The organism is Lactococcus sp. AK05 (genome assembly GCF_041026685.1).
Taxonomy (GTDB): Bacteria; Bacillota; Bacilli; order Lactobacillales; family Streptococcaceae; genus Lactococcus; species Lactococcus lactis.
Window position 1 is genome coordinate 57,214 of sequence record NZ_JBFTEI010000005.1, and the last position, 57,671, is coordinate 114,884.

Below are 57,671 nucleotides of genomic sequence, written 5' to 3' on the forward strand. Positions count from 1 at the left end.
ATGTGATAGACCAAGAAATTAACAGTGGGAGCTTGCGGCAAGATTTAATTGAACTTTTAACCTTTATGAGAGAGAATTTTAAACTCTATCCCAAAGGATTTCTGGCCTTTGTTTCATTTATGCAGTCGCAAGGAAAAAATGTTCTTGAATCGACCGTTGGCAATGTCCTTCCAAGTAATCTGATTATTATGGAACGCTTGCTTGCAAGGGCTCAGGAAAGAGGGGAAGCGCGTGAAAAAATTGGGCAAACAGCTAAGCTTTTACCTTTCCAAATGACCCGTTATCATATGCTCCTTGAAGGTCAATCCATGAATGATAAGCAAATTAATGAATTGGTAGATGAAGTTTTACTGCCAATTTATATAAAAAACACCTAGTTATAGGGAAATTTATGGTAAAATAAAGTGTATTTATACTAAATAGACTGTTTTGGATTACAAAAAAATCTGTTCAGTTGAATTAGCATTCAAAGTAATTTTGAAAAGGCTCATGATTGTCGAAGAAAATTCTTATAGATAAAGTCATAAATACTATCTTATAAGGATTCAGTAACCCCAGTAAATGAAAATTTATTTTTCGATGAAGTATGAGTCACTTCAAAACATTAATTTAAATAAAAAGAACTGAGTTTTTCTCAGAACTTTAGAAGGAAAGAATAAATTGATTACATTAAAATCGCAACGTGAAATCGAGCAAATGGAACGTAGTAGCAAAATTTTGGCAGATATCCACATTGGGCTTCGTGAGTTGATTAAACCAGGGATTGACATGTGGGAAATTGAAGAATATGTCCGCAAAGTTTGTAAAGAAAAAAATGTTTTACCTTTACAAATCGGAGTGGATGAAGGAAATTATAATCCATTCCCTTATGCTACTTGCTGCTGTTTGAATGATGAAGTGGCTCACGCATTTCCACGTCATCAAATTCTAAAAGATGGTGATTTGATTAAAGTGGACATGGTTCTCGGTTTGGTTGAAGATGGTTCTGTTGATGTTTCAAAACTTAATTTTGACGATGCTGAATCAATGGTTAAATATCAAGAAGAATTCCGCGGTGGCGTTGCTGACTCTTGTTGGGCTTATGCTGTAGGCCAAGTTTCTGACGAAGTAAAAAACTTGATGGATGTGACCCGCGAATGTCTCTATCTTGGAATTGAACAAGCCAAAGTAGGCAACCGTATTGGTGATATTGGGGCAGCTATTCAAGAATACGCTGAAAGTCGTGGCTATGGTGTCGTTCGTGACCTTGTAGGACATGGCGTTGGACCAACAATGCATGAAGAACCAATGGTGCCCCACTACGGACGTGCTGGACGTGGCCTTCGTTTACGCGAAGGAATGGTCTTAACCATTGAACCAATGATTAACACTGGGGGTTGGGAAATTGACCATGATGGTGAACGTGGTTACGTTACACTTGACGGAAGTTTATCTTGTCAATACGAACACCAGTTTGTCATCACTAAAGATGGTCCTGTGATTTTGACTTCTCAAGGCGAAGAACGGACTTATTAAGAAGTAAAAGGAAAAACAGATGAGAGGAAAGATGAAAAAAGTTCTACAAAAAATTGCTGAACTAACGACAACTTTTATGACTTTTTTCAAAAGTTCAGAAATGAGTCTGTCTTCAATTGCTGTTGCTTATTACCTTTTACTTGCAATCTTTCCTCTAGGATTGATTGTTGGAAATATTTTACCCTTCTTACATATCAATACAACAGCTTTATTGAGTTTTTTGTCTGAGCAACTCCCAAGTGATGTTTACAAAGGAATTGAACCAGTCATTAATAATCTCTTAAATCAAAGAAATACAGGCTTACTTTCACTCTCTGTCTTGGCAGGTTTTTGGACCTTTTCAAGAGCCTTATCTGCTCTACAAATGTCAATGAATAAAGCTTATGAAGTCTTTAATCATCGAGATTTTATTGTCAGTCGAATTATCGGTTTAGCTGCCGGATTTGCGATTTTACTCTTTCTTTACTTTTCAATTGTTCTCTCTACTTTTGGACAATTAATTCTCGAACAAGTTCATCGCTTATTTCCTTTTGATGATCATCTCTACCGAACGTTACACAATATGACTTTACCAGCGATTGCTGTAGCAACCTTTTTATCTTTGATGATGCTTTATTTTATCCTACCAAATGTTAAAATAAGAAAATTGAGATACACCATGCCTGGAACAATATTTTCAACCTTTGTTCTTGTTTTTCTAACCAACTGGATTGCAAAATATGTTAGCTTTGCTCTTCAGCGATTAGATGACTTGAAATTGATTGGGTCATTGGTTGTCTTTGCACTGATGATTTGGTTTATTTTCATCGCCCGCGTTTTGATTATTGGTGCCATATTAAATGCTGTTTATCAAAAAACAAAAGTTGGTAAGATTGAAACACGACGTGGTGAAATTGTTGAATTCATCAAGGAAATTAGAAAATAAAAAATACTGACAGAAAATCTGTCAGTATTTTTCTCATTTCTGTCAGTAATTTTTTATCTAGTATAATTTCTATCAGTAAAAAAATTACTTATTCTGTTAAATTTTTATCTTTTTTGAAGACAAAGAATTTTGAATAAAGATAGTTAATAACAATAATTAAAACTTGAACGACAAGGTTAAGAGCAGCAACCATATTATTTTTAGAAAGTCCAAAAAGATTCATCAAAATATCAGGATGTTGGTCAATGAACCACCAGTTAATAAAGATGGATAGGAGTAAAAGAACAATTCGTCCTGAAGTGAAATTGATGAAATCACGTAATAAGTTTGATGATTCATGTTTGAAAACAAAAAGTTTATTGGTAAAAAATGCAAAAATAATACTTGAAGCTTGAGCGGCAGTTTCTGAACCCCAGCCAGAATGCCAAGCTTGCCAAGTTAACCATTTGACAAAGGCATAGACTGCTGTTGCTAGGACTCCGAAAATGAGATATCTAACAGTTTCAGACTTAAAAAGATTCATGAGTTTTTTCATGAGGTAATTATATCACACTCTTTTAATAGACTCCACTAAAAGTAGCAATTTAACAGATGTTTCAAATAAAAAGGGAAATAGGGTATAATAACAAAATATATATAATAAAATCAGTGACAAAGAAAAGGAAATAATTTTTGAATCAAATGATGAAGAAAGTGGTTATTTTATTGCTCATCAGTGGCTTAGTTTTAGTCACACCTCATGCTTTTGCAACAGCAGGAGGATTTCGAGGGGGAGGAAATAGAAGTACAAGAACTGGCGGTAATTTTGGAGGTGGAAATACTAACAGCCATTATAATAATACTGGTTCTAATAGCTATACTTCTAATTCTAGGACATCTAGAATGGGGAGCAGGTATAATAGAGGAAGGATTTGGAAATGGCTGATTGTGCTTGCCGGTCTCGGATTTTATTTTATAAGAAATAGAGTTAAACTTCCCTTTAAAAAAAGAGGTTATTTTCAAGAAAAGACATTAAATGATTCTGCTTTGTCAGCAGAAATAGAAGCAATTTTTCTAAAAGTTCAAGATGCTTGGGATAAACAAGACTTACGAGCTTTGTCAGCATTTTATGGTGATAATTTATATGAAAAACATGAAAAAATTCTCCAAAAGATGAGTGACAAAGGTCAAATTAATCACACGCGTAGTGTGGTTTTGGATGGAATCACGCGTTATAAAGAAGTAAAAGATAATCAATTTGAAGTTGACCTCTATTTTGTAGCTATTGACTACCTTGTTTCTGTTAATTCTGGTCAAATTATTGCGGGAAATACTCAGGAAAGACGGGCGTTTAAACAACGTTGGACTTTTAGTGGTCAAAAAGGGGCTCTTCGAGTTGAGAAAATGAAAGAATTTAAAATCTAATGATATTTAGTATAGATATGAAGGGAGAAAAATGATTCTTTATTTATTAGTTTTATTAGCAGTTTGGAATCTTATTGTTTTTGTTTTTTATGCGGTGGATAAGTACAAGGCCCAACATCATCTGTGGAGAATTCCTGAAAAAGTTTTACTTGCACAAGCACTTTTAGGTGGAGGGATTGGAGCAATTTTGGCTGGGCATCTCTGTCATCATAAAACTAGAAAATGGTATTTCAATCTCTCATGGTACGTGGGACTATTGGTTGATGCTGGACTTATCTTTTTAATTATCAAATTCTTTGCTAAATAAATCATCAAATTGAAAAGCTTTTTAGAAAATAAAAAGCTTTTTTTATTAAGGATTATTCAACACAATCCATTGACATTTCTGGCTTAAAAATGTCATAATAGAGGCATGCCTAAACAACGATTTTATTCTTTTATGATTGGAACGGTACTTGAAGCTTGGATTTTCAGCTGGTCCTTCCTATCTGCTTCGTGGTTTTTAGCCACGTTTTTCGGCTTTCTTTTAGTACGCCGAATCTTCCTTGCTTATCGCTTGGATAAATTTATACGTGATATGAAAATGTGATTTTTATCACAATTTTTATTATAAAAGTACTGACAAAGTTTTATGACGAAAAAATATTCTCTGTCAGTTGTTCTTATTTATGAAATAATAGGGGAGACTTACAATGGCGGTTTCAGTTCAAGATTTACTTGACAAAATTCATTTTCATGTGATTTACTCAACAGAAACAGCATTAGCAAAAGAAATTACAACTTCAGAAATTATGCGCCCAGGTTTAGAAATGGCTGGGTATTTTGATTATTTCACACCCGAACGAATTCAACTTTTTGGGATGAAAGAATGGTCATACATGATGACTGTAGTTGGAGATAATCGCTATGACCTCTTGAAAAAAGTCATGGCCAAAGAAACACCGGTTGTTATTGTTGCACGTAATTTAGAAATTCCTAGTGAAATGGTGGCAGCTGCTAAAAAGTCTGACATTGTTTTACTTCAATCACGTGAAGCAACCAGCCGATTGAACTCAGTATTGACCTCATTTCTTGATGAACGTTTAGCTGAAAGAACGACTGTTCATGGTGTTTTGATGGATATTTTTGGGGTCGGCGTTCTTATTCAAGGGGCTAGTGGGATTGGTAAATCAGAAACTGGTCTTGAGTTAGTCAAACGTGGCCACCGATTAGTTGCTGATGACCGTGTAGATGTTTTTCAACGGGATGCATTCACACTTTCTGGGGAACCCGCAGAAATTTTGCGCAATATGATTGAAATTCGTGGCGTTGGGATTATTGACGTGATGAGTCTTTTTGGTGCTGGTGCTGTTAAAGATTCAACGGATATTGATATGGCTATATATTTAGAATACTACGATAAGGAAAAAGCTTTTGACCGTTTGGGAAATGCACCGACTATTGTTGAATTTTCTGATGTTGAAGTCCCACAAACCCGTATTCCTGTAAAAACTGGGCGGAATGTGTCAGTAATTGTTGAAGCTGCGGTTATGAATTTTAGAGCTAAGCAAATGGGCTTTGATGCAACAAAAACTTTTGAAGACCGTCTCACTGATTTAATCAGTCATAATAAAGAATCATAAGATAAAACTTAGAAATTACTGACCGAAAATTCTGTCAGTAAATTTAGAAAACTGATAAAAAATATGAATAATCTATTTCCCTTTTTAGCTTTAAATAAGATTGCACTCCAATTAGGGCCGCTAGCCATTCACTGGTATGCTATTTTTATTGTGGGCGGTGCTGCATTAGCCGTTTGGCTCGCATGTAAAGAAGCCCCAAAGCGTAATATAAAAACCGACGATATTATTGATTTTGTTCTCTTTGCCTTTCCTTTAGGAATTGTTGGAGCGAGACTTTATTATGTCATTTTCCAATGGTCTTACTATAGTCAACATCCTTCACAAATCATTGCCATGTGGGATGGTGGCGGAGCCATCTATGGAAGCTTAATCGCTGGAGCAATTGTCCTCTTTGTCTTTAGCTACTATCGAATGATTCATCCGCTAGATTTGCTTGATATTACTATCCCGGGTGTTTTTCTTGCTCAGGCAATGGGACGTTGGGGGAATTTTGTCAATCAAGAAGCCTATGGAAAAATTGTTTCAAATTTAGACTGGCTACCTGCTTTCATTAGAAATCAAATGTTTATTGATGGTCATTATCGAATGCCTACCTTCCTATTTGAAAGTATTGGTACACTAAGCGGTTTTATTCTGGTCATGGTCTTTAGACATCGAATAAAAGGATTAAAACGTGGGGATATTTTTAGTTTCTACCTCGTCTGGTATGGAGCCGTTCGTTTTATTGTTGAAGGAATGCGAACAGATAGCCTAATGTTAGGACCTGCTCGTGTGTCACAATGGCTTTCAGTTTTATTAGTGATTGTAGGACTTGTTCTCTTTATTTATCGCAGAATGAAAAAAAATTAAAAAGTCTATCCTGAAGGATAGACTTTTTGTCATAAAAAAATGTAAGTTATATTAGAAAATAGCGAAACAATTTGTTATAATGAAGTCAAATAGAATCGCTTTCATCAAAATGAAAGAAGATTGAAAAATGGGTGCTGATTTTATACCCGAATAAAGAGGAGGAAACGTGGGAAATATTGCATTATTGATTATCGCGATAGCATTTGCTGTATTGGTGGTCTTCTTAGTTATTGTATTACATAAGGTTTCTAAGGTTGTTGAAGAAGCCAACCGTACGGTTAAATTAGTTTCTAGCGATGTAGATGTCTTACTTCATCAAGCTGATGGCATAATGGCTAAAGCCAATACCTTGCTTGATGATGTTAATGGGAAAGTCGCCACGATTGACCCTTTGTTTACAGCGGTTGCTGACTTGTCTGAAAGTGTTTCAGATATCAATGCTTCAAGTCGTAAACTTGTGACACGTCTTAATAGAGGTTCAACAAAACGAAAAACAACCTCAGCTTCAGCAGTCGTTTTGGCAAAAACAGCCAAAAAATTCTTTGTCAAAAAAGATAAAACTGAAGCGGGTGTAAAAGTAAATTAAACTTGCTTACGAAAGAAAGGACTTAACCGATGTCAAAAAAAACAGGATTTCTAGTTGGTGCTTTAGTTGGTGCCGCAGCTGCTCTATTTTTAGCTCCTAAAAAAGGAAGCGAACTCCGCGAAGGGGCTGGAAAAATTTATGATGATTTAAAAGAAAACCCTCAAGAAACATTGACTGGAATGAGAGATACCGCTCTTGATTTCTCAGCTGAAAAATTTAATGAAATCAAAGAAAAATTTGATTCAGGTGAAATTTCAGCTGACAAGGCCAAAGAATTTTTGCTTTCAAAACGTGATTTAATTATGGAAAAAGTTGACTCAGGTGAACTGTCTAAAGATTCAGTTGTTGATTTCTTCAATGATACTAAAGATGCTGTCGTTGAAAAAATTAATTCAATGAAAGACAGTGGAGAAGAACTCTTTGATGAAAATGAATCAGACATCTCAGAAGAAGCCGCAGAAGTTGTGGCTAAGTTCAGTGATGCCAAAGATGAAGTGAAAGAAGATATTGATACTGAGTCTCTTGCTGAAGAAGCGAAAAAAATTGCTGACAAAGCCAAAGAATTAACAAATTTTCCTGACGAAAAAGAATAAAATTTAAAATCTGTCTTTAAGGCAGATTTTTTTGTCATGTAAAATATTTACATACTTAACTATGGTAATTGGAAATAAATTGCGTTATACTATATAGTATAGAATATAAAGAAATACTCTGGAGGATTTCAAATGGCACAAGCAAACTTTGGTGTTGTCGGAATGGCTGTAATGGGGAAAAACCTTGCACTCAACGTAGAGTCACGTGGTTATACCGTTGCAATTTACAACCGTACGACTTCAAAAACTGAAGAAGTTTATAAAGAACATCAAGATAAGAATCTTGTTCTCACTAAAACACTTGAAGAATTTGTTGGAAGTCTTGAAAAACCACGTCGTATCATGCTCATGGTTCAAGCAGGAGCAGCGACAGATGCGACAATTAAATCACTTTTACCACTCTTGGATAAAGGCGATATCTTGATTGATGGTGGAAATACTCATTTCCCAGACACAATGCGTCGTAATGCTGAACTTGCAGACTCAGGTATTAACTTCATTGGTACAGGAGTTTCTGGTGGTGAAAAAGGTGCGCTTTTAGGCCCATCAATGATGCCTGGTGGTCAAAAAGAAGCCTACGATTTGGTTGCACCAATTTTTGAACAAATCGCAGCTAAAGCTCCTCAAGATGGTAAACCATGTGTGGCTTACATGGGAGCAAATGGTGCTGGACATTACGTTAAAATGGTTCACAACGGAATTGAGTACGGCGATATGCAATTGATTGCTGAATCTTATGATTTGTTGAAACGTGTTCTTGGTCTTAGCAATGCAGAAATTCAAGCCATTTTTGAAGAATGGAATGAAGGCGAACTTGATAGCTACCTCATTGAAATCACTAAAGAAGTATTGAAACGTAAAGATGATGAAGGCGAAGGCTACATCGTTGATAAAATTCTTGATAAAGCAGGAAATAAAGGAACTGGTAAATGGACTTCAGAGTCTGCCCTTGACCTTGGAGTACCACTTCCATTGATTACAGAATCAGTATTTGCTCGCTACATTTCAACTTATAAAGATGAACGTGTTAAAGCAAGCAAAGTTTTATCTGGACCAGCGGTTAATTTCTCAGGCGATAAAAAAGAAGTCATTGAAAAAATCCGCAAAGCGCTATATTTCTCAAAAATTATGAGTTATGCTCAAGGATTTGCTCAACTTCGTAAAGCTTCTGAAGAATTTGATTGGGACTTGCCTTACGGTACAATTGCACAAATTTGGCGTGCTGGATGTATCATTCGTGCAGAATTCCTCCAAAATATTACTGATGCTTTCGACAAAGATAGCGAACTTGAAAACCTCTTGCTTGACGACTACTTTGTAGACATCACAAAACGTTATCAAGAAGCTGTTCGTGATGTAGTTTCACTTGCTGTTCAAGCAGGAATTCCAATTCCAACATTCACATCAGCAATTAGCTACTACGATAGCTATCGTTCTGAAAATCTTCCAGCTAACTTGATTCAAGCCCAACGTGATTACTTCGGTGCTCACACTTATGAACGTACAGACAAAGCTGGAATCTTCCACTACGACTGGTACACAGAAGATTAAGTTGAAAAATTATTAATTAAAAGCTAGAATTTTCTAGCTTTTTTTCTTATAAATTTTGCAGTATTCTTTAGACCATTTTTTAACAAAAAATCAAGAAATTGTTATATGATTTAGGTAATCGAATGTGAATTATTTACTTTGATAAATTTTATGGAACTAGAGAAAGTTGAGGAAATTAGAATGGGTTATGAATCTAATCGCTCATTTAATAAAGCAACAGGTGCCGGTTTCATCATCGCAATGGGAATTGTTTATGGCGACATCGGAACGAGCCCTCTTTACACAATGGAATCAATTGTCCAAGGCCAAGGGGGGCTTGAACGAATCTCAGAAACGTCAATTATTGGGGCACTTTCGCTCATTATCTGGACGCTGACATTAATTACAACAGTCAAATATGTGTGGATTGCTTTAAAAGCGGATAATAATCATGAAGGCGGAATTTTTTCCTTATTTACTCTCGTTCGCAAGTATGCAAAATGGTTAATTATTCCGGCAATGATTGGTGGTGCTGCTTTGCTTTCTGACGGAGCTTTAACACCTGCCGTAACGGTTACGTCAGCAATAGAAGGCTTGAGGTCAATTCCGGCTTTTCATGAAGCTTTTGGTCAGCATCAATTACCGATTGTTATTATTACTTTAGCGATTTTAGCGGTCTTATTTTTAATTCAACGATTTGGAACTTCAATCGTTGGTAAAGTGTTTGGACCAGTCATGTTTATTTGGTTTAGTTTTCTTGGAATTACGGGTTTGATTAATCTCTTTGGTGATTTTTCTGTCCTTCAAGCAATTAATCCTTATTGGGCAATTCATTTACTTTTAAGCCCAGAAAATAAAGCTGGAATTTTTGTTTTAGGTTCAGTCTTTTTGGCAACGACAGGTGCAGAAGCTCTTTATTCCGATTTAGGACACGTTGGTCGGGGAAATATTCATGTCAGTTGGCCTTTTGTTAAAGTTTGTATCATCCTATCCTATTGTGGGCAAGGGGCTTGGCTTTTACAAAATCGCGGAAAATCTTTAGGAGATATCAATCCATTTTTTGCTGTCCTCCCTCAAAATTTAATCATTTTTTCAGTAATTTTAGCAACCTTGGCGGCAATTATTGCCTCACAGGCATTGATTTCTGGTTCATTTACTCTTGTGTCAGAAGCTATTCGTCTTAAACTCCTTCCTCGACTAAGAATTTTTTATCCAGGAGAAACTTTCGGACAATTATATATTCCAGCCGTAAATTTGGGACTCTGGTTGGCAGCGAGTTTTATTGTTGTCTATTTCCAAAGTTCTGCTCACATGGAAGCGGCTTATGGTTTAGCAATCACAGTAACCATGCTTATGACAACAACATTGTTAACTGTCTATTTAAGTCACTATCAAAAAGTTAAAAAAGTATTGGTTGGCCTATTTTTCACCGTTTTTATCTTTATTGAAGGCTTGTTTTTTGCAGCTTCCGCTGTAAAATTTATGCATGGCGGTTATGTCGTTGTGATTATTGCTGCCATGATTCTATTTGTTATGGCAATCTGGCATAAATCTGATCAGCTTTTTTATAAATATCTTAATTCTTCAAATCTTAATGATTATAAAGAACAAATGGACAAACTCCGCAAGGATGAAACTTACGACCTTTATCATACGAATGTCGTTTATTTAACGGCTAAAATGGATAAAGAATGGATTGACCGTTCAATCTTGTATTCTATTTTGGATAAGCGTCCTAAAAAAGCTAAAGTTTACTGGTTTGTGAAGGTTAATGTTACAGATGAGCCTTATACTTCTGAATACGAAGTGGATATGCTAGGAACTGATTTTATTGTCTGTGTTAATCTATATCTCGGTTTTCATATGCGTCAAGAAATCCCTCGGTATTTACGGACGATTGTGACCAACTTGATGGAGTCAGGACGATTACCACAACAAAATCAAACTTATAGTATTACACCAGGGCGAAAAGTTGGAGATTTCCGTTTTATTATTTTAGAAGAAAAATTAATTAATGCAAGACAAATGCCTGGCTTTGAACGATTTGTTCTTCAAACAAAAGAGCAAATTAAAAAAATTACAGCTTCACCAGCACGTTGGTTTGGTCTTCACTTTTCAGAAGTGACGGTTGAAACTGTTCCTTTGGTTCTCTCGGATGTTAAAAATTTGGAAATTCACGAACGAATTTCAGAAGAAAATCAAGGAGAATCATAATAAAATAAAAGCAATCAAAAGATAGCTTACTGTTGCTATCATCGCTTTTGTGATGATTAATGTATTATATATATAACTGTGAGAAATAAATAAATGTAATTTCCCACAGTTTTTTTTGAATAAACAGGGGATAATCTGCTATAATAAAGCTATTAAAAAACGAGCTACGCTTCGTTTTATTTTATTTGACTATTTTCGTTGAAGAAAGTTGAGGAGTTACAAAAGTGGGTCAAGTACACTTACATAATCGGTCGTTTAATAAAGCGACATCTGCAGGGTTCCTGATTGCATTAGGAATTGTTTACGGTGATATCGGAACAAGTCCACTTTATGCCATGCAGGCCATTGTTCGAGGACAGGGAGGATTAGCAAATCTTTCTGAAAGCTTTATTTTGGGGGCTGTTTCTCTTGTAATTTGGACTTTAACATTGATTACAACTGTTAAATATGTTCTGATTGCTTTGAAAGCAGATAATCATCATGAAGGGGGAATCTTTTCACTCTTTACCCTTGTGAGACGGATGAGAAAATGGCTGATTATTCCAGCAATGATTGGTGGAGCGACATTATTAGCGGATGGGGCATTGACTCCAGCGGTAACGGTCACTTCGGCCATTGAAGGTCTAAGGGGAGTAACGCATGTTTACTCAAATCAGACGGCGGTTATGGTGACCACCTTGATAATCCTTGCCTTTCTCTTTTTGATTCAGAGGTTTGGAGCAAGTTTGGTTGGTCGTTTGTTTGGACCAATTATGTTTATCTGGTTTGGCTTTTTGGGTGTAAGTGGACTGATTAATTCTTTTCTCGATTTATCAATTTTAAAAGCAATTAATCCTTATTATGCAATTCACTTATTATTTAGTCCAGAAAATAAAGCTGGTTTCTTTATCTTGGGTTCTATTTTCTTGGTAACGACAGGGGCAGAGGCACTTTATTCTGACTTAGGACACGTTGGGCGTGGAAATATTTATGTCAGCTGGCCATTTGTTAAGATTTGTATTATCTTATCTTACTGTGGACAAGGAGCTTGGCTTTTAGCTCACCGCGGTGAACATATTGAAAAACTTAATCCTTTCTTTGCTGTTTTACCTGATAATATGGTTATATATGTCGTTATCTTATCTACACTGGCAGCGATTATCGCCTCACAAGCACTGATTTCGGGTTCATTTACTTTGGTGTCTGAAGCGATTCGTTTGAAACTTTTGCCATTGTTCAAAATTTATTATCCAGGGCAAACTTTGGGACAACTTTATATCCCAGCAGTTAACTTTGCTCTTTGGGTAACGACTTCATTCTTTGTTTTGTATTTTAAAACTTCAGAACATATGGAAGCCGCTTATAGCTTGGCCATTACCATCACTATGTTGATGACAACAACACTTTTGACTTATTTCTTAATTCAAAAAGGAACACCAAAAATTGCCATTGCAATTATTTCTATCGGTCTCTTTTGTATTGAAGGCTCATTCTTTGCGGCTTCTCTTGTCCAATTTATCAACGGAGCATATATTGTGGTTCTGATTGCCTTGGCAATTATCTTCGTGATGTTCATCTGGAACAAGTCACACAAGATTGTCATGAAATATATCAAATCATTGAATATTAATGAGTATAAAAATCAACTTAATGCTTTGCGTCATGATGAATCTTATGATTTATATCAAACAAATGTGGTTTATTTAACAAGCAAAATGGACCATGAATGGATTGACCGTTCAATCTTATATTCAATCTTGGATAAACGACCAAAACGTGCAGAATGTTATTGGTTTGTAAATGTAAAAGTTACTGACGAGCCTTATACTTCTGAGTATAAAGTAGACATGATGGATACTGACTTTATTGTTCGTGTGAATCTCTATCTTGGATTCCGTATGCGTCAAGAAGTTCCGCGTTATTTAAGAACAATTGTGACGGATTTGATGGAATCAGGACGTTTGCCACGTCAGCATCAACATTACAGTATCACTCCAGGACGTAAAGTTGGAGATTTCCGCTTTGTCGTTGTTGAAGAAAAGCTAATGAATGCACGTCAAATGCCAGGTTTCGAGCGTTTTGTTCTTCAAACTAAAGCACAAATCAAGAGAATTACGGCTTCCCCAATTCGTTGGTTTGGTCTTCAATTCTCGGAAGTAACTGTTGAAACAGTTCCCTTGGTTCTTTCAGATGTACGTAATTTGGAAATTCATGAACGATTGGAGCAGGTGGATGAAGCAGAAGCTTCAGCAACTCATTAAATAATATAAAAAAACTTACTGACAAAATTTCTGTCAGTAAGTTTTTATTTCTGTCAGTAAAATTTTTAACGAGCAAGTCGTTTTCTAGCGGCTTCTTTTCTTTTTTGAGCGATAAATTCGGCCTTGTCAGCAGAAGGAAGATAACCTTTTTTCTTGGCAATTAACAGGGCTGTACCTGCAACAAGAATTTCGACAGATTTTCCAATGAGATAGCCTTGGATAAATTTATTTTTCATTTAGTGGACTCCTTTATATTTTATTTAAAAATTGCTCTATCTTCATTATAAATCAAAAAATGTGAAAACGCTAACGAAGCACATTTTAAAAAGAAAGACTCTTTAATAATTAACCAGTTAAGGTTAAGATTAGGTGCATGTGATATATTAGTAGCAGTTGTAATAAATAAATGATAAAGAAAGAAGGTAAGAAATATGACAATTATAGGTGTAAAAATTGACAAAAAGTTTATGAGGGACTTACTCATACTTATTTTAGGTGTCGGACTTTATGTACTCTCAGTTCAGTTATTCGTCATCCCTAATCGTCTAGCAAGTAATGGTGTCGCTGGTTTTTCTGTACTTATGGATTTTGTTTTTGGCATCAACCCAGCCTTGACTTTCTTTTTGGTAAATGTACCACTTTTCATTTTCGGAGGACGTTCGCTTCCGCGGAGAATTTTACTACTGAGCATTCCTGGAGCGCTTGCCATGAGTGGTTGGTTAATGATTTATGAAGCATTAGGAGTTACTGGTTTCCAATTCTCACATGTTATTTTTGCTGGAATTTTCGATGGACTTCTTTCAGGATTCGGGGCAGGATTAGTTATTATTTCTGAAGGAACATTTGGAGGATCAATCTTATTGAGCCGAATTTTGGAGGAACAATGGAACTTTAAAATTGACAAGGTTTTGTTTATGGTCGATGTGGTCGTTCTAAGTGTTTCCTTATTAACATTCTTGTCACTTCCTAACTTTGCGGTTACACTACTTTCATGCTATATCTTTAGTAAAATGACTCTGATTGTGGGACGTGAAGATTATCGGAAATCTTTAATGAATCGTGGAAAAAGAATTTATCAAAAAGTTTTTGCTGCATAAAAACTTTAAGAATAATAGAATAAAAATTACTGACAGAAATTGAGCTGTCAGTAATTTTTTCTTGTCAGTGCTTGAATTTACAGGCTATTTCTGAAATAATAGAGAATGAAAATGGTGAGAGTGAGTCATAAAAAATAAATGAAAAATAATAAAGTTTTAGTGGTTGTCGGGCCTACAGCTGTGGGGAAAACAGCACTCGGCATTGATTTAGCAATCAAATTTAATGGTGAAATTATTTCTGGTGATTCTCAGCAAGTTTATCAAGGATTAGACATTGGAACCGCTAAGGTGACAATGGCTGAACAAGCTCAAGTTCCTCATCATTTGATTGATGTACGTAAATGGACAGAAAATTTTTCGGTTCATGATTTTGTCATTGAAGCTAATCAATTAATTAAAGAAATTCTTGACCAAGGAAAAGTGCCAATTATCGTCGGAGGAACTGGCTTATATATTCAATCTCTTATCGAAGGTTATCATCTTGGCGGACAGGAAAATCATGAGGAGATGATGAAACTTCGTGAAGAATTATCTCTTTTATCTGATGAGGAATTGTTTGCAAAAGTGATTAAAATAAATCCAGAAATTCCTGAGTTAAATCGTAGACGGGCGATTCGTTTTTTGGAGTTGCAAACTTTCGGCTCTCAAGATGAAAATTTGGGTTCTGATTATGATTTTTTGCTTATAGGATTAAATGCTGACAGAAAAGTGCTTTATGATCGAATTAATCAACGTGTTGATCAAATGATGCGTGAGGGCTTATTAGATGAAGCTAGAACTTTGTATGAGCAAGCACCAGAAGTTCAAGCGGCAAAAGGGATTGGTTATAAAGAATTTTTCCCTTATTTTTCAGGGGACATTAGTTTGGAAGAAGCCGTTGAGTTAGTCAAAAGAAATTCAAGACGCTATGCCAAGCGACAATTGACTTGGTTTAAAAATCGAATGTCTGTCGAATTTGAAGATGTTTTTTCAAAAAATTATCCTGACCCAGTTTTTGATAGAGTCAGTCAGTTTTTGAACTGACGCATTTTCTTAAAAATGTTATAATGAAAAAGATTGAAAAAAGGACTTTACAAGTAAATTTTATTAAAAATGGAGAGAAAAAATGACTGATAAAAAATGGATTGATTTGGGAATGAAATATGGTGGCTTCATGGCTCAAGACCATATCTTTTTAGAAAATAGATTAGCTGCCTTGACCGATGTAAAAGATAAAAGACTTTTGGTGACTCCGCCAGCATCAGTTTTAAATGCTTATTTTGCTGAACTTTATCAAAAACGCTCACCGAAAGATGCAACAGATTATTTCTTTGAACTTTCTAAAGCTTTTGATATTTTTGAAGAAAATCCAGATTTTCAACTTGAAGGAAAAAATGGTTATGAAAATTTCAGATTTATTCGACTCAATCTTTCTGGAAAATCATTTGGTTTTTCATATAAAAATGACGCAGAAGAAGCAATTATTTTCAGTGAATTTCCGGTAAAAGTGACAGCCGAATTGATGTTTGAAATTGCACAGATTTTCCCGCATTATCTATTAGTGGAAGAAGACGGAAAATTGGCAATGAAACCTGCTCAATTTCAAAGTGAATTTGAGAAAGTGAAAGACCTAACAGCATTAACAGAACAAGCAGAAAATGGGGAATATATTCGTTTAGCCGGCTATAATATTGAAGATTTATTAGAACAAGCCGAAGAAATTGGTTTCCTAAGTCCTTTACGTTTTGGTCGTGACGGACGTAAACACTTTATCTATATTACAAAAGGTTTTTAATCGTTAGTTAATAAACTATCAAAAAAATTGCATTTCTCTTTGATAAGTGATAGACTATGTGAAAACGGTTACTGGCGATGCTGTCAGTAATTAATAAGACTGAATTTTTCATAATTACTGACAGAAAAGTTTGTCAGTAACTTTTGGTCAAATATAAGGAGGAACTTTTATGATTTTTATTCCACTCGTTGTTTTAGCTATTTTCCTACTCATTTTAATCTTTAGTTTGAGTACAATTGTATTTGTTGTTAAACAACAAACTGTTGCGATTGTTGAACGTTTTGGGAAGTATCAATTTACTGCAAACCCTGGTTTTCATTTGAAACTTCCTTGGGGAATTGATCGGATTGCTGCTCGAGTTCAATTGCGCTTATTACAAACAGAGATGACAGTTGAAACTAAAACTGCGGATAATGTTTTTGTTACGATGAATATTGCAACGCAATATCGAGTAAACGAACAATCCATCAAAGATGCATACTATAAGCTAATGAATCCTGGTGAACAAATTAAGGCTTATATTGAAGATGCCCTTCGTTCAGCAGTACCAAAATTGACTTTGGATGATGTTTTTGAGAAAAAAGATGAAATCGCTCTTGAAGTTCAAAAAACAGTTGCTGAAGAAATGCAAACTTACGGTTATATTATCGTAAAAACATTGATTACTAAAGTAGAACCTGATGCTGAAGTTAAGCAATCTATGAATGAAATCAATGCGGCACAACGTAAACAAGATGCCAGCCAAATGTTGGCAAATGCTAATAAAATTCAAGTTGTAACTGCCGCTGAAGCAGAAGCTGAAAAAGACCGTCTGCATGGGGTAGGGATTGCTGAACAACGTAAGGCTATTGTTGATGGTTTGGCTCAACAAATTACCGAAATCAAAAAGCTTGGTGTGGCGCTTGATGAAGAACAAATTATGGCGATTTTGTTAACTAACCAATATTTAGATACCTTGAATCAATTTGCTGCAGGTGGAAATTCAACCATTTTCCTTCCAAGCGGAGCTGAAGGAGCAGAAAGTTTAAGGACTCAGATTTTATCAGCCATTAAAGCAGGTAAATAAAGTAAAAATGGAAAGCTATCGATGGATAGCTTTTTTTATTATAGCAAGCTTCTTCTTGCAATTTTTTTTGAAATTAGGTAGAATAAAGTGATTGTAGCGCGTCCGTAGTGTAATGGATATCACGTAAGATTCCGGTTCTTGAGATGGGGGTTCGATTCCCTCCGGACGCATTTAATTAAGTAAATAAACCGCTCGGTTGAGCGGTTTTTATTGTTTTTATGCCAAACATGTGCCAATGACTGCGTTTTATAGAATCCCAAATATGTTATAATAAGATATTGACTCGAAGGCAAAAAGACTAGATTTTAAATTTAAAAAATAGTTAGAATGAAACCGCGAGTTTTTTTGATATTATCATTTTACAGGAGGGCTTTTATGAATCAAGAGAAATTTATTAAGTATTTAAGTTGGGTAGCGACTGGGATGTCGGTAATGATGTATGTATCATATCTTCCGCAAATTGCTAACAATCTTAGTGGAATGAAAGGAAATCCTATTCAGCCCCTTGTTGCTGCAATTAATTGTACACTTTGGGTCACTTATGGAATTGGCAAAAAACCTAGAGATTTAGCTTTGGCAACGGCAAACTTTCCAGGTATAATTTTTGGATTGGTCACATTTTTTACTGCCCTTTGATGATGAAAAAAATTGATTAATTGGACCTGTGTGTGGCCATTATCAGAGATAAATAAATAATAAATTTTTAAAAAAAATAAAAAAATTACAGCTGAGACTAGAAATTTCAGAAAGTCTGTGTTATAATATATTTCGTCGTGAAAATGACGCTTTAAGCATGACTCGTTAGCTCAGTTGGTAGAGCATTTGACTTTTAATCAAAGGGTCGCTGGTTCGAGCCCAGCACGGGTCACTAATTTATTGAAGAAAAGATTGTGGGGAAGTTTCACAATCTTTTCTTGTTTTGGAAAATAATTCTCATTTTTGAGAAAATAAAGTTTTAATTTGCCTTAAGGTGAGTTGAAACTGATGGAGGTTCAATGGAAATCCAATTTTTAGGGACTGGGGCTGGTCAGCCTTCTAAATCAAGAAATACTCAGGCAATTGCCTTAAAAATGCTTGATGAGCGTAATGAAATTTGGCTTTTTGACTGTGGTGAAGCAACGCAACATCAAATTTTAAATACGACAATTAAGCCACGAAAAATTACTAAGATTTTTATTACACATTTACATGGGGATCATATTTTCGGCTTGCCTGGTTTTTTGTCTAGTAGAAGTTTTCAAAGTTCAGATGAACAAACTGATTTGGAGCTTTATGGGCCTGTGGGAATTAAAGATTTTGTTTTGACCGCTCTTAGAATCTCGGGTTCACGTTTAGCTTATCGTATCAATTTTCATGAAATTGATTCGGCTGGAAAAATCTTTGAAGATGATAGTTTTGAAGTCCATACAGATTTGCTTGACCATACTATTTTCTGCTTGGGTTATCGCGTCGTAGAAAAAAATCGAATAGGTGAACTCGATGCCAATGCTTTAAAAGAAGCTGGGCTTCCTTTCGGACCCCTTTTTGGTAAAATAAAAAAAGGTGAGATTGTTCAGTACGAAGGAAAAACTTTCGATCCTAAAGATTATATCGGAGCGGATAAAGCTGGTAAAATAGTCACGATTTTAGGCGATACAAGAAAATCGAATGTTGCAGTACGTTTAGCTTATGGAGCAGACTTATTGGTTCATGAGGCAACTTATGAAGCAAATGAAAGTAAAATGGCAAGAGCACATGGTCATTCAACGACTAAACAAGCAGCAGAAGTCGCCAAAGAAGCCGGAGTTAATCGATTGTTATTGACTCATATTAGTGCACGCTATGTTGGACCTTTGGTTGGACAATTGGTGCGTGAGGCACAAACTGTTCATTCCAACACTTTTGTGGTTAAGGATTTTTACGAGGAAAAAATTGGTTAGAAATATTGTAATTACAGGTGCAACTGGTGATATTGCTAAAGAAATTGTCAAATCTTTATCTAAAGAAAATGACCATTTAATTTTGGTTTCACGTAGCCGTAAGGCTCTGATTGAACGCTATGGTCAGCTTGAAAATGTTACATTACTGACCAATGATGAACTTTTGACTAATGAACAATCTTTTGTTGTGGATATTTTGATTAATAATGCTGGTTTTGGTATTTTTAAAGAATTCACTGAACTTACTGATGGGGAAATTACAGAACAGTTTGTCATTAATACGTTAATGCCAATCCAGTTGACCAGATTATTAGAACCGAAAGTTCAATTGATTAATATTGCTTCAATTGCTGGAAAGTTACCAACAGGTAAATCATCAATTTATGCTGCCTCTAAGGCGGCTTTGATTACATTTTCAGATGCTTTGCGTATGGAAAATCCACAATTAATTGTGACAACTGTGAATACTGGACCTGTAAAAACCAAATTTCACAAAGATAATGGAGATTATCTTAAAAAAGTGGGGAAAAATGCAATTTCAGCATCTAAAGTTGCTGACAAAGTTGTGAATAACTTGGGAAAAAGGAAAAGAGAAATCAATTTACCTTGGACTTTATCCACAGCGGCCAAATTGCGAGCTATTTTTCCTTCGCTTTTTGATTTTATCTCTGCCAAATTTTTTAATTTTAAATAGAATCTTTTTACTGACAGAAGCTTAATGCTATTTCTGTCAGTAAATTATAGAAAAGTTTAGGATTTTATTAAATAAAAGAAAAATAATCTCTAAACTTAGCCATTTTTTTCGAGTAATTTATGCTAAAATAATTGAATTGAGCATAGAAAAGATAAAGAGAATTAAAATGATAAAAGCAAAATATGATTGGAAAGTGGCTGATACAGCCATTTCCGAAGATTTTCTAAAGATAGCGAAAAAACATAAATTAGATGAATTGACAAGTCGCGTGCTTTATCAAAGAGGAATTCATGCAGAAGCTGAAATTGAGCAATTTTTAAAGCCAAGTTTAGAAAATTTACATGACCCTTTTCTACTTCATGATATGGAAAAAGCAACAGGGCGTATTTTATCAGCAATTGAGCAAGGTGAAAATATTTTAATTTATGGTGACTATGATGCTGACGGAATGACTGCAGCATCAGTCATGAAGTCAGCTCTGGATGAATTAGGAGCTGAGGCTCAAGTTTATTTACCCAATCGTTTTACTGACGGTTACGGGCCAAATCTTGACGTTTATCAGTATTATATTAAGAATGAAAATATCAATCTTATTATTACTGTAGATAATGGGGTTGCTGGCTTGGAGGCGATTACCTGGGCACAGGAAAATGGAGTGGATGTAATTGTTACTGATCATCACTCAATTCCTGACCAACTTCCCCCTGCTTATGCCATTGTCCACCCCGAACATCCTGACAGTCAATATCCTTTCAAATATTTGGCAGGAGTTGGTGTCGCCTTCAAAGTTGCCTGTGCTCTTTTAGAATATGCACCCAGTGAAATGCTTGATTTAGTTGCAATTGGTACAATTGCTGACATGGTCAGTTTGACTGATGAAAACCGAATTTTAGTGGCACATGGTCTAAAAGTTTTGGCCCAAACAGAGCGTGCCGGCCTACAAGAATTAATGAAGTATGCTGGGGTTGATTTTGATAAAATCACTGAGGAAACGGTTGGCTTTCAAATTGCTCCTCGTTTAAACGCTTTGGGACGTCTCGATGACCCAAACCCAGCCATTGAATTGCTGACAGGTTGGGATGAAGATGAAGCGCATGAAATTGCCAAAATGATTGACCAAAAAAATTCAGAGCGAAAAGAAATTGTGGAAAAAATCCACAATGAAGCTCTGAGTATGCTGACAGATGAACCTGTTCAGATTTTATATCATAAGGACTGGCATAAAGGTGTCTTAGGAATTGTTGCGGGCCGCTTGTTAGAAGCCATACATAAGCCAGTAATCATGCTGGCCCAAGAAGATGGGATTTTGCGTGGGTCTGCTCGGTCAATCGAAAATTTTGATATTTTCAAGGCATTAAATGCCCATCGTGAACTTTTTATTGCTTTTGGTGGTCATAAACAAGCCGCAGGGATGACTTTAAGTCTGGAAAACGTAGAAGCAGTTAAAAAGGCGATGATTGATTATATCGTGGACAATAATTTAGATATGTCTAAAAAAAGTCCCTTAGAAATTGCTGACCGTTGTCACTTAGACGATATTTCGCTCTCAACAATCACTAATTTAGCAAAACTGGCTCCCTTTGGCATGGATAATCCTAAGCCTCGATTTTTAATCGAAGATTATAAGGTGATTCAAAGCCGAAGTATGGGGAAAGACAATGCTCATCTTAAATTAAAAATTCAGGAAGAAAAGCAACAAATTGATGCCGTTTATTTCCAACATGGTTCAGAAGAATTGGAATTCGAACAGGCACAAACAAAATTAGTTGCGACTCTTTCAAGTAATAGTTGGAATGGAAACACGAGCCTTCAATTAATGATTGAAGATGCTGATTCAGTTGGTGTCGAACTTCTTGATATAAGAAGTAAACAAATTCCTATCCCAAAAGAGGCTAATATTTTTTCTCAAAATCAGCTAAAACATGGTATAATGGAAGATGTGCTTGTCATCGAAGAGACACCTGGAGATTTAGCAGGTTTGTCAGTATTAAAAGAAGCTGTCAGTAAAGCAGCGTCGGATGATTTTAAAATGATTTATTTTAAAAATAAAATCACTGATAGCTATTATTTAACAGGAAGTGGAACACGAGAAGAATTTGCAAGACTTTATAAAGCAATTTATCAATTTCCAGAATTTGATATTCGCTATAAATTAAAATCACTTGCGGATTATTTGAAAATCCCTCATCTCTTGCTTGTCAAGATGATAAAAATCTTTGAGGAACTTGAATTTGTCAGCATTGACAATGGCTTAATGACCGTTAATAAGACGGCCGATAAACGTGAAATTTCTGAGAGTACAATTTATCAAGAACTAGAAAAAATTGTAGAAATGCAAGAACTTTTTGCTTTAGCACCCGTCAAAGAAATTTATCAAAATTTATTAGAAAAATAATTTCGTTTTTATAAAAAGTTACTGACGAAATCAGCTATACTCATAATAATAAAGCTGTCAGTAAAAATAACGAACTTATGTTAGAAAAAAGGAGCACTGACAATTCTGTCAGTAACAAAAACATGGAATTAAAAGACTATATTGCAACAATTGAAAACTATCCTAAAGAAGGCGTAGTTTTTCGCGACATCAGCCCTTTGATGGCAGACGGAAATGCCTATAACTATGCTGCTACCGAAATTGTTCAGTATGCCAGAGATAAAGAAATAGATATGGTTGTAGGTCCAGAAGCGCGTGGTTTCATCATTGGATGTCCAGTTGCTTTTGCACTTGGTGTAGGATTTGCCCCAGTTCGTAAGCCTGGTAAATTACCTCGTGAAGTCATTGAAGCAACTTACGAAAAAGAATACGGAACAGACACACTCACAATGCATTCAGACAGCATCAAACCAGGACAACGTGTCTTGATTGTTGATGATTTGCTTGCAACTGGTGGAACAATTGCCGCTACAATTGAACTTGTTGAAAAAATGGGTGGAATTGTTGTCGGATGTGCATTCCTTATCGAACTTGATGAACTTAAAGGTCGCGAAAAAATCGGAGATTACGATTATAAAGTTCTAATGCACTATTAATTTCTTTACTGTCAGTAGCCAATAAATGTTATTAGTATTCTTTTGATAAAAACAAGAGAGTATAGTTAAGCTAAAAGCGAGTAAACAGAGGTTTTTTGGCGTAAAATATTGACAGCAAGCTAATTTTGATATACACTATAAAAAGAAAATCCACATAGCGTTCGTTTTTTAGGAAATGAGCCTATATTTTATATTAGGAAAAGAGAGAGTAAAAACTTGAAAATTACAGCCTTAGAAGGACAAAAAATCTCAGAACTTTCAATGATTGAAGTTGCTCATGCTTTATTGGAGCAAAATGGCAAAGAAATGCAATTCTCTGAAATCATCAGAGCGATTCAAGATTATTTGGAAAAATCAGATGATGAAATTAAAGCTAGTATTTCTCGTTTTTATACAGAAATCAATACAGACGGAAGTTTCATTCCATTAGGAAATAATATCTGGGCACTTCGTTCATGGTACGCCATTGATGAGATTGACGAAGAAGTTATTGCTCTTGATGAAATTGAAGACGAAGAAGAAGAAAAACCAGCTAAAAAACGTAAAAAAGTCAATGCTTTTGGTATCGAAGACGAAATTGATCCAGAAGATGAAGAAGGCGCAAAAGATACAACTGAAGAAGACATGTCATACGATACTCAAGCAGAAGATGAAGATAAAGATGACGTCGCTGCTTATGACGCAGAACTTGCAGAAGTTGAACTTGATAATGTAGATGAAGAAGTTGACATCGACGTAGAAGACGATGAAGATGATTCAGACGATACTGATGAAGACTAAAACACATAAAAAGTGAGGCATCAGCCTCACTTTTATGAATATTCCCTTTTTATTTGTAAAAAATTAAAAGAACGGTTACAATTAGGAAAAGTAAAATTTTATTATTGAGCGAAAGCTAATCATAAGGAGAAAAAATTTGGTGGACAAAGAAACAACTGAATTTTCTCGAGGAAGTTTTAAAGAAAAAATACTTCGCCAACTTGAAGAAAATGCAGCCAAACAAGCAGAAACTAAGTTCCCAGACCCTGAAGATTTCGAACGTCCCAGCAGGAGTGACTCAGAAGAACCTGAGCGAAAAATCGAACCAAGGAAAGTTGATCTTGAACCTTTCAAACTTCCCGTCTTTGATTTTCCAGCAGCGGATGAAAACGAAGAAGAACCTTTTGTAGAAAATGAAAACCTTTCAGAAGAAGGCGATTCATTGCGTCAAAATTTAGATGGAGTGGTTTCTGAGGAAATTCAAAACCAAGATATTCCTCCTCAATTTTCAAGAAGTGAATCAAAAGTTCAAGATGAAAAGATTGAACAAGAACAATTTTCAGAAAAAAAAGAATCAGAAAAAATGGTTAAACATCAACCTTCAAGAAGAACCAACAGTCCTTCTAAAAAAACTTCTTCTAGCAAGAAAAATAAGAATAAGAACAAAAATAAGAAAAAGAAAAAAGTAACAGCAGGAAAAATCATTGCTGTGATTGTTGCTCTTTTAGTTTTAGTTGTTGGAGGAACTGGTTGGTATGGCTATAACTTTGTAAAATCTGGCATTCAACCTCTAGATTCTAAGAATGCAACAGCTAAGTCAATCAATATTCCTGCTGGTTCAAGTAGTAAGCAAATTGGTGAAATTTTGCAAAGACAATCCATTATTAAAAATGGAATGGTTTTTCAGTATTATACAAAATTTAAAAATTATTCAGAGTTTAAAAGCGGCTATTATAATCTTGCACCAAACATGAGCTTATCTACGATTGCTAGCAAACTTGAAGAAGGCGGAACAGAAAAACCTGTTGCTCCAACTTTAGGTAAAATTTTAGTTCCTGAAGGCTATACGCTAACACAAATTGCTAAAGCTGTGACAGTTAATAGTGGAAGCAATGAAAAGAATGCAAAAACGCCATTTTCTGAAGCAGACTTCATGAAAACCGTTCAAGACCCAACCTTTATCGCTAAAATGGTTAAGGCTTATCCTAAACTGTTCGCAAGCTTGCCAACAAAAGATTCAGGAATCAAATATCAGTTAGAAGGTTACTTGTTCCCAGCGACTTATGATTATACAAAATCATCGACAGTTGAATCAGTCATTGAAAATATGATTCAAGCAGCCAATACTCAGCTCACTCCTTACTATGATACAATTGCTCAAAAGAATTTGACTGTCAATGAAGTTTTGAGTTTAGCAGCTTTGGTTGAAAAAGAAGCCAACAATGATGATGATCGACGAAATGTTGCTGGAACCTTCTATAATCGTATGAATGCTGGAATGACTTTGGGTTCTAATCTGTCAATTCTTTATGCCGAAGGTAAACTTGGTGAAAAAACAAGTCTTTCAGAGGATGCTAATATTGACACCAACCTAGATTCGCCATATAATTTGTATACAAATACTGGATTTGGCCCTGGTCCTGTTGATAGCCCAAGTTTGTCATCTATTAAAGCAGTACTTGATCCTGCTCAAAATGACTACTTCTATTTTGTTGCTGATGTGACAACAGGAAAAGTTTATTTTGCTAAAACATTAGATGAACAAAATGCAAATGTTCAAAAATATGTGAATGATAAGATAAGTAGCTAAGCTATCATTAATTTAGATTTGATTAAAAGAGAAAAAAGTTTATAAAAAAGGAAAGAAATATAATGGAAAAAACATTCCCAATGACCCAAGAAGGGCTTGATAAATTAAAATTAGAACTTGAAAATTTAAAACTTGTGAAACGTCCAGAAGTCATTGACCGTATCAAAGTTGCTCGTAGCTATGGTGACCTTTCAGAAAACTCAGAGTACGAAGCAGCTAAAGATGAACAAGCCTTTATTGAAGGACGTATTTCAACTGTTGAAACAATGATTCGTTATGCTGAAATTGTTGATAACGCAAAAATTGCTAAAGACGAAGTAGCACTTGGTAAAAACGTAACTTTTGTTGAAGTTGGCGAAACTGACGAAGAATCTTATCAAATTGTTGGTACTGCTGAAGCTGATCCATTTTCAGGAAAAATTTCTAATGAATCACCAATTGCTCGAGTTTTGATTGGTAAAAAAGTTGGAGACATCGTAAATGTCCCACTTCCAGTTGGCGAAATGACAGTTAAAATTGTAAAAGTTGACTAATTATTTTAGAATATAATAAGTAAAAAAACCGTCAGTAACGGTTTTTTTATTTTTCAACGCTTAAGTCTGTCAGTAAGTTAAAATTGCTATTTTTGGTAAAAATAATATTTTTCAGGTATAATAGTCAGTAATAGTCAAAGATTATTTAGAAAATGGATGAAAGAAAGGATGGAGCGATGGCAGGTCAAAAAAATACATCAGATATTATCGAAGCTTATCTGAGAAAGCTTTTAGAAGAAGCACAAGTCATTGAAATTAAACGAGCGGACTTAGCCAATCAATTTGATGTCGTGCCGAGTCAGATTAATTATGTGATAAAAACACGATTTACGGCCTCAAAAGGCTTTGATGTGGAATCAAAACGTGGTGGCGGTGGATACATCAAAATTGTGAAGTATCAATATTCTGCTCGTCATGAATTCTTAACGGCTCTTTACCAGAAGGTTCCAGCTAATCTCTCAAGTAAAGCTGCCCATGATATCGTTCAACTTCTCTTTGATGAGAAAGTACTGACAGAACGTGAGGGAAATCTACTTTTGTTAGTCATTACTGACGGAGCCATTAGTCCCTTTACTCGTGGTATAATGATGAAAAGTATAATAAACAGATTGGACCGTGACGATGAAATTTGAAAATATAAAATATACACCAACGCTTGACCGAATTTTAGAAAAAGCGGAAGAGTATGCTCACCAATATCAATATGGCACCATTGAAAGTGCTCATTTACTAGCTGCAATGGCAACGACCTCAGGCTCAATTGCTTACAGCCTTCTTGCAGGAATGAATGTTGATTCTTCTGACTTACTGATTGATTTAGAGGATTTATCGAGTCATGTTAAGGTCAAACGTTCAACTTTACGTTTTTCACCTCGTGCAGAAGAAGTGATGACTGCGGCAAGTTTTTTAGCAATTCATAATAACTCAGAAGCCGTTGGAACAGAACACCTGCTTTATGCCCTACTTCAAGTAGAAGATGGATTTGGTCTTCAACTTCTAAAATTACAAAAAATCAATATTGTATCTTTGCGAAAAGAGCTTGAGAAAAGAACTGGACTCAAAGTTCCAGAAAGTAAAAAAGCTGTGACTCCAATGTCAAAGCGTAAGATGGCAAAGGGAGTTGCAGAAAATTCAACGACGCCAACGTTAGACTCTGTATCCTCAGATTTAACCGAAGAAGCTCGCTTGGGTAAACTTGACCCAATGATTGGACGAGAAGCTGAAATTGACCGTTTGATTCATATTCTCAGCCGCAGAACAAAAAATAATCCTGTCTTAGTTGGAGAGCCCGGTGTTGGGAAATCAGCAATTATTGAAGGTTTGGCCCAAAGAATTGTCAATGGTCAAGTTCCAATTGGTTTGATGAATAGTCGAATTATGGCTTTGAATATGGCGACTGTTGTTGCTGGGACAAAATTTAGAGGTGAATTTGAGGATCGTTTGACAGCTATTGTTGAAGAAGTTAGCAGTGATCCAGATGTCATTATTTTCATTGATGAATTACACACAATCATTGGTGCTGGTGGCGGTATGGATTCTGTCAATGATGCCGCAAATATTTTGAAACCAGCGCTTGCTCGTGGTGATTTTCAAATGGTCGGAGCAACAACCTATCATGAATATCAAAAATATATTGAAAAGGATGAAGCTTTAGAACGCCGTTTGGCGAGAATAAATGTTGATGAGCCAAGTCCAGATGAAGCGATTGCTATTTTGCAAGGCTTACGTGAAAAATTTGAAGAGTATCATCAAGTGAAATTTACTGACCAAGCCATTAAAAGTGCTGTAATGCTCAGTGTTCGCTATATGACTAGCCGAAAATTGCCTGACAAAGCCATTGATTTACTTGATGAAGCTGCAGCAGCAGTGAAAATTTCTGTCAAAAATCAACAAACAAAACGTCTTGATTTAGAAAAAGAATTAGCCAAAGCTCAAGAAGAATTATCAGAAGCTGTCATTAAACTTGATATCAAAGCGTCTCGTACAAAAGAAAAAGCAGTTGAAAAAATTGCTGACAAGATTTATAAATTCTCAGTAAAAGAAGATAAACGTCAAGAAGTTACTGATCAAGCTGTTGTTGCTGTTGCCTCAACACTGACAGGTGTTCCAATCACACAAATGACTAAGTCTGAAAGTGATCGTTTAATCAATCTTGAAAAAGAATTACACAAACGAGTTGTTGGACAAGAAGAAGCTATTTCTGCCGTTTCAAGAGCCATTCGTCGGGCACGTTCCGGTGTTGCTGACAGCCGCCGTCCAATGGGTTCTTTCATGTTCCTTGGACCAACAGGGGTCGGTAAAACCGAACTTGCTAAAGCACTGGCTGACAGTGTGTTTGGTAGTGAAGATAATATGATTCGTGTTGACATGAGTGAATTCATGGAAAAACATTCAACTTCACGCTTGATTGGGGCTCCTCCAGGGTATGTAGGTTATGATGAGGGTGGTCAATTGACAGAACGCGTTCGTAATAAACCTTATTCTGTTGTTCTTTTAGATGAAGTCGAAAAAGCTCATCCTGACGTTTTCAACATCATGTTGCAAATTCTAGATGATGGCTTTGTGACTGATACTAAAGGTCGCAAAGTTGATTTCAGAAATACAATTATTATAATGACTTCAAACTTGGGAGCGACTGCTCTTCGTGATGATAAGACAGTTGGTTTTGGCGCTAAAAATATCACAGCTGATTATTCAGCCATGAAATCAAGAATTTTAGAAGAGCTTAAACGTCATTATCGCCCTGAGTTTCTTAATCGAATTGATGAAAATATTGTTTTCCATTCATTGGAAAGTCAAGAGATTGAACAAATTGTTAAAATTATGAGTAAATCTTTGATTAAACGTCTGGCAGAACAAGATATTCATGTTAAACTCACACCGTCAGCGGTGAAATTAATTGCTGAGGTAGGTTTTGACCCAGAATATGGTGCACGTCCGCTTCGTAAGGCACTTCAAAAAGAAGTCGAAGACCTTTTAAGTGAACAATTGCTCTCTGGTGAAATCAAAGCAGGGAATCATGTTTCAATTGGTGCATCTAATAAAAAAATTAAAATCGCTCAAATTGTTTGAGATGAAAGCTGTTTCATGTTATAATTAAATTAGAAATAAAGGAAAGGACAGTTCGAAAAGATTCAGAAGTCCTGAAAATTCCAAAAGTTTAAGGGCTTCATTGAAACAAAAAGAACTGTTGAAGAGGTACTCTTATGATCAAATTTAATATCCGTGGCGAAAACGTCGAAGTGACTGATGCAATCCGCGCTTATGTTGAAGATAAAATCGGAAAACTTGATAAATATTTCAACGATGGTCATGAAGTAACAGCCTATGTTAATCTTAAAGTTTACAGCGAAAAACGAGCTAAAGTTGAAGTAACTCTTCCAGCTAAAAATGTCACTTTACGTGCAGAAGATACTTCACAAGATATGTATTCTTCAATTGATTTTGTTGAAGAAAAACTCGAACGTCAAATTCGTAAATATAAGACACGTATGAACCGTAAACCACGCAATGCTGTCCCAACAGGACAAGCTTTTGGCGATGAGTTTGCACCATTAGAAAAAGCCGATGAAGTTGCTGAGGATCACGTAGATATTGTACGTACTAAACATGTTGCTTTAAAACCAATGGATGCCGAAGAAGCAGTGCTTCAGATGGATATGTTGGGACATGATTTCTACGTCTTTACAGATGCTGATAGTAACGGAACCCATGTCGTTTACCGTCGTACAGATGGTCGTTATGGTTTAATTGAAACAGAATAAAAAAATAAGGATAGATTTTTCTATCCTTTTTTATTAATGTTAAGATAAAAAATCAAAATGTAAGCGCAAAACCTTTTGAAGTTTAGCTTTGCGAAGATTTTCACTTGAAAAATCTTTCAAAAAATAGTAAAATCAAAGATGTATTAAGAGTGCAGACGCACTTAAAAATAATAAGGAGACTAAAATGTCAATTATTACTGATATTTATGCTCGCGAAGTCCTTGACTCACGCGGTAACCCAACACTTGAAGTTGAAGTTTACACTGAAGACGGTGCATTCGGTCGCGGTATGGTACCTTCAGGTGCTTCTACTGGTGAACATGAAGCGGTTGAACTTCGTGATGGCGACAAATCTCGCTACAACGGACTTGGTACTCAAAAAGCTGTTGACAACGTAAACAACATCATCGCTGAAGCTATCATCGGTTATGAAGTTACTGACCAACAAGCTATTGACCGTGCAATGATCGCTCTTGACGGTACTGAAAACAAAGGTAAATTGGGAGCTAACGCTATCCTTGGTGTTTCTATCGCTGCTGCTCGTGCTGCTGCTGATGAACTTGGTGTTCCACTTTACAACTACCTTGGCGGATTCAACGCTAAAGTATTGCCAACTCCAATGATGAACATCATCAATGGTGGTTCTCACTCAGACGCTCCAATCGCTTTCCAAGAATTCATGATCGTACCAGTTGGTGCACCTACATTCAAAGAAGCGCTTCGTTGGGGTGCTGAAATCTTCCACGCTCTTAAGAAAATTCTTAAAGCTCGTGGACTTGAAACAGCTGTCGGTGACGAAGGTGGATTCGCTCCTAAATTCGACGGAACTGAAGACGGTGTAGAAACTATCCTTAAAGCAATCGAAGCAGCTGGTTACAAAGCTGGTGAAGATGGCGTTATGATCGGTTTCGACTGTGCATCATCAGAATTCTACGAAAACGGTGTTTACGACTACACTAAATTCGAAGGTGAAGGCGGTAAAAAACTTTCAGCTTCTGAACAAGTTGACTACCTTGAAGAACTCGTTTCTAAATACCCAATCATCACTATTGAAGATGGTATGGACGAAAACGACTGGGATGGATGGAAAATCCTTACTGAACGTCTTGGTAAAAAAGTTCAACTCGTTGGTGACGATTTCTTCGTTACAAACACTAAATACCTTGAACGTGGTATCCGTGAAAATGCTTCAAACGCTATCTTGATCAAAGTTAACCAAATCGGTACTTTGACAGAAACTTTCGAAGCTATTGAAATGGCTAAAGAAGCTGGTTTCACAGCAATCGTTTCTCACCGTTCTGGTGAAACTGAAGATTCAACAATCTCAGATATCGCTGTTGCAACTAACGCTGGTCAAATCAAAACTGGTTCACTTTCACGTACAGACCGTATGGCTAAATACAACCAATTGCTTCGTATCGAAGACCAATTGGCTGAAGTGGCTCAATACAAAGGTCTTAAAGCATTCTACAACCTTAAAAAATAAGGTTTACCAACGAATGATTTAGATATAATCCTTCTCTTTATTTAGAGAAGGATTATTTTTTATAAAAAATATTCTATGAAAAAACTACTAGTAAGCTAGTAGTTTTTATTTTATTTAGATTTTTGATAAGAGTCCATCTTCAATCTTATAAACACTGTCACTATTTTTAATCATTCTTTGGTCATGAGTGACCATGATTGTCGCTTTATTCTTCAAATGAACTTCTTGTCTTAATAATTCAACAACCTGATAAGCATGCTCAGTGTCTAAACTTGCTGTTGGTTCATCGGCCAAAATTAAATTTGGTTCATTAAAGAGAGCACGAGCAATAGCTGCCCTTTGTCTTTCACCACCAGAAAGATCGCTAGGATGTTTATCTTTTAAGTCTAAAATATCAAGTGATTTAAGAAGTTCAATCCCTTTTTTAGAAGTTAGTTTTTCGTGATTGATTTTATCAATAAGGAGAAATTGTTCTTCAATAGTCAAATAAGGAATCAAATTAGAACTTTGGAGGATGAAACCTATTTCTTTAAATCTAAGTTTAGAACGTTTTTTTTCTGACAATGGTGTAAAATCTAAGCCATTGATTGAAATTTTCCCAGAAGTTGGACTTTGTAAACCACCTGCAATTGTGAGAAATGTACTTTTGCCTGAACCGGAGGGACCAATAATTGAAACAAATTCTCCTTGATTGACTGCTAAATCGATTCCTTTGAGTGCCTGAATCTCATTATGACCACTACCAAAAGATTTTTTTACATTTTCCATTTTAAGAATTGTTTTCATTTTTAACCTCCAATTGCTTTCGTTGGGTCAATTTTACGGATAGTAATGATTGAAAAAAGTGACCCAATAATTGATACGATGATGAGAATTAAAGCATAGAGCAACCAGTTTGTAAGACTAATTTCAAAAGGCATTGCATCCGGTAAGATAAAGCTAGTTCCATAACTTGCTATAAAAGCAACGAAGACGCCAACTAAACTAATGATAAAGCTTTGACCAAGTAAAGAGTTCATTATTATGCGATTTGAAATTCCTTGGGCTTTCATTATGCCAAAAATCGGAACTTTTTGAAGAGTTATAACATACATAAAGACTCCAATAATCAACAGTACAATCAGAAATAAGAAGTAAATCATTGCGCTGAGTGTCATATTTTGAGCAGAATAACCTGGAATATCGTTAATTAAATCAGAAATAGAGATGACTTTATATTGATTTGAAATAGAAGAATCAATCTTAACTTTTCCAGATTTTACAACGACAGCATTAACGGAAGAAGTTGAAGTGCTTTTTTCACCAAACTTTATCTGATTCAAAGCGGAAAACGAAGTATAGATAACAGGCGAGGCAGAATAAGAAGAGGATTTTGAAATTCCGACAATTTTTATTTTAATATTATTATTTCCCACGGAAACTTCTTGACCGATTTTATATCCTTGATTTGCCAGCTTTTTTGAGATAATCATTTCTAAATGATTGTCAGTAAATTTTTTCCCCTCAAGAACTTCTGGCATGATTTTAGACTTATCAGGCAGTGCAATAATAGCAATATTGTCTCGCTCGCTCTTTGATTTACGCATAGAAGTAGAAAACAATGATAATTCTGAACCATTTTCTACATGAATATTACTTAAATCATCAGAAGTAATTTGTGAAGCAGAAATAATATTATTTGAACTTGTTGATAAAACGACTTTTTCGGCCTTCCAATCAAGGACGGCTTGTTTAAATTGACTGGCAAGTCCTACAGATAGTCCGGACAGTATAAAGACTACATAAGCGATTAAAAAAATAATAGCTCCGATTAAGGTGTAACGAGCTTTATTATAACGTATTTCTCTTAGTGCTAAAAACATAAAATCTCCTTTCAGTTTTTTCTGTCAGTAATATAATTAAGTAAACCTTCGGTGACTAATTTGATTTCTTTATCATAATTTTCAATAAAAGTTTTCTCAGTCCAATTTTCACTGAATAATCTATAAACGAGATTATGAACAACTGATTTTAATACTTGTGAAACTGGATTATCATTTTCACTAGCTGGGACGGTTGCTGAACTTTTAGGTTTCCAATCTCTTTCAAGTTCATAAGTCCAATCTAAAAATCGATATTTATAAAGTTGGTATTGGGGAGAATCAATTAAATTTTCAAGAAGGAGATATTTGTATTTATCTAGCGCCTCTTCAATGGAATTATCTTTTAATAAATTAAAAAATAAATCATGAATTTCAAGGGTTTCTTGCGAGAGGACATAGAAATATGCATCTTTTAAATCTTCAAAATACTGATAAAAACTCCCTCTCGGAATATCAAGAGCTTTTACGATGTGCATAATTTTTGCCTCGTGAAAAGAATGAGTCTGAAATTCATTTAAACAGGCATCATATACGCGATTGCGTTTTTCGTCAGATAGACTGAAATAGGTTGATTTAGGCATTTTGTCTCCAATTCATTCAATTTATGACACTGTGTCATTTATTAAATTCTAACAAATAAATTGATTAACATCAATTATTTAATTTTTTTAAGCAAAAAAACTACTGACAGCTTTGTCAGTAGTTTTGATAATAAATTTGCTGATGGATAAGTGGCTGACAGCTCTGTCAGTAAAATTAGGAACACTTATTTAGCTAATTCTCTTTCAAGAGCTAATCGTTGAACTTTCATTGTTGCTGTACGAGGAATTTCATCGTAAGCCATAAGAATAGGTTCATTTAAAAATGGCAAATCAACAATTGAAGCCCACCAAGCTGACCAATCCATTTCCGCATTTTCAGCTAGAGCCAAAATAGGTTGTGGTTTACCAGATTTATCACGAATAATCACAACTTCATCTAAGAAGTCGTGTTGGTCTAACAGAAGATCTTCAATTGCCAAATTAGATTCAATTTTATCAATTAAATCAACTTGTCTGTCATGTAAAAAGAGAATTCCGTCTTCATTCATGAGGCCCCAATCGCCAGTATCCCACCAGTCGCCATAGACTTCTTTATTAAACCGTTCTTCTTCTTTATAGTAAGTCAAAGCTCTTCCTTTTGAGAGGAAGTGGATTCTTCCAGGCGTACCTGCAGGACATTCATTTCCATTTTCATCGGCAATACGTGCTTTAGATAATCCAGGCATACCAATCCCCATTTCACGGGCATTAGTGTCCGCTAAAGTTGATAAACGGTGTTTTTTCCAAATCATTGGGCCACATTCTGATTGTCCATAAATTTGTAGAAAGACTGGCTCTTTTTGTTTAGAGGCAGAAAGAAAAGTGTGCATTGTTTCTTTATTAATTGCATCAAAAGTTGAATGAAGGTAACGAATTGAAGCAAAAATCTCAGGTTCTTGCTTTGCAAGATTCGCTAGACGAACAAAATCGTTTGGATGAGTTTCAAAGGCATAAGGCTGATGTTTAGCAAAAAGATTGACAAGATTATCTTTTGCTAAATCATTGAGGGGCATAAGGCCAAACCCAAAGGTCATTGCTGATGAAACACCAATATTGAAACGAGAATGAACAGGAGAAATATGGAAAGCTAAAATTTCTTCCTTATCAGGCATCCAATCCATTACAGTTCTTTGAAGCACCCAACGCCAACCCATTGAATTAGCAGAGTGAGCGATTAATTTTGGTACACCAGTTGTTCCAGAAGTATGAGTGAGATAAGCAATCTCATCACTAGCTAATTGCTGACTGTCAGCAATTTGAGTAGGTTTTTCCAAAGCAAATTTACTGACAGAAAGTTTTTTAGAATCTTCAAGATTCTTCATTTCATTTACAGTTTTGTCAGTAACTTGGTCATAAATGAGCCAAGGATTACCTAAACGTCCAGCTAAAATATCCATTGTTTCGGCAGGAAGATGATAAGAAATCATTGCTGGAACAGCGCCTAGATAAGAAACAGCAACAGCTAAAAGATAGGTATCAAAGGCACTTGATTTAAAAATAATGACTTTATCCGATTTTTTGATTCCCAACTCAGATAAGAGACTTGCCTTATCAACAATTGCTTGATGAGTCTTTTGGTAAGTTGTTTCAAGAGCTAGTTCAGGGAAAGCTCCAACAGCCTCATCAAAGATAATTGGGCTATCAGGAAACTGTTCAGCTGATTTTTTAAAGTTTAGATACAAATTTAGGGGTTCGTGTTTGAATTTCAAAAAAAATCTCCTCAAGTTAATAAGTTTATTATATCACAAAGTATTCTTTAGACCAATAGTTAATGTAAATGTTTTCTTAAGTCGTAGAGAATAAAATACTCGGAAAAAAAGTCTAAAATCTGCTACAATTAAAGGGACACTAAGAGGATTCCAATCCTCTTTTATCAGGAAAAGAAGGGATAGATAGGAAAATGATTAAAAATTATGAACTATCCAATGAAAAAAAATTAATTTCAACCTCTGAAATGAAGAATTTCACCTATGTTCTCAATCCAACACGTGAAGAAATTGGGAATATTTCTGAATACTATGACTTCCCTTTTGACTATTTATCAGGAATTTTGGATGATTATGAAAATGCCCGTTTTGAAACAGATGATAATGATAATAATCTGATTCTCTTACAATATCCTGCCCTTTCTAATTATGGAGAAGTGGCGACTTTTCCATATTCTTTGGTTTGGACTAAAAATGAATCGGTTATTTTAGCACTTAATCATGAGATTGATAATGGCTTAATTTTCGAGCGTGAATATGATTATAAACGCTACAAACATCAAGTTATTTTTCAAGTGATGTATCAAATGACACACACTTTCCATGATTATTTGAGAGATTTCCGAACAAGACGTCGCAGACTTGAACAGGGGATCAAAAATTCAACGAAGAACGACCAAATTGTTGATTTGATTGCCATTCAAGCAAGTTTAATTTATTTTGAAGATGCCTTGAACAATAATATGCAAGTGCTTCAAGATTTTATTGATTACTTGAGAGAAGATGATGAAGATGGTTTTGCTGAAAAAATTTATGATATTTTTGTTGAAACAGACCAAGCTTATACAGAAACCAAGATTCAGCTCAAGTTACTAGAAAATCTCCGAGATTTGTTCTCAAACATCGTCTCTAATAACTTGAACATTGTCATGAAAATCATGACATCAGCTACTTTTGTTCTAGGGATTCCTGCAGTAATTGTTGGTTTTTACGGAATGAATGTTCCAATTCCTGGTCAAAATTTTAATTGGATGGTTTGGCTTATTTTAGTTCTAGGAATTTTATTATGTGTTTGGGTCACTTGGTGGTTACATAAAAAAGATATGTTATAAAATGGAGAAAAATCTCCATTTTTTTGTTCTTTGTGAAAAAATTAATTAGTGATTGCAGATTATGAAGTTAGCAATGTTTGTTAAAACTATTTTGTGAATTATTTATGAAAACGTTTTAAAAAAGTATAACAGATATTAAAATAATTGGAACTGTATTAGTAAAGAATCTGTAATTTCTCTTGAATTCTGTTTGCTATTCTCAAACTGTATGATATAATGAAGTTGTAATTTGAAACAGAAAGAACAAAGGAGATTTCAAAATGAAAACCGAAGTTACGGAAAATATCTTTGAACAAGCTTGGGATGGTTTTAAAGGAACCAACTGGCGCGATAAAGCAAGCGTTACTCGCTTTGTACAAGAAAACTACAAACCATATGATGGTGATGAAAGCTTTCTTGCTGGGCCAACAGAACGTACACTTAAAGTAAAGAAAATAATTGAAGATACAAAAGCTCACTATGAAGAAGTTGGTTTTCCCTTCGATACTGACCGCGTAACCTCTATTGATAAAATCCCTGCTGGATATATCGATGCTAATGATAAAGAACTTGAACTTATCTATGGGATGCAAAATAGCGAACTTTTCCGCTTGAATTTCATGCCAAAAGGTGGACTTCGTGTTGCTGAAAAGATTTTGACAGAACACGGTCTTTCAGTTGACCCAGACTTGCATGATGTTTTGTCACAAACAATGACTTCTGTAAATGATGGAATCTTCCGTGCTTATACTTCAGCAATTCGTAAAGCACGTCATGCTCATACTGTAACAGGTTTGCCAGATGCTTACTCTCGTGGACGTATCATTGGTGTCTATGCGCGTCTTGCCCTTTACGGTGCGGATTACCTTATGAAGGAAAAAGCAAAAGAATGGGATGCAATCACTGAAATTAACGAAGAAAACATTCGTCTTAAAGAAGAAATTAATATGCAATACCAAGCTTTGCAAGAAGTTGTAAACTTTGGTGCTTTATATGGTCTTGATGTTTCACGTCCAGCTATGAACGTAAAAGAAGCAATCCAATGGGTTAACATCGCTTATATGGCAGTATGTCGTGTTATCAATGGTGCTGCAACTTCACTTGGACGTGTGCCAATCGTTCTTGATATCTTTGCAGAACGTGACCTTGCTCGTGGAACATTTACTGAACAAGAAATTCAAGAATTTGTTGATGATTTCGTTTTGAAACTTCGTACAATGAAATTTGCTCGTGCAGCTGCTTATGATGAACTTTATTCTGGTGACCCAACATTCATCACAACATCTATGGCTGGTATGGGTAATGACGGACGTCACCGTGTCACTAAAATGGACTACCGTTTCTTGAACACACTTGATACAATCGGAAATGCTCCAGAACCAAACTTGACAGTCCTTTGGGATTCTAAACTTCCTTACTCATTCAAACGTTATTCAATGTCTATGAGCCACAAGCATTCTTCTATTCAATATGAAGGTGTTGAAACAATGGCTAAAGATGGGTATGGCGAAATGTCATGTATCTCTTGTTGTGTCTCACCACTTGATCCAGAAAATGAAGAAGGACGTCATAACCTCCAATACTTTGGTGCGCGTGTAAACGTCTTGAAAGCAATGTTGACTGGTTTGAACGGTGGTTATGATGACGTTCATAAAGATTATAAAGTATTCGACATCGAACCTGTTCGTGACGAAATTCTTGACTATGATACAGTTATGGAAAACTTCGACAAATCACTCAACTGGTTGACAGATACTTATGTTGATGCGATGAATATCATTCACTACATGACTGACAAATATAACTATGAAGCAGTTCAAATGGCCTTCTTGCCTACTAAAGTTCGTGCTAACATGGGATTTGGTATCTGTGGTTTCGCAAATACAGTTGATTCACTTTCAGCAATTAAATATGCTAAAGTTAAAACTTTGCGTGATGAAAATGGCTACATCTACGATTATGAAGTAGAAGGTGACTTCCCACGTTATGGTGAAGATGATGATCGTGCTGATGATATTGCTAAACTTGTCATGAAAATGTACCATGAAAAATTAGCTTCACACAAACTTTACAAAAATGCTGAAGCTACTGTTTCACTTTTGACAATTACATCTAACGTTGCTTACTCTAAACAAACTGGTAATTCTCCAGTACATAAAGGAGTATTCCTCAATGAAGATGGTACAGTAAACAAATCTAAACTTGAATTCTTCTCACCAGGTGCTAACCCATCGAATAAAGCTAAAGGTGGTTGGTTGCAAAACCTTCGCTCATTGGCTAAATTGGAATTCAAAGATGCAAATGATGGTATTTCATTGACTACTCAAGTTTCACCTCGTGCACTTGGTAAAACTCGTGATGAACAAGTGGATAACTTGGTTCAAATTCTTGATGGATACTTCACACCAGGCGCTTTGATTAATGGTACTGAATTTGCAGGTCAACACGTTAACTTGAACGTAATGGACCTTAAAGATGTTTACGATAAAATCATGCGTGGTGAAGATGTTATCGTTCGTATCTCTGGTTACTGTGTCAATACTAAATACCTCACACCAGAACAAAAACAAGAATTAACTGAACGTGTCTTCCATGAAGTTCTTTCAAACGATGATGAAGAAGTAATGCATACTTCAAACATCTAATTCTTAATATTTAATGAATATTCGGTCTGTCAGTTTTACTGACAGACTTTTTTTACGAAAAAATTAATCATAATAGTTAAAAACTATTGTTTTTAGTTTAAGAAAGTCAAATTTTATGCTAAAATAGATGAATGAAAATGGTAATTGGATTGACAGGCGGAATTGCAAGTGGGAAATCAACGGTTGTTGATTTTTTGATTTCTGAGGATTATCAAGTGATTGATGCTGACAAAGTTGTCCGTCAATTGCAAGAACCTGACGGAAAACTTTACAAGGCAATAGTAGAAACTTACGGTTTAGATTTTATTGCTGACAATGGACAGTTAAATCGCGAAAAATTAGGAGCTTTAGTTTTTTCTGATCCAAAGCAGCGCGAGAAATTATCAAACCTACAAGATGAAATTATTCGTACAGAGTTATATGATAGACGTGATGACTTATTAAAAAAAATGACTGACAAGTCTGTCAGTAAAAATTTTGATTCAAAGAGTCAAGGAAAAAATCTGTCAGTAAATAAGCCAATATTTATGGATATTCCGTTATTAATTGAATACAATTATACCGGTTTTGATGAAATATGGTTGGTCAGCTTACCTGAAAAAATACAATTAGAAAGACTGATGGCAAGAAATAAGTTTACGGAAGAAGAAGCTAAAAAACGAATTTCCTCACAAATGCCATTGTCAGAAAAACAAAAAGTCGCTGATGTCATTCTGGATAATTCTGGAACGATTGAAGCACTAAAAAAACAAATCCAGCGAGAACTAGCTAGGATAGAAGAACAGAAATAGAGGTGAATCGCACGAAAACAGTTAATTGGAAAAGAAATTTATTTATAACATGGATTGGCTGCTTTTTTGTAGGTTCATCATTTTCACTCGTCATGCCCTTTCTCCCCTTGTATATTCAAGGACTGGGCGTAAGTGGTGGAAATGTTGAACTTTACTCAGGGTTAGCTTTTTCTTTGCCAGCCTTAGCTTCAGGGTTAGTTGCCCCCGTTTGGGGACGTTTAGCTGATGAGCATGGTCGTAAAGTGATGATGGTACGTGCCAGTATCGTCATGACCTTAACAATGGGAGGAATAGCGTTTGTTCCTAATGTTTGGTGGTTACTTGGATTACGTTTGCTAATGGGATTTTTCTCAGGCTATATCCCTAACTCAACAGCAATGATTGCTTCACAAGCTCCAAAAGATAAATCAGGCTATGCCCTTGGAACATTAGCAACAGCAATGGTTTCTGGAACACTGATTGGTCCTTCACTTGGTGGGTTATTAGCTGAGTGGTTTGGCATGGCAAATGTCTTTTTGATTGTCGGCGCTCTATTAGCCTTAGCAACTTTACTAACCATTTTCTTTGTTCATGAAAACTTTGAACCAATTGCTAAAGGTGAAATGTTATCTAGTAAAGAAATTATCAATAAAGTCAGTAACAAACAAATTCTTTTTGGATTATTAGTGACAACATTTATTATTCAAATCACCTCGCAATCTATTGAACCATTTGTGACCTTGTATATCAAAACCCTGACGACAAGCACGAACAATTTGATGTTCATTTCAGGCTTAATTGTGTCAGCAGTTGGATTGTCGGCAATGTTATCATCAAGTTTTCTAGGACGTTTAGGAGATAAATACGGTTCACATCGTTTAATTTTGATTGGACTAGTTTTTACATTTATTATTTATTTACCAATGGCCTTTGTGCAAAGCCCACTCCAACTTGGGATATTACGCTTCCTTCTTGGTTTTGGAACTGGTGCTTTGATGCCGTCAGTAAATTCGTTGCTTTCAAAAATTACTCCCAAAGAAGGTGTCAGCAGAATTTTTGCTTACGCACAAATGTGTTCTAATTTAGGAATGGTAACCGGTCCATTGGTCGGATCAGCAATTGCAGGTTATATCAGTTATCGAGCGGCAATTGTAGGGACAAGTTTTTTTGTCATTATTAATATTATTTGGTCCTTTATTAATTTCCGAAAATATCTGCGGAAACGGAGTATTATGGAATGAGAGTAAAAATCACACTAATTTGTAGTTCTTGTGGGAATAAAAATTATATTAGTAGTAAAAATAAAGCAACCCATCCGGAAAAAGTTGAAACAATGAAGTTTTGTCCCAAAGAACGCATTGTTACACTTCATCGTGAAGGTTAAACAGGAAGAATTATCTTGCTGTTTTTTTATTTATAATAAGTTTTTACTATGTACACTTATTAAGAATTGTGATAATATTATATAATAAAGTAAACAATATTTCATTAGAGGTGTTTTATGCAAAAAAAGACATTATTTTTTCATTATAATAGCAGTTGATGGAGACAGATAAAAAATTTTAATCATAATTTTGTGGACTATTTATAAAAGAAAAAATTCAGTTTAAAAAATATATTCGGAAATACCTTATCTTTGGGTGGTAGAAACTTATAAGCACTTTGAAAATCTTTATAAATTATTCAACTCATGCTATAATAATATGAATGAGGAAAAAAAGATAATGAATTTAAATAAGAATAATTTTTTAAACTACTCTATATTGATTCCATACCTAATTCTTGCAGGAATTGGTATTGTGATGGTTTTTTCAACCACGGTTCCTGATCAGTTACAAAAAGGATTAAATCCTTATAAATTAGTAATTAACCAAACAGCATTCGTATTATTGAGTCTCATTATGATTGCAGTGATTTACCGTCTGAAACTTAGAGCCCTTAAGAATAGAAAAATGATAGGAACAATAATGGTTATTTTGATTCTGTCATTAATATTTTGTAGAATAATGCCTTCCAGTTTTGCTCTGACAGCACCCGTAAATGGAGCCAGAGGTTGGATTCATATTCCGGGAATCGGAACTGTGCAGCCAGCAGAATTTGCCAAAGTTTTTATTATCTGGTATCTAGCCTCAGTTTTTTCAACAAAACAAGAAGAAATTGAAAAACGTGATATAAATGAGATTTTTAAAGGAAAGACGCTCTTTCAAAAACTTTTTGGTGGTTGGCGATTACCCGTAGTTGCCATTTTATTGGTTGACCTTATCATGCCTGACCTAGGTAATACTTTGATTATTGCTGCAGTTGCTTTGATAATGATTGGAGCCAGCGGTATATCTTGGCGTTGGTATTCTGGCTATTCAAAATTAATTCTATCTTCGATGGCTATTTTCTTAGGATTTCTTTTCATTGTAGGTGGAAATATTATTCCAAGTTTCTTACCCATCGCTTACATCAATAAACGATTTGAAGCCTTTGTTAATCCTTTTACAGACTTAGCCAATTCTGGACACCAGCTTGCTAATTCATACTATGCTATAGTTAATGGCGGTTGGACAGGGCGTGGCTTAGGAAATTCGATTCAAAAAAATGGTTTCTTACCAGAAGCTCAAACTGACTTTATCTTTCCAATTGTCGTGGAAGAATTAGGAATCATTGGCGGAATTATTATTCTAGCTATTCTCTTTTTCTTGATAAGCAGAATGTTAATTGTTGGAATTCGTGCTAAAAGTGCCTTTAACTCACTCATTATGATTGGGGTATCTGGTTTATTGTTAGTTCAAGTCTTTGTCAATGTGGGTGGAGCAATTGGGATTATTCCAGAAACAGGAGTAACCTTCCCCTTCCTATCACAAGGAGGGTCGTCCTTCCTTGTCTTATCGTTGGGAATTGCATTTGCATTAAATATTTCAGCTGATGAGAAACGAAGAGAAATTTCTGAGCTCTCAAATCATTATAGTAGCAGTGTCTCAAGTTATGAAAACGATTGACAATTGTCAGTCGTTTAAAAGTGTATAAAAGATTTTTATAATATATGAAAGAGTGAAAGGTAATAACCAATTATCTTTCCAAGCAAGCCTCATTAAGGAGTCAAAATGAAAAAACTACTCGTCGCCAATCGTGGAGAAATCGCCGTTCGTGTCTTTCGTGCCTGTAATGAACTCGGACTTTCTACTGTAGCCGTCTATGCAAGAGAAGATGAATACTCTGTTCATCGCTTTAAAGCAGATGAATCTTATCTAATCGGTCAAGGAAAAAAACCAATTGACGCCTATTTGGATATTGATGATATCATTCGAGTTGCCCTTGAATCAGGAGCAGATGCTATTCACCCAGGTTATGGTCTATTATCTGAAAATCTCGAATTTGCTACCAAAGTTCGTGCAGCAGGTTTAGTTTTTGTGGGTCCTGAACTTCATCATTTGGATATTTTCGGTGATAAAATCAAGGCTAAGGCAGCTGCCGATGAAGCAAAAGTACCAGGAATTCCAGGAACAAATGGAGCAGTAGATATCGACGGTGCTTTAGAATTTGCTAAAACTTATGGTTATCCAGTTATGATTAAGGCCGCTTTAGGCGGTGGTGGTCGCGGAATGCGAGTTGCGCGTAATGATGCTGAAATGCATGATGGTTATGCTAGAGCAAAATCAGAAGCAATTGGAGCTTTTGGTTCTGGCGAAATCTATGTTGAAAAATATATTGAAAATCCAAAACATATTGAAGTCCAAATTCTTGGAGATAGTCATGGAAATATTATTCACCTCCATGAGCGTGACTGTTCAGTACAACGACGTAATCAAAAAGTCATTGAAATTGCGCCAGCCGTGGGACTTTCACTGGACTTCCGTAACGAAATATGTGAAGCAGCAGTCAAACTTTGTAAAAATGTTGGCTATGTTAATGCCGGTACAGTTGAGTTTCTTGTTAAAGATGATAAATTTTATTTCATCGAAGTAAACCCACGTGTTCAAGTTGAACATACAATTACGGAACTTATCACAGGTGTAGATATTGTTCAAGCCCAAATTTTGATTGCTCAAGGTAAAGACTTACATAGAGAAATTGGACTTCCAGCACAGTCTGAAATTCCACTTTTGGGTTCAGCAATTCAATGTCGAATTACAACAGAAGATCCGCAAAATGGATTCTTGCCAGACACAGGTAAAATTGATACCTACCGTTCACCAGGTGGTTTTGGTATACGTTTAGATGTCGGAAATGCCTATGCTGGATATGAAGTAACTCCATATTTTGATTCACTTTTAGTAAAAGTTTGTACTTTTGCCAATGAATTTAGTGACAGCGTAAGAAAAATGGACCGCGTTCTCCATGAATTCCGTATTCGTGGCGTCAAAACAAATATTCCTTTCTTGATTAATGTTATTGCTAATGAAAACTTCACAAGTGGTCAAGCAACAACAACCTTTATTGATAATACACCAAGTCTGTTCAACTTCCCACGCTTACGTGATCGTGGAACAAAAACTCTGCACTATTTATCAATGATTACAGTCAATGGCTTTCCAGGAATTGAAAATACTGAAAAACGTCATTTTGAAGAACCACGTCAACCTCTTCTTAATCTTGAAAAGAAAAAGACAGCCAAAAATATCTTAGATGAACAAGGCGCTGATGCTGTTGTTGATTATGTAAAAAATACAAAAGAAGTATTATTAACAGATACAACTTTACGTGATGCCCACCAATCTCTCCTTGCTACTCGTTTACGTCTACAAGACATGAAAGGAATTGCCCAAGCAATTGACCAAGGACTACCAGAACTTTTCTCAGCTGAAATGTGGGGTGGTGCAACCTTTGATGTAGCTTATCGTTTCTTGAATGAATCACCATGGTATCGTCTGCGTAAACTACGTAAGCTCATGCCAAATACCATGTTCCAAATGCTCTTCCGTGGTTCAAATGCAGTTGGTTACCAAAACTATCCAGATAATGTGATTGAAGAATTTATCCGAGTAGCGGCGCATGAAGGTATCGATGTTTTCCGTATCTTTGATAGTCTCAACTGGTTACCCCAAATGGAAAAATCCATTCAAGCCGTTCGAGATAATGGGAAAATTGCAGAAGCAACAATTTGTTATACGGGAGATATTCTAGACCCAAGCCGACCAAAATATAATATTCAATACTATAAAGACTTAGCAAAAGAATTAGAAGCAACAGGTGCTCATATCTTGGCAGTTAAAGATATGGCAGGTTTATTGAAACCTCAAGCTGCTTATCGTTTGATTTCAGAATTAAAAGATACCGTTGATTTGCCAATTCATTTGCATACACACGATACTTCAGGAAATGGAATTATTACATATTCTGGTGCAACTCAAGCAGGTGTAGACATTATTGACGTAGCAACAGCGAGTCTTGCTGGCGGAACATCTCAACCATCAATGCAATCTATTTATTATGCACTTGAACACGGTCCTCGCCATGCCTCAATTAATGTAAAAAATGCTGAACAAATCGACCATTATTGGGAAGATGTGCGTAAATATTATGCGCCATTTGAAGCGGGTATTACAAGTCCTCAGACAGAAGTTTACATGCATGAAATGCCTGGTGGTCAATACACTAACCTAAAATCTCAGGCAGCAGCAGTTGGTCTTGGACATCGTTTTGATGAAATCAAACAAATGTATCGTAAAGTTAACATGATGTTTGGAGATATTATTAAAGTAACTCCTTCTTCAAAAGTAGTTGGAGATATGGCTCTCTTTATGATTCAAAATGATTTAACAGAAGAAGATGTTTATGCCCGTGGTAACGAACTTAATTTCCCAGAATCTGTAGTATCATTCTTCCGTGGAGATTTAGGACAACCAGTGGGTGGCTTCCCAGAAAAATTACAAAAAATTATCGTGAAAGATAAAGCCGTAATTACTGACCGTCCAGGCTTACACGCAGAAAAAGTTGATTTTGAAACTGTTAAAGCTGACCTAGAACAAAAAATTGGCTATGAACCAGGAGATCACGAAGTTATCTCATATATCATGTATCCACAAGTTTTCCTTGATTATCAAAAAATGCAAAGAGAATTTGGAGCAGTTACACTACTTGACACTCCTACTTTCTTACATGGAATGCGTCTCAATGAAAAAATTGAAGTACAAATTGAAAAAGGTAAAACACTCAGCATTCGTTTAGATGAAATAGGAGAACCTGACCTCGCTGGAAATCGTGTTCTCTTCTTTAACCTAAATGGTCAACGTCGAGAAGTCGTAATTAATGACCAATCTGTACAAACTCAAGTTGTGGCTAAACGCAAAGCCGAAACAGGAAATCCAAACCAAATTGGAGCTACTATGCCAGGTTCTGTTCTTGAAATATTAGTTAAAGCTGGAGACAAAGTTCAAAAAGGTCAAGCCTTGATGGTTACTGAAGCCATGAAAATGGAAACAACTATTGAAGCACCATTTGATGGTGAGATTGTTGACCTTCATGTGGTTAAAGGTGAGGCAATTCAAACTCAAGACTTGTTAATCGAAATTAATTAATATAAATTAAACCTACCTTTTGGGTAGGTTTTTTATTTTTCTTCAAAAAAGTATTCAAATTTTCAGAAAATATATAATTTTCGGAATAAAAAGTGTATAATAATGAAATAGATGGAGGTGTTTATGAATTTATTAAGTAAAGAAGAAAAAATGATAAAAAATTCACAAATTCCTAGTGAATTTTACAAAAAGTACAACGTTAAAAAAGGTTTAAGAGATATTAATGGGAAAGGGGTCTTAGCAGGTTTAACCAATATATCAGCGATACATTCTTTTGATAAAGATGGAAATCAAATTCCAGGGATTTTAGAATATCGAGCTTATAACATCAAAGATATTATTAGTGATTTACGAAAAGAAAATCGTTTTGGTTTTGAAGAAATGACTTATCTGTTATTGTTTGGAGAACTGCCCTCAGCAAATGAACTTCAGGAATTTCAAAATCTTTTAGCCAGTAGGAGAACTCTACCAGAATTTTTTGTCCGTGAAACTATTTTAACCAACCCTTCGAGTGACGTGATGAATTCGATGAGCCGTTGTATACTAGCACTTGCTAGTTACGATGAGAAAGTTTCAGATATCTCGATTGAAAATGTTTTAGAACAATCTTTGGGACTTATTGCTGATTTTCCACTTCTTGCGATTTACAGTTACCAATCTTATGTTCATTATTTTAAAAAAGAAAGTCTTTATATCCATTATCCTGATTCAAAAATGACGACCGCTGAGAATATTTTACGAATGCTTCGCCCAGACTGCCATTACACAGAGGTAGAGGCTAAAGTATTAGATATTGCCTTGATTCTTCATATGGAACATGGTGGAGGTAACAATTCGACTTTTACGACTCATGTGGTCACCTCAAGTGGAACAGATACTTATGCTACAATTGCTGCTGCCCTCTCCAGTTTGAAAGGGCCTAAACACGGTGGAGCTAATATTAAGGCAGCAAAAATGTTGGAAAATATAAAAGAAAATATTTCTAATTATGAAGATGACGCTGAAATAGAAAAGTATCTCCATAAAATCTTAAATAAAGAAGTTTTTGATAAGCAAGGATTAATTTATGGTATTGGTCATGCCATTTATAGTGTGAGCGACCCACGATTTGAGGTTTTTAAATCCTATGTCGAGATTTTAGTAAAAGAAAAAGGATTGGAAGAGGAATTCAAGTTATATGAAAAAGTTGCAAGTCTAGCACCTAAAGTAATATCGGAAAATCGAAAAATATATAAAACGATTTGTCCAAATGTTGATTTCTACTCTGGCTTTGTCTATAGAATATTAGAAATTCCACAAGAATTATTTACTCCATTATTTGCGATTGCTAGAATTGTAGGTTGGTTAGCACATCGTATAGAAGAACTAATTAATATGAATAAGATTATCCGTCCAGCCTATGAAAGTGTCTTAGAATCAAAAAAATATATAAAGTTGGGGGAAAGATGAAAAAAATAAGTATTTCTAATAAAATATACCATTATTATGATATCTCAGAAACTGAAAGAATTGAAGACTTTCCATATAGTTTACGAGTTCTTCTAGAAAGTTTGATTAGACAGAAAAATGATGAGAATATCAATCAGGCTCATATTCAATCCGTTAAAGACTATTTAAAAGGGGAAGTTGGTCAAGAAACAGTTTTCTTACCAAGCCGTGTTGTTCTTCAGGATTTCACAGGAGTTCCAGCTATTGTTGACCTTGCGGCAATGAGAGACGCAATGGTTGAATTAAGAAAGAATCCTGAATTAATTAACCCAGAAATTCCAGTAGATTTAGTAATTGACCATTCTGTTCAAGTAGATTTTCAAGGAAATGAAGAAGCTTTTCTGTTAAATTCAAAAAAAGAATTTGAACGTAATCGTGAACGTTACGAATTTTTAAAATGGGCAGAGCAATCTTTTGATAACTTTAGAGTTGTCCCTCCAGCGACAGGTATTATTCACCAAGTTAATATTGAATATTTAAGTGAAGTAATTACCGAAAAAAATGGCGTTTTATATCCAGATAGTGTTTTTGGTACAGATAGTCATACAACAATGATTAATGCCCTTGGTGTTCTTGGTTGGGGAGTAGGAGGAATTGAAGCGGAAGCAGTAATGCTAGGAGAGCCTAGTTCATTGACTGTTCCAGAAGTAGTAGGAGTCAGATTAATAGGTAAGTTAGGAGCATTTGCTACTGCAACAGATTTAGCTTTGACAATCACAAAAATTTTACGAGATGAAAAAGTGGTAGGAAAATTCGTTGAATTTTTTGGAGAAGGACTAATAAATTTAAGTTTAGCAGATAGAGCGACAATTTCAAATATGGCTCCTGAGTATGGTGCCACCTGTGGATATTTTCCGATTGATAATGAAACTTTGAAATATCTTCGAGCGACAAATCGCTCTGAGGAAGTGGTTGCGCGAGTAGAAACCTATGCAAAGGCAAATAAGTTATTTTATGACGAAAAACATGAACCATACTACAATAAGATAATTAATGTTGATTTAAGTGAAGTAGCAACACGATTATCTGGTCCCTCTCGTCCCCAAGATATGCTTGAATTGTCTGAGTTAGCAAATAACTTTGAAGACTTTGCTAAAAAACAAAAACCTCTGAAAGAAGAGGATGGAAAAATTGCAATTGCCGCTATTACAAGTTGTACCAATACGAGTAATCCACATGTTATGATGATGGCGGGCTTACTTGCAAAAAATGCAGTAGAACAAGGACTTGCGGTTCCTAGCTGGGTTAAAACTTCATTAGCTCCTGGTTCAAAAGTTGTTACCTCTTATTTAGAGAAGGCGGGTCTTCTTCCTTATCTTGAAACGTTGGGATTTTATGTAGTAGGATATGGCTGTACAACCTGTATAGGTAACTCGGGGCCGCTTTTAAGTGAAATGGAAACAGAGATTAGAAATAAAGAACTGATTGCAACGAGTGTTTTGAGTGGCAATCGAAATTTTGAAGGTCGAATTCATCCATTAGTGAAAGCGAACTATCTAGCAAGTCCTCCATTAGTAGTTGCTTATGCTTTAGCGGGTTCTGTTCGTAAAAATCTAACAACTGTTGCCCTGGGGACTAATCTAGAAGGTAAAAAGGTGTATTTGAAAGATATTCTGCCAACTTCTGATGAAGTGAATGATTTAGTACAAAAATACGTGACAAGTGATTTATATGCTGAAAGTTATGCTAAGATATTTGATGAAAATACAGTCTGGAACAATATCAAAACAAAGAAAAGTGAAGTTTATGACTGGAAATCTGAATCTACCTATATTTCTAATCCTCCATATTTTGAAAACTTAACTATGATAAATAAACCAATAGCTTCACTTTCAAATTTGCATGTTTTAGCAAAATTTGGTGATTCTATCACAACTGACCATATTAGTCCAGCAGGGAATATCCCTTTAAAATCCCCAGCTGGGGATTATCTAAGTTCTCGAGGTCTTGCTTATAAGGATTTTAATAGTTTTGGGTCAAGACGAGGAAATGATAAAGTAATGACAAGGGGAACATTTGCTAATATCCGTATCAAAAATCAGCTTGTTGCTCCTCTTGAGGGAGGCTATTCTCTATTCAATAATGAAACATTACCTATTTATGAGGTAGCTAAAAAATATAAAGAACAAGGACAAGGATTAATTGTTCTTGCTGGTAAGGATTATGGAATGGGATCCAGTCGAGACTGGGCGGCTAAGGGAACAAAATTACTTGGAGTCAAGGCTGTAATTGCTGAGAGTTTTGAACGTATTCATCGAAGTAATCTCGTCATGATGGGTGTTCTTCCCCTACAGTTTCTAGATAATGAAAATGCCGAAACTTTGGGATTAAGTGGTAACGAAAGTTTTTCTATAGATCTACCAGAAAATCCCAAAATTCATGAAAAAATTACTGTGAGTACTGCCGAAAAAAACTTTGAGGTTCTTTTACGCTTTGATTCTCAGGCAGATTTAGATTACTATGCGAATGACGGTATAATGCCTTATGTGATTCGTAAAAAATAAAAAAATAGGTGAAAATTATTATGAAAATTGAGATGAAAAATGGAAAATTAGTTGTGCCAGATTATCCAGCAATTGGTTATATTAGAGGAGATGGTGTTGGCGAAGATATTTTTCCTCAGGCGCAAAAAGTTTTTGATGCTGCGGTTCTAAAAATTTATGGTCAAAAAAAGAAAATAGAATGGCAAAAATTATTGGCAGGAGGAGAAGCATTTGAGACTTGTGGAGAATATCTGCCCAAAGAGACTCTCGCTCATATTAATGAAAATTTAATTGCGATAAAGGGACCACTAATGACCCCGGTCGGTGAAAGCTTTCGTTCAATTAATGTTACTTTAAGACAAAAAATGGATTTATATGCTTGCGTAAGACCAGTTGAATATTTTAAAGGGATAAAATCCCCAGTTAAGGCACCAGAAAAAGTTGACATGACAATTTTTCGAGAAAATACAGAAGATATTTATACAGGTATTGAATTTGCTAGTGAAACAAATGAATCTCACAGCTTATTAAAATTTTTAGAAAAAGAATTGAATGTCCATTCTATTCGCTTTCCAAAAACTTCAGCACTAGGAATAAAACCTGTTAGTCCTGAAGGAAGTAAACGACTGGTTAATGCGGCTTTTGAATACGCTCTGAAAATGAACAAAAAACGAGTGACCTTTGTTCATAAGGGAAATATTATGAAATTTACTGAAGGAGGATTTAGAAATTGGGCCTATGAGGTTGCTAAGGAATATCCAACTTTTACAAAACTAGAATACGATAAAATCAAAAATGAAAGAGGAAGTTTACAAGCTGAAAATGAGAAAAAAGCAGCATTAAAATCAGGAAAAATTTATGTAGATGATGTAATTGCTGACAACTTCCTCCAACAGATTATTTTAAATCCTGAAAATTTTGAAGTAATTGCCACTCTTAATTTAAATGGTGATTATATTTCAGATGCGCTTGCCGCACAGGTTGGAGGAATTGGAATTGCACCAGGTGCGAATATTAATTATAAAAGTGGTCATGCTATTTTTGAAGCAACTCATGGAACAGCTCCAGATATTGCTGGAAAAAATATAGTAAACCCTTCTAGTTTAATTTTATCTGGAGTGATGATGTTTGAGTATTTAGGCTGGCAAGAGGTAGCTGAATTAATCAAACATGCTCTTTCGTTTTCATTCATGAATGGAAATTTGACAGCTGATTTAGGTGGAAAACTTTCAACTTCAAAATTTTCCGACGTTTTGATTGATTTTATAAAAACATATTAAAAAATTATATTGATAATCAGAAAAAATAAAAAAAGCCCTGAAATCAGGGCTTTTAAAATTTACATCATTATTTTAAGGAATTATTTTCCATAATTTCATCGATGAAACCATATTCCAAAGTTTCTTTGGCATCCATCCAATGGTCACGTTCGGCATCTTTGTGAATTTGTTCAAGTGAACGGTTAGAATTATCAGCAAGGATTTGTTCCAAACGTTTACGAGTTTTCAAAAGTTGCTCAGCAACAATGGCCATATCAGTTTGTTGAGTGCCTTGACCTGTACCACCCATTGGTTGGTGAATAAGATATTCAGCATTTGGCAACATAAATCGTTTGCCTTTTGTTCCGCTTGAAGCAATGATTGTTCCCATAGAAGCAGCCATTCCCATAACGATAGTTTGAACATCAGATTTAATAAAATTCATTGTATCAACAATGGCAAGACCGGCAGATACAGAACCACCAGGTGTATTTACATAGAGATAAATATCTTTAGTGTTATCTTGTGCGTCCAAGAAAAGAAGTTGAGCAATAATAGAATTTGCCATTCCATCTTCAACAGGTCCTGTCAGCATGATAATGCGGTCTTTTAAAAGTCGTGAATAAATATCATAAGCACGTTCGCCACGGCTTGATTGTTCAATAACGGTAGGTACTAAATAACCCATAGATTGAATCTCCTTTATAAATAAGATATGAATTGAATTTTAGATAAAATTGAATTCATTTGTTTATTTTTCTATATTATAACTCATTGGTCAAAAAAGGTCAAAGAATATTGTCTTTTTTTATGACTTTTCCTAAAACTTGATAAAAAAGGAGTTTAAACTTTCTTAACGCTTTCAAATTTGTTATAATTATGACATGAATACAGAACTTATTATTGCAATGATTTTTGGTCTAATTATTGGCGCGTGGCTTATGGTTGCAGGCATCTACATTTACAAAATTTATGATGAAAATCGTTATAAGAAACGATTAACAATTGAAAAATTGCTTCGTGAAATTGAAGTTCGTAACACACTTAATCAAAAAGTGATTGAAATTCTTAATCGTCCAATTACTGGGAGTGATAAAGAATTAATTAATCCTCAAAGTGATGTAAAAGTTCCTTTTTACGATTACAATTTTTTAAAGAACTACACTTCAATGTATAATTTATACATTCCAACTTATTTTTTGAATACATTTTTCAAAAAGCTCTCTCATCATTTAGCTGTATTTGATGACGAGCAGGACTTGAAAAATGGGGGATACATTTTCAAAGAGTCTCGTACAATTTTCGAGAATTTTTCTGTCGAAATTACTGATGATATTGAGGCAAAAAAACGAGAGTTACAAAAGGCTAAAAATGTTTATCCATCAATGTTGAAAAAACAACATTATAATATCTAAAGCAGTGAAAAAGCTACTGATTTTAGTGGTTTTTTTATTGAAAAAATTTGTGAAAAAATTTTGAAAAGGTCTTTTTTTAAGTCTATAAATATGGTATAATTGTACAATCATTGATGTTTAATACTATTAGATAAATAAATATACACGAAGGAGAGACGATGATCACAATCTATACAGCACCCTCTTGTACGAGCTGTAAAAAAGCTAAAACTTGGCTTTCATATCACCACATCCCATTTAACGAAAGAAATCTCATCGCGGATCCTTTATCAACAACAGAGATTAGTCAAATTCTACAAAAATGTGACGATGGTGTTGAAGGATTAATTTCAAGTAGAAATCGCTTTGTGAAGACTTTGGGTGTTGATTTTGAAGATATTTCACTTTCACAAGCAATTAAAATTATTTCTGAAAATCCACAAATCATGCGCCGTCCAATTATTATGGATGAAAAACGTCTTCATGTTGGATATAATGAAGAAGAAATTCGCGCTTTTTTACCTCGTACAGTTCGTGTTTTAGAAAATGGTGGCGCTCGTTTGCGTTCAGCAATTTAATTCATAATTAAAATATTCATTTATTGGAATTTTTATAGACGCATTTGCGTCTTTTTTTATTGAAAAAAACCACTGCCAGAAGGGAACAATGGTTTTTTGTTGAGTGCATAGTAACTATTATTGGATAATAAAAGAAAATGAATTAACAAAATATTTTATGGTTATTCTTATCCTTCAAATTCAATATCATCAAGTGTTGTGGCTGAAATAAAAATTGTGGGTAAGTATGGATCAACTGCAGAAACTGCAGCAAGTGAAAGGAGCAGTAGACTTTTAAATTCCATGATAAACCTCCAACCAAAATGTATTTGTGAAAACATTATAACACAATTTTCTGAAAATTCAACCTTTTTGTTTTTCTTATCTGATGCTTGAGGTAATTACTTTTGAAGGAGCTTTACTTGCCATTCGTTTCCTTCTTGAATAATTCCCCTGAGTGAATTGATAAACATAACGAGCCAGGTAAAAGCTATAGCAAAAGCAATAATTTCAAAGACCGTTAATGAGAGATAGTGAATTCCCATAAAGGCAACGGCAGATAAAATTAATGCTATCAAAGCAGTCCAAGATAATGCTAAAAATTCTTTAGAAATGGTGGGAACTAACCATTTAAGAAAGATAATCATAATAAGAACAACCGCAACCAGACCAAATGCAGAATTATTATGTATAGGCATTGTCCATGATTGGGCTGGAAAAATTCCGACGAATGCAATCAAAAATGCTATGAGAATATAAAAAATACGAATTATTTTAAATTTATAATTGTAAAGGATACTCTTAGAAAACTCAGCAAATAGAAAATCAGTTATGGTAAGAAGAATAAGAGCAGAAAATATTAAGGTGATATTGAACTGCCAGTGCTGTGTGGCTTCGCCAGTTCCTAAGAAGCTGAAGTTATGTTGCCACCAATCTTTTTGATTGTTTGTTGCCATTGAAACAAGAATACCTCCTATGAAAGTGGTAAAGAGGAGCAAAATAAGATTAGGTAAAGTGATGGAAAGAGCTGCTGAAATAAGAAAATAAAAGATGATTCCAACAAATACTAAGACAAGAAACCCTGCAGTAAAGGGGTCAAAAGTTACTCCGCTAAAAGTTTTGCCAATTATGTACCAAAAAATGATTTGAACAGCGAAAGAAATACTTGTATAGGCTACCGATAGCGTTAAAGTTTCTCTAAAAATTTTAAATTTAGATTTGGATAAGTCACAACTTTTGCGAAGATAAGTCCATATGAAACCAAAAAAACCAAAAAGGGTTGATAGAATTATGCTCAAACTTGCAACAGAGAGGTGGCGGCTCCCCGTAAATGCGATTTGTGGATGATTGGTACTTAAAAAGATAAGCAATGCAATTATTCCAGATGCTAAACTAGGTACTATAAAATAGTGTAAAGCTAAATTTTGTTTATTGGTATGATTAATTTTCGGATTTTCTAATAATATCTGTTGATTTTCTAAACGGATTGATAGTTGGTCATTTTCTGCATAATCACTTAATTTATTATAAAGTTCTTCAGGGATTTCTAAGTAATTTTTAGTCATGATATTCTTTCTAGCTTTAAAATAATGGATAAATTCATTTTTATAATACATAATATGAATTCATACATTCTAATAATATTTTACCATTTAACTTATTAAAGGGGCTACTGGAACTTATTTGTTTTGGGAACGGAGGGATAATTTGAGTTTTAATATAATTATATATTGTGTTGTAGTCAAAACAATATAAAATGGATTGACTTACGATATGGATAATGTTAAAATGTAATTAATTAAATAAACGACTAGGTTGGGCGCAAGCTTCAAGACATATCTCCAAGGGTGAGGAGATTGTTTTGAGGTTTGCGCTCTTTTTTGTCGTTTTTTACTAGAAAGGGATGATATGAAATTTTATCAAAAATCCAAAGAAGAATTACTAAATAGTTATGATGTTAAGATAGATAGAGGACTTTCGAGTACTCAGGTTACTGATAATCGAGAAAGATATGGTGAAAATAAACTTCCAGAAGAAAAGGAAGAAAGCTATTTAAAAGTATTTTTTAAAAGTTTTAAAGAACCAATAATCATTGTTTTATTAGGGGCAGTCGCTCTATCATTTTTTAGTTCATTTTATTCATTCCAAATAGTTGGGGATAAAAAACATGGTTTAGAATCTTTATATGAAGCGATTGCTATAGCTATCTTGATTATTATAAATGCATTTTTAGGTTTTTGGCAAGAAATCAGTGCTCGTAAAAATTTAAATTCACTAAAAGAAATGAACAATCGTTTTGCATCTGTACTAAGAAATGGAGCCTTAGAAAAAATTTCATCAAATGAGCTAGTCGTTGGTGATATCGTAAAAGTTACAGTAGGTGATTTTGTGGAGGCCGATATAAGATGGTTAGAGCTTGATGAACTTCAATTAATTGAGTCTCATTTAACGGGTGAAGCTGATGCTATAATAAAAAATATAGAGGTCATTAATGAAAACGTCGAAATTGGTGATCAAACGAATATGGGATTTTCTGGCTCTATCGTTTCAAATGGACAGGGAATTGGAATAGTTGTAGCCACGGGAGAAAACACAGAACTTGGGAAAATTTCTCAGTTGATGAAAGATGAGGGAATAAAATCATCTCCATTACAAGAAACCGTAAAAAAACTTACTAAAACACTGATGAAAATATCTGCTGGGATTGTTTTATTAACTTTTGTATTTGGATTAATCAGTTCTGGAGAATTTTCAATTAACTCAATTACTTCAGTATTTTCAACCTCAATCGCTCTCGCAGTTGCCTCTATTCCAGATGCTTTACCAGTTGTTCTCTCAATAGTATTGACAATTGGTGCAGTCAAAATGTCAAAAAATAAAGGTCTGATTAAAACACTAAGTAGTGTGGAGACATTAGGAAGTACTTCTTATATTTGTTCTGATAAAACAGGTACATTGACCCAAAATGAGATGACCGTTACAAAATTTTATGCTAATGGTCAACTGTATAATGTAGATGGTCTGGGATATTGTTCCATTGGTGAAATTAACTCAGTATCAAAAGGTGAAAAAAGTGTAAATTTCTCCCAATTTATGAAAAATATTGTCTTGTGTAATGATTCAAGTGTCAAAGAAGTTGAGGGACAAGTAAAAACTTTTGGTAATCCTACAGAAGTTGCTCTTACCGTTCTTGGTAGTAAAGCTGGCTATAGTAAGAATAAGTTATTAAAAAACAATAAAATTATAAGAACTCTTCCTTTTAGTAGCAGTAGAAAAATGATGAGCGTCATTGTTCAAAATGATGAAGGATTTTACGTTTATACCAAAGGAGCACCAGATGTTTTAATGGAAAAAGCTTCGGGGATTTTGATTGGAGATACAGTTGACCAATCTGAGCAGTCAAAAGATAACTTTATTAAAGTGGTAGATGATTATGCGGATGAAGCACTAAGAACCTTGGCTGTGGCCTACAAAAAAGTTGAAGAAGAAGAGGCATTATACGGAGCTACGGAAGACGTAGAAAAAGATTTTATATTAACGGGAGTTGCAGGAATAATTGATCCTCCACGAGAAGAAGTGAAAGAATCTATCAGACAACTTCATGATGCAAATATTAATGTGGTTATGATTACAGGGGATCATGAAAAAACAGCTCGTGCGATTGCCTATGATTTGGGGATTGTAAAGGAAAAAAATGCAACAGTTTTAAAGGGAATTGACCTTGAAGAAATGTCAGATCAGGAGCTTTATGCAGAAGTAAAAAATGTTAATGTTTATGCAAGAGTGACACCAGAGCATAAGCAACGTATTGTTAAACAGCTCCAAAATCATCAACAAGTTGTTGCTATGACCGGAGACGGAGTAAATGATGCTCCAGCTTTAAGAGCTGCTGATATTGGAGTCGCGATGGGAATTACTG

50 protein-coding genes, 2 tRNA genes and 1 other annotated feature (2 of these 53 only partly in view) are annotated in these 57,671 nt (G+C 35.1%); of the genes, 44 read left to right on the top strand and 8 right to left on the bottom strand.

Features of this window, described 5'->3' with window-relative positions:
* The 3 genes from AB6B24_RS09855 to AB6B24_RS09865 all read left to right on the top strand — a co-directional run.
* Nucleotides 1-377 carry the 3' portion of a TetR/AcrR family transcriptional regulator gene (locus AB6B24_RS09855; protein WP_015425938.1) on the top strand. 250 nt of this gene lie to the left of the window's left edge, so only the last 377 of its 627 coding nucleotides appear in the window; its start codon lies off the left edge, out of view; the stop codon is at nt 375-377.
* Between the two features lie 283 nt (nt 378-660).
* Entirely contained in the window at nt 661-1,515 is an 855-nt protein-coding gene (locus AB6B24_RS09860; protein ID WP_003129519.1) for a methionyl aminopeptidase, read from the top strand.
* A gap of 31 nt (nt 1,516-1,546) precedes the next feature.
* Nucleotides 1,547-2,440, top strand: coding sequence for a YihY/virulence factor BrkB family protein (locus AB6B24_RS09865; RefSeq protein ID WP_042230700.1), 894 nt, complete (start codon nt 1,547-1,549; stop codon nt 2,438-2,440).
* A gap of 88 nt (nt 2,441-2,528) precedes the next feature.
* On the opposite strand, the gene AB6B24_RS09870 is transcribed toward AB6B24_RS09865, so the two are convergent.
* The gene (locus AB6B24_RS09870) at nt 2,529-2,975 is read right to left on the bottom strand and encodes a GtrA family protein (protein WP_003129522.1); all 447 of its coding nucleotides are present in this window, start codon (nt 2,973-2,975) and stop codon (nt 2,529-2,531) included.
* A 146-nt stretch (nt 2,976-3,121) separates the two neighbouring features.
* Between AB6B24_RS09870 and AB6B24_RS09875 the strand changes: the two genes are divergently transcribed.
* The 10 genes from AB6B24_RS09875 to AB6B24_RS09920 all read left to right on the top strand — a co-directional run bounded on the left by AB6B24_RS09875 (nt 3,122) and on the right by AB6B24_RS09920 (nt 13,478).
* Complete coding sequence (locus AB6B24_RS09875; protein ID WP_238991110.1) at nt 3,122-3,844, top strand: TIM44-like domain-containing protein; 723 nt, start codon at nt 3,122-3,124, stop codon at nt 3,842-3,844.
* Between the two features lie 31 nt (nt 3,845-3,875).
* Nucleotides 3,876-4,151: a DUF1294 domain-containing protein gene (locus tag AB6B24_RS09880; RefSeq protein WP_012897322.1), complete on the top strand. Its 276-nt coding sequence runs from the start codon at nt 3,876-3,878 to the stop codon at nt 4,149-4,151.
* A 105-nt stretch (nt 4,152-4,256) separates the two neighbouring features.
* The gene (locus tag AB6B24_RS09885) at nt 4,257-4,433 is read left to right on the top strand and encodes a DUF3272 family protein (RefSeq protein WP_010905464.1); all 177 of its coding nucleotides are present in this window, start codon (nt 4,257-4,259) and stop codon (nt 4,431-4,433) included.
* 103 nt (nt 4,434-4,536) lie between these two features.
* On the top strand, nt 4,537-5,466 hold the full coding sequence (gene hprK / locus AB6B24_RS09890; RefSeq protein WP_015425943.1) for an HPr(Ser) kinase/phosphatase: 930 nt from the start codon (nt 4,537-4,539) through the stop codon (nt 5,464-5,466).
* Between the two features lie 63 nt (nt 5,467-5,529).
* Nucleotides 5,530-6,315, top strand: a complete 786-nt coding sequence (lgt, locus tag AB6B24_RS09895; protein ID WP_003129530.1) for a prolipoprotein diacylglyceryl transferase — start codon at nt 5,530-5,532, stop codon at nt 6,313-6,315.
* 166 nt (nt 6,316-6,481) lie between these two features.
* Nucleotides 6,482-6,901, top strand: coding sequence for a DUF948 domain-containing protein (locus AB6B24_RS09900; protein WP_015425945.1), 420 nt, complete (start codon nt 6,482-6,484; stop codon nt 6,899-6,901).
* 29 nt (nt 6,902-6,930) lie between these two features.
* Entirely contained in the window at nt 6,931-7,494 is a 564-nt protein-coding gene (locus AB6B24_RS09905; RefSeq protein ID WP_015425946.1) for a YtxH domain-containing protein, read from the top strand.
* A gap of 132 nt (nt 7,495-7,626) precedes the next feature.
* Nucleotides 7,627-9,045 carry an NADP-dependent phosphogluconate dehydrogenase gene (gene gndA, locus AB6B24_RS09910; protein WP_003129534.1) on the top strand — a complete coding sequence of 473 codons (1,419 nt, stop codon included), beginning with the start codon at nt 7,627-7,629 and terminating at the stop codon, nt 9,043-9,045.
* 180 nt (nt 9,046-9,225) lie between these two features.
* Nucleotides 9,226-11,238: a potassium transporter Kup gene (locus tag AB6B24_RS09915; RefSeq protein WP_311804294.1), complete on the top strand. Its 2,013-nt coding sequence runs from the start codon at nt 9,226-9,228 to the stop codon at nt 11,236-11,238.
* Between the two features lie 224 nt (nt 11,239-11,462).
* Nucleotides 11,463-13,478 (top strand): potassium transporter Kup, encoded by a 2,016-nt coding sequence (locus AB6B24_RS09920; RefSeq protein ID WP_003129537.1) that lies wholly within the window; start codon nt 11,463-11,465, stop codon nt 13,476-13,478.
* A 65-nt stretch (nt 13,479-13,543) separates the two neighbouring features.
* Here the strand turns inward: AB6B24_RS09920 and AB6B24_RS09925 are convergent, their stop codons facing one another.
* Complete coding sequence (locus tag AB6B24_RS09925; RefSeq protein ID WP_011675764.1) at nt 13,544-13,714, bottom strand: DUF3042 family protein; 171 nt, start codon at nt 13,712-13,714, stop codon at nt 13,544-13,546.
* Between the two features lie 195 nt (nt 13,715-13,909).
* Between AB6B24_RS09925 and AB6B24_RS09930 the strand changes: the two genes are divergently transcribed.
* From AB6B24_RS09930 to eno, 18 genes are all read left to right on the top strand, one after another.
* Entirely contained in the window at nt 13,910-14,575 is a 666-nt protein-coding gene (locus AB6B24_RS09930) for a YitT family protein (protein ID WP_003129540.1), read from the top strand.
* 138 nt (nt 14,576-14,713) lie between these two features.
* On the top strand, nt 14,714-15,598 hold the full coding sequence (miaA, locus tag AB6B24_RS09935) for a tRNA (adenosine(37)-N6)-dimethylallyltransferase MiaA (protein ID WP_153241915.1): 885 nt from the start codon (nt 14,714-14,716) through the stop codon (nt 15,596-15,598).
* Between the two features lie 82 nt (nt 15,599-15,680).
* Nucleotides 15,681-16,349, top strand: coding sequence for a hypothetical protein (locus AB6B24_RS09940; RefSeq protein ID WP_311804293.1), 669 nt, complete (start codon nt 15,681-15,683; stop codon nt 16,347-16,349).
* A 169-nt stretch (nt 16,350-16,518) separates the two neighbouring features.
* Nucleotides 16,519-17,415: an SPFH domain-containing protein gene (locus AB6B24_RS09945; protein WP_311804292.1), complete on the top strand. Its 897-nt coding sequence runs from the start codon at nt 16,519-16,521 to the stop codon at nt 17,413-17,415.
* A gap of 98 nt (nt 17,416-17,513) precedes the next feature.
* Nucleotides 17,514-17,585: transfer RNA gene (locus AB6B24_RS09950), tRNA-Arg, on the top strand.
* 205 nt (nt 17,586-17,790) lie between these two features.
* On the top strand, nt 17,791-18,051 hold the full coding sequence (locus AB6B24_RS09955) for a SemiSWEET family transporter (protein WP_003129544.1): 261 nt from the start codon (nt 17,791-17,793) through the stop codon (nt 18,049-18,051).
* Between the two features lie 159 nt (nt 18,052-18,210).
* Nucleotides 18,211-18,283 (top strand) — tRNA-Lys (locus AB6B24_RS09960).
* 127 nt (nt 18,284-18,410) lie between these two features.
* Nucleotides 18,411-19,334 carry a ribonuclease Z gene (gene rnz, locus AB6B24_RS09965; RefSeq protein WP_146977843.1) on the top strand — a complete coding sequence of 308 codons (924 nt, stop codon included), beginning with the start codon at nt 18,411-18,413 and terminating at the stop codon, nt 19,332-19,334.
* Nucleotides 19,327-20,028 (top strand): SDR family oxidoreductase, encoded by a 702-nt coding sequence (locus AB6B24_RS09970; protein WP_311804290.1) that lies wholly within the window; start codon nt 19,327-19,329, stop codon nt 20,026-20,028. Before rnz ends, AB6B24_RS09970 begins: the two co-directional genes overlap by 8 nt.
* Before the next feature lie 166 nt (nt 20,029-20,194).
* Nucleotides 20,195-22,423: a single-stranded-DNA-specific exonuclease RecJ gene (recJ, locus tag AB6B24_RS09975; protein WP_259746097.1), complete on the top strand. Its 2,229-nt coding sequence runs from the start codon at nt 20,195-20,197 to the stop codon at nt 22,421-22,423.
* A gap of 122 nt (nt 22,424-22,545) precedes the next feature.
* A complete protein-coding gene (locus tag AB6B24_RS09980; RefSeq protein ID WP_012897343.1) occupies nt 22,546-23,058 on the top strand; it encodes an adenine phosphoribosyltransferase in 513 nt (170 codons plus the stop codon).
* A 216-nt stretch (nt 23,059-23,274) separates the two neighbouring features.
* On the top strand, nt 23,275-23,838 hold the full coding sequence (gene rpoE, locus AB6B24_RS09985; protein ID WP_047205762.1) for a DNA-directed RNA polymerase subunit delta: 564 nt from the start codon (nt 23,275-23,277) through the stop codon (nt 23,836-23,838).
* 136 nt (nt 23,839-23,974) lie between these two features.
* Nucleotides 23,975-25,627: an endolytic transglycosylase MltG gene (mltG, locus tag AB6B24_RS09990; protein ID WP_311804289.1), complete on the top strand. Its 1,653-nt coding sequence runs from the start codon at nt 23,975-23,977 to the stop codon at nt 25,625-25,627.
* A 59-nt stretch (nt 25,628-25,686) separates the two neighbouring features.
* Entirely contained in the window at nt 25,687-26,160 is a 474-nt protein-coding gene (greA, locus tag AB6B24_RS09995; protein WP_025016857.1) for a transcription elongation factor GreA, read from the top strand.
* A gap of 176 nt (nt 26,161-26,336) precedes the next feature.
* Complete coding sequence (locus tag AB6B24_RS10000) at nt 26,337-26,792, top strand: CtsR family transcriptional regulator (protein WP_010905471.1); 456 nt, start codon at nt 26,337-26,339, stop codon at nt 26,790-26,792.
* A complete protein-coding gene (locus AB6B24_RS10005) occupies nt 26,782-29,232 on the top strand; it encodes an ATP-dependent Clp protease ATP-binding subunit (protein ID WP_311926265.1) in 2,451 nt (816 codons plus the stop codon). Before AB6B24_RS10000 ends, AB6B24_RS10005 begins: the two co-directional genes overlap by 11 nt.
* A 134-nt stretch (nt 29,233-29,366) precedes the next feature.
* The gene (raiA, locus tag AB6B24_RS10010) at nt 29,367-29,924 is read left to right on the top strand and encodes a ribosome-associated translation inhibitor RaiA (protein WP_003129564.1); all 558 of its coding nucleotides are present in this window, start codon (nt 29,367-29,369) and stop codon (nt 29,922-29,924) included.
* Between the two features lie 184 nt (nt 29,925-30,108).
* Nucleotides 30,109-31,410, top strand: coding sequence for a surface-displayed alpha-enolase (gene eno, locus AB6B24_RS10015; protein WP_010905473.1), 1,302 nt, complete (start codon nt 30,109-30,111; stop codon nt 31,408-31,410).
* A 114-nt stretch (nt 31,411-31,524) separates the two neighbouring features.
* Here eno and AB6B24_RS10020 read toward each other — a convergent pair whose 3' ends face one another.
* The 4 genes from AB6B24_RS10020 to AB6B24_RS10035 form a co-directional block, all read right to left on the bottom strand.
* A complete protein-coding gene (locus tag AB6B24_RS10020; protein WP_369164568.1) occupies nt 31,525-32,196 on the bottom strand; it encodes an ABC transporter ATP-binding protein in 672 nt (223 codons plus the stop codon).
* Nucleotides 32,197-32,198: 2 nt separating this feature from the next.
* Nucleotides 32,199-33,272: an ABC transporter permease gene (locus AB6B24_RS10025; RefSeq protein ID WP_103054513.1), complete on the bottom strand. Its 1,074-nt coding sequence runs from the start codon at nt 33,270-33,272 to the stop codon at nt 32,199-32,201.
* Between the two features lie 11 nt (nt 33,273-33,283).
* Nucleotides 33,284-33,853, bottom strand: coding sequence for a TetR/AcrR family transcriptional regulator (locus AB6B24_RS10030; protein WP_047205779.1), 570 nt, complete (start codon nt 33,851-33,853; stop codon nt 33,284-33,286).
* A gap of 185 nt (nt 33,854-34,038) precedes the next feature.
* Nucleotides 34,039-35,562: a class I adenylate-forming enzyme family protein gene (locus tag AB6B24_RS10035; protein ID WP_195935593.1), complete on the bottom strand. Its 1,524-nt coding sequence runs from the start codon at nt 35,560-35,562 to the stop codon at nt 34,039-34,041.
* 191 nt (nt 35,563-35,753) lie between these two features.
* Between AB6B24_RS10035 and AB6B24_RS10040 the strand changes: the two genes are divergently transcribed.
* The 10 genes from AB6B24_RS10040 to icd all read left to right on the top strand — a co-directional run bounded on the left by AB6B24_RS10040 (nt 35,754) and on the right by icd (nt 51,822).
* Complete coding sequence (locus AB6B24_RS10040) at nt 35,754-36,671, top strand: magnesium transporter CorA family protein (RefSeq protein ID WP_029344951.1); 918 nt, start codon at nt 35,754-35,756, stop codon at nt 36,669-36,671.
* A 260-nt stretch (nt 36,672-36,931) separates the two neighbouring features.
* On the top strand, nt 36,932-39,295 hold the full coding sequence (pflB, locus tag AB6B24_RS10045; protein ID WP_311804273.1) for a formate C-acetyltransferase: 2,364 nt from the start codon (nt 36,932-36,934) through the stop codon (nt 39,293-39,295).
* Between the two features lie 131 nt (nt 39,296-39,426).
* The gene (coaE, locus tag AB6B24_RS10050; protein ID WP_369164571.1) at nt 39,427-40,086 is read left to right on the top strand and encodes a dephospho-CoA kinase; all 660 of its coding nucleotides are present in this window, start codon (nt 39,427-39,429) and stop codon (nt 40,084-40,086) included.
* Nucleotides 40,087-40,088: 2 nt separating this feature from the next.
* Entirely contained in the window at nt 40,089-41,306 is a 1,218-nt protein-coding gene (locus AB6B24_RS10055) for a multidrug efflux MFS transporter (protein WP_311804272.1), read from the top strand.
* Nucleotides 41,303-41,449, top strand: coding sequence for a 50S ribosomal protein L33 (rpmG, locus tag AB6B24_RS10060; protein WP_003129585.1), 147 nt, complete (start codon nt 41,303-41,305; stop codon nt 41,447-41,449). Before AB6B24_RS10055 ends, rpmG begins: the two co-directional genes overlap by 4 nt.
* 340 nt (nt 41,450-41,789) lie before the next feature.
* Nucleotides 41,790-43,052, top strand: a complete 1,263-nt coding sequence (locus tag AB6B24_RS10065) for an FtsW/RodA/SpoVE family cell cycle protein (RefSeq protein ID WP_047205781.1) — start codon at nt 41,790-41,792, stop codon at nt 43,050-43,052.
* A gap of 105 nt (nt 43,053-43,157) precedes the next feature.
* Complete coding sequence (locus AB6B24_RS10070) at nt 43,158-46,571, top strand: pyruvate carboxylase (RefSeq protein WP_195935596.1); 3,414 nt, start codon at nt 43,158-43,160, stop codon at nt 46,569-46,571.
* A gap of 123 nt (nt 46,572-46,694) precedes the next feature.
* Nucleotides 46,695-48,020: a citrate/2-methylcitrate synthase gene (locus AB6B24_RS10075; protein ID WP_162523707.1), complete on the top strand. Its 1,326-nt coding sequence runs from the start codon at nt 46,695-46,697 to the stop codon at nt 48,018-48,020.
* Nucleotides 48,017-50,563: an aconitate hydratase AcnA gene (gene acnA, locus AB6B24_RS10080; protein WP_311804271.1), complete on the top strand. Its 2,547-nt coding sequence runs from the start codon at nt 48,017-48,019 to the stop codon at nt 50,561-50,563. The genes AB6B24_RS10075 and acnA overlap by 4 nt, the downstream gene beginning before the upstream one ends.
* Nucleotides 50,564-50,583: 20 nt before the next feature.
* Nucleotides 50,584-51,822 (top strand): NADP-dependent isocitrate dehydrogenase, encoded by a 1,239-nt coding sequence (icd, locus tag AB6B24_RS10085; protein WP_311804270.1) that lies wholly within the window; start codon nt 50,584-50,586, stop codon nt 51,820-51,822.
* Between the two features lie 67 nt (nt 51,823-51,889).
* Here the strand turns inward: icd and AB6B24_RS10090 are convergent, their stop codons facing one another.
* A complete protein-coding gene (locus tag AB6B24_RS10090) occupies nt 51,890-52,489 on the bottom strand; it encodes an ATP-dependent Clp protease proteolytic subunit (RefSeq protein WP_003129593.1) in 600 nt (199 codons plus the stop codon).
* A gap of 196 nt (nt 52,490-52,685) precedes the next feature.
* Here AB6B24_RS10090 and AB6B24_RS10095 point away from each other — a divergent pair, with 196 nt between their 5' ends.
* A complete protein-coding gene (locus tag AB6B24_RS10095; protein ID WP_003129594.1) occupies nt 52,686-53,216 on the top strand; it encodes a hypothetical protein in 531 nt (176 codons plus the stop codon).
* Between the two features lie 158 nt (nt 53,217-53,374).
* Nucleotides 53,375-53,773 (top strand): transcriptional regulator Spx, encoded by a 399-nt coding sequence (gene spx / locus AB6B24_RS10100; protein WP_003129597.1) that lies wholly within the window; start codon nt 53,375-53,377, stop codon nt 53,771-53,773.
* Between the two features lie 380 nt (nt 53,774-54,153).
* Here spx and AB6B24_RS10105 read toward each other — a convergent pair whose 3' ends face one another.
* Nucleotides 54,154-55,317, bottom strand: a complete 1,164-nt coding sequence (locus AB6B24_RS10105; protein WP_311804267.1) for a DUF998 domain-containing protein — start codon at nt 55,315-55,317, stop codon at nt 54,154-54,156.
* Between the two features lie 248 nt (nt 55,318-55,565).
* Nucleotides 55,566-55,609, top strand: a sequence feature (sodium ion sensor (DUF1646 type); this cis-regulatory element may regulate processes involved in with the transportation of sodium ions).
* 51 nt (nt 55,610-55,660) lie between these two features.
* On the opposite strand from AB6B24_RS10105, the gene AB6B24_RS10110 reads away from it, so the two are divergent.
* Nucleotides 55,661-57,671: the 5' portion of a cation-transporting P-type ATPase gene (locus AB6B24_RS10110; RefSeq protein ID WP_311804265.1), read on the top strand. Its footprint extends 746 nt past the window's final position; only the first 2,011 of its 2,757 coding nucleotides appear in the window; it begins with the start codon at nt 55,661-55,663; the stop codon falls past the right edge of the window.

What these genes read in the sequence shown, in the direction of transcription:
- AB6B24_RS09865 (WP_042230700.1), top strand. Translation starts at nt 1,547, where the DNA reads ATGAAAAAAGTTCTACAAAAAATTGCTGAACTAACGACAACTTTTATG.
- AB6B24_RS09870 (WP_003129522.1), bottom strand. Translation starts at nt 2,975, where the DNA reads ATGAAAAAACTCATGAATCTTTTTAAGTCTGAAACTGTTAGATATCTC.
- AB6B24_RS09875 (WP_238991110.1), top strand. Translation starts at nt 3,122, where the DNA reads ATGATGAAGAAAGTGGTTATTTTATTGCTCATCAGTGGCTTAGTTTTA.
- AB6B24_RS09880 (WP_012897322.1), top strand. Translation starts at nt 3,876, where the DNA reads ATGATTCTTTATTTATTAGTTTTATTAGCAGTTTGGAATCTTATTGTT.
- AB6B24_RS09885 (WP_010905464.1), top strand. Translation starts at nt 4,257, where the DNA reads ATGCCTAAACAACGATTTTATTCTTTTATGATTGGAACGGTACTTGAA.
- hprK (WP_015425943.1), top strand. Translation starts at nt 4,537, where the DNA reads ATGGCGGTTTCAGTTCAAGATTTACTTGACAAAATTCATTTTCATGTG.
- lgt (WP_003129530.1), top strand. Translation starts at nt 5,530, where the DNA reads ATGAATAATCTATTTCCCTTTTTAGCTTTAAATAAGATTGCACTCCAA.
- AB6B24_RS09905 (WP_015425946.1), top strand. Translation starts at nt 6,931, where the DNA reads ATGTCAAAAAAAACAGGATTTCTAGTTGGTGCTTTAGTTGGTGCCGCA.
- gndA (WP_003129534.1), top strand. Translation starts at nt 7,627, where the DNA reads ATGGCACAAGCAAACTTTGGTGTTGTCGGAATGGCTGTAATGGGGAAA.
- AB6B24_RS09915 (WP_311804294.1), top strand. Translation starts at nt 9,226, where the DNA reads ATGGGTTATGAATCTAATCGCTCATTTAATAAAGCAACAGGTGCCGGT.
- AB6B24_RS09925 (WP_011675764.1), bottom strand. Translation starts at nt 13,714, where the DNA reads ATGAAAAATAAATTTATCCAAGGCTATCTCATTGGAAAATCTGTCGAA.
- AB6B24_RS09930 (WP_003129540.1), top strand. Translation starts at nt 13,910, where the DNA reads ATGACAATTATAGGTGTAAAAATTGACAAAAAGTTTATGAGGGACTTA.
- miaA (WP_153241915.1), top strand. Translation starts at nt 14,714, where the DNA reads ATGAAAAATAATAAAGTTTTAGTGGTTGTCGGGCCTACAGCTGTGGGG.
- AB6B24_RS09940 (WP_311804293.1), top strand. Translation starts at nt 15,681, where the DNA reads ATGACTGATAAAAAATGGATTGATTTGGGAATGAAATATGGTGGCTTC.
- AB6B24_RS09945 (WP_311804292.1), top strand. Translation starts at nt 16,519, where the DNA reads ATGATTTTTATTCCACTCGTTGTTTTAGCTATTTTCCTACTCATTTTA.
- AB6B24_RS09955 (WP_003129544.1), top strand. Translation starts at nt 17,791, where the DNA reads ATGAATCAAGAGAAATTTATTAAGTATTTAAGTTGGGTAGCGACTGGG.
- rnz (WP_146977843.1), top strand. Translation starts at nt 18,411, where the DNA reads ATGGAAATCCAATTTTTAGGGACTGGGGCTGGTCAGCCTTCTAAATCA.
- recJ (WP_259746097.1), top strand. Translation starts at nt 20,195, where the DNA reads ATGATAAAAGCAAAATATGATTGGAAAGTGGCTGATACAGCCATTTCC.
- AB6B24_RS09980 (WP_012897343.1), top strand. Translation starts at nt 22,546, where the DNA reads ATGGAATTAAAAGACTATATTGCAACAATTGAAAACTATCCTAAAGAA.
- AB6B24_RS10000 (WP_010905471.1), top strand. Translation starts at nt 26,337, where the DNA reads ATGGCAGGTCAAAAAAATACATCAGATATTATCGAAGCTTATCTGAGA.
- AB6B24_RS10005 (WP_311926265.1), top strand. Translation starts at nt 26,782, where the DNA reads ATGAAATTTGAAAATATAAAATATACACCAACGCTTGACCGAATTTTA.
- raiA (WP_003129564.1), top strand. Translation starts at nt 29,367, where the DNA reads ATGATCAAATTTAATATCCGTGGCGAAAACGTCGAAGTGACTGATGCA.
- eno (WP_010905473.1), top strand. Translation starts at nt 30,109, where the DNA reads ATGTCAATTATTACTGATATTTATGCTCGCGAAGTCCTTGACTCACGC.
- AB6B24_RS10020 (WP_369164568.1), bottom strand. Translation starts at nt 32,196, where the DNA reads ATGAAAACAATTCTTAAAATGGAAAATGTAAAAAAATCTTTTGGTAGT.
- AB6B24_RS10025 (WP_103054513.1), bottom strand. Translation starts at nt 33,272, where the DNA reads ATGTTTTTAGCACTAAGAGAAATACGTTATAATAAAGCTCGTTACACC.
- AB6B24_RS10030 (WP_047205779.1), bottom strand. Translation starts at nt 33,853, where the DNA reads ATGCCTAAATCAACCTATTTCAGTCTATCTGACGAAAAACGCAATCGC.
- AB6B24_RS10040 (WP_029344951.1), top strand. Translation starts at nt 35,754, where the DNA reads ATGATTAAAAATTATGAACTATCCAATGAAAAAAAATTAATTTCAACC.
- pflB (WP_311804273.1), top strand. Translation starts at nt 36,932, where the DNA reads ATGAAAACCGAAGTTACGGAAAATATCTTTGAACAAGCTTGGGATGGT.
- coaE (WP_369164571.1), top strand. Translation starts at nt 39,427, where the DNA reads ATGAAAATGGTAATTGGATTGACAGGCGGAATTGCAAGTGGGAAATCA.
- rpmG (WP_003129585.1), top strand. Translation starts at nt 41,303, where the DNA reads ATGAGAGTAAAAATCACACTAATTTGTAGTTCTTGTGGGAATAAAAAT.
- AB6B24_RS10065 (WP_047205781.1), top strand. Translation starts at nt 41,790, where the DNA reads ATGAATTTAAATAAGAATAATTTTTTAAACTACTCTATATTGATTCCA.
- AB6B24_RS10070 (WP_195935596.1), top strand. Translation starts at nt 43,158, where the DNA reads ATGAAAAAACTACTCGTCGCCAATCGTGGAGAAATCGCCGTTCGTGTC.
- AB6B24_RS10075 (WP_162523707.1), top strand. Translation starts at nt 46,695, where the DNA reads ATGAATTTATTAAGTAAAGAAGAAAAAATGATAAAAAATTCACAAATT.
- acnA (WP_311804271.1), top strand. Translation starts at nt 48,017, where the DNA reads ATGAAAAAAATAAGTATTTCTAATAAAATATACCATTATTATGATATC.
- icd (WP_311804270.1), top strand. Translation starts at nt 50,584, where the DNA reads ATGAAAATTGAGATGAAAAATGGAAAATTAGTTGTGCCAGATTATCCA.
- AB6B24_RS10090 (WP_003129593.1), bottom strand. Translation starts at nt 52,489, where the DNA reads ATGGGTTATTTAGTACCTACCGTTATTGAACAATCAAGCCGTGGCGAA.
- AB6B24_RS10095 (WP_003129594.1), top strand. Translation starts at nt 52,686, where the DNA reads ATGAATACAGAACTTATTATTGCAATGATTTTTGGTCTAATTATTGGC.
- spx (WP_003129597.1), top strand. Translation starts at nt 53,375, where the DNA reads ATGATCACAATCTATACAGCACCCTCTTGTACGAGCTGTAAAAAAGCT.
- AB6B24_RS10105 (WP_311804267.1), bottom strand. Translation starts at nt 55,317, where the DNA reads ATGACTAAAAATTACTTAGAAATCCCTGAAGAACTTTATAATAAATTA.